Origin of the sequence: Pseudomonas sp. MYb118 (assembly GCF_040947875.1) — a bacterium.
Lineage (GTDB): Bacteria > Pseudomonadota > Gammaproteobacteria > Pseudomonadales > Pseudomonadaceae > Aquipseudomonas.
In genome coordinates, this window is the sequence record NZ_JBFRXN010000003.1 from 450,432 (window position 1) to 505,445 (window position 55,014).

Annotated in this window: 57 protein-coding genes and 1 tRNA gene (2 of these 58 running past the window's edge); 35 read left to right on the forward strand and 23 right to left on the reverse strand. The window is 58.9% G+C overall.

Annotated features, from left to right (window positions below; all coding sequences use genetic code 11):
- The 4 genes from ABVN20_RS23510 to dapF all read left to right on the forward strand — a co-directional run.
- Nucleotides 1-39: the final stretch of an MFS transporter gene (locus ABVN20_RS23510; RefSeq protein ID WP_368558143.1), read on the forward strand. Its footprint begins 1,134 nt before the window's first position; 39 of the gene's 1,173 nt are visible here — the last part of the coding sequence; its start codon lies off the left edge, out of view; it ends in the stop codon at nt 37-39.
- 87 nt (nt 40-126) lie between these two features.
- Nucleotides 127-1,329 carry a GGDEF domain-containing protein gene (locus ABVN20_RS23515; protein ID WP_368558144.1) on the forward strand — a complete coding sequence of 401 codons (1,203 nt, stop codon included), beginning with the start codon at nt 127-129 and terminating at the stop codon, nt 1,327-1,329.
- 38 nt (nt 1,330-1,367) lie between these two features.
- The gene (locus ABVN20_RS23520; RefSeq protein WP_368558145.1) at nt 1,368-1,580 is read left to right on the forward strand and encodes a DUF4287 domain-containing protein; all 213 of its coding nucleotides are present in this window, start codon (nt 1,368-1,370) and stop codon (nt 1,578-1,580) included.
- A gap of 56 nt (nt 1,581-1,636) precedes the next feature.
- Nucleotides 1,637-2,443 (forward strand): diaminopimelate epimerase, encoded by an 807-nt coding sequence (gene dapF, locus ABVN20_RS23525; RefSeq protein ID WP_368558146.1) that lies wholly within the window; start codon nt 1,637-1,639, stop codon nt 2,441-2,443.
- Here the strand turns inward: dapF and ABVN20_RS23530 are convergent, their stop codons facing one another.
- Nucleotides 2,444-2,875, reverse strand: coding sequence for a PACE efflux transporter (locus ABVN20_RS23530; protein WP_368558147.1), 432 nt, complete (start codon nt 2,873-2,875; stop codon nt 2,444-2,446).
- 241 nt (nt 2,876-3,116) lie between these two features.
- Here ABVN20_RS23530 and ABVN20_RS23535 point away from each other — a divergent pair, with 241 nt between their 5' ends.
- The 8 genes from ABVN20_RS23535 to ABVN20_RS23570 all read left to right on the forward strand — a co-directional run bounded on the left by ABVN20_RS23535 (nt 3,117) and on the right by ABVN20_RS23570 (nt 10,499).
- Nucleotides 3,117-3,449 (forward strand): type II toxin-antitoxin system HigB family toxin, encoded by a 333-nt coding sequence (locus ABVN20_RS23535; RefSeq protein WP_368558148.1) that lies wholly within the window; start codon nt 3,117-3,119, stop codon nt 3,447-3,449.
- Complete coding sequence (locus tag ABVN20_RS23540) at nt 3,446-4,084, forward strand: XRE family transcriptional regulator (protein WP_368558149.1); 639 nt, start codon at nt 3,446-3,448, stop codon at nt 4,082-4,084. Before ABVN20_RS23535 ends, ABVN20_RS23540 begins: the two co-directional genes overlap by 4 nt.
- A gap of 100 nt (nt 4,085-4,184) precedes the next feature.
- Complete coding sequence (locus ABVN20_RS23545; protein ID WP_368558150.1) at nt 4,185-4,904, forward strand: GntR family transcriptional regulator; 720 nt, start codon at nt 4,185-4,187, stop codon at nt 4,902-4,904.
- Nucleotides 4,901-5,689, forward strand: a complete 789-nt coding sequence (locus ABVN20_RS23550) for an SDR family oxidoreductase (RefSeq protein WP_368558151.1) — start codon at nt 4,901-4,903, stop codon at nt 5,687-5,689. Before ABVN20_RS23545 ends, ABVN20_RS23550 begins: the two co-directional genes overlap by 4 nt.
- 94 nt (nt 5,690-5,783) lie before the next feature.
- Nucleotides 5,784-6,716 carry a 3-keto-5-aminohexanoate cleavage protein gene (locus tag ABVN20_RS23555; protein ID WP_368558152.1) on the forward strand — a complete coding sequence of 311 codons (933 nt, stop codon included), beginning with the start codon at nt 5,784-5,786 and terminating at the stop codon, nt 6,714-6,716.
- Nucleotides 6,717-6,809: 93 nt separating this feature from the next.
- The gene (locus ABVN20_RS23560; RefSeq protein WP_368558153.1) at nt 6,810-7,688 is read left to right on the forward strand and encodes an SMP-30/gluconolactonase/LRE family protein; all 879 of its coding nucleotides are present in this window, start codon (nt 6,810-6,812) and stop codon (nt 7,686-7,688) included.
- A 76-nt stretch (nt 7,689-7,764) separates the two neighbouring features.
- Entirely contained in the window at nt 7,765-9,087 is a 1,323-nt protein-coding gene (locus ABVN20_RS23565; protein WP_368558154.1) for an MFS transporter, read from the forward strand.
- 71 nt (nt 9,088-9,158) lie between these two features.
- On the forward strand, nt 9,159-10,499 hold the full coding sequence (locus tag ABVN20_RS23570) for an MFS transporter (protein WP_368558155.1): 1,341 nt from the start codon (nt 9,159-9,161) through the stop codon (nt 10,497-10,499).
- A gap of 247 nt (nt 10,500-10,746) precedes the next feature.
- Here ABVN20_RS23570 and ABVN20_RS23575 read toward each other — a convergent pair whose 3' ends face one another.
- The 4 genes from ABVN20_RS23575 to ABVN20_RS23590 all read right to left on the reverse strand — a co-directional run bounded on the left by ABVN20_RS23575 (nt 10,747) and on the right by ABVN20_RS23590 (nt 15,463).
- Entirely contained in the window at nt 10,747-12,039 is a 1,293-nt protein-coding gene (locus ABVN20_RS23575; protein ID WP_368558156.1) for a sorbosone dehydrogenase family protein, read from the reverse strand.
- Nucleotides 12,036-12,464: a DUF2231 domain-containing protein gene (locus tag ABVN20_RS23580; RefSeq protein WP_368558157.1), complete on the reverse strand. Its 429-nt coding sequence runs from the start codon at nt 12,462-12,464 to the stop codon at nt 12,036-12,038. Before ABVN20_RS23580 ends, ABVN20_RS23575 begins: the two co-directional genes overlap by 4 nt.
- A gap of 144 nt (nt 12,465-12,608) precedes the next feature.
- Nucleotides 12,609-14,858, reverse strand: coding sequence for an ATP-binding protein (locus tag ABVN20_RS23585; protein ID WP_368558158.1), 2,250 nt, complete (start codon nt 14,856-14,858; stop codon nt 12,609-12,611).
- Entirely contained in the window at nt 14,855-15,463 is a 609-nt protein-coding gene (locus tag ABVN20_RS23590) for a biliverdin-producing heme oxygenase (RefSeq protein WP_368558706.1), read from the reverse strand. The genes ABVN20_RS23585 and ABVN20_RS23590 overlap by 4 nt, the downstream gene beginning before the upstream one ends.
- 156 nt (nt 15,464-15,619) lie before the next feature.
- On the opposite strand from ABVN20_RS23590, the gene ABVN20_RS23595 reads away from it, so the two are divergent.
- Nucleotides 15,620-15,760 carry a hypothetical protein gene (locus ABVN20_RS23595; protein ID WP_368558159.1) on the forward strand — a complete coding sequence of 47 codons (141 nt, stop codon included), beginning with the start codon at nt 15,620-15,622 and terminating at the stop codon, nt 15,758-15,760.
- A 16-nt stretch (nt 15,761-15,776) separates the two neighbouring features.
- Complete coding sequence (locus ABVN20_RS23600) at nt 15,777-16,163, forward strand: hypothetical protein (RefSeq protein ID WP_368558160.1); 387 nt, start codon at nt 15,777-15,779, stop codon at nt 16,161-16,163.
- A gap of 2 nt (nt 16,164-16,165) precedes the next feature.
- On the opposite strand, the gene ABVN20_RS23605 is transcribed toward ABVN20_RS23600, so the two are convergent.
- On the reverse strand, nt 16,166-16,915 hold the full coding sequence (locus ABVN20_RS23605; protein WP_368558161.1) for an SDR family oxidoreductase: 750 nt from the start codon (nt 16,913-16,915) through the stop codon (nt 16,166-16,168).
- A 100-nt stretch (nt 16,916-17,015) separates the two neighbouring features.
- Between ABVN20_RS23605 and ABVN20_RS23610 the strand changes: the two genes are divergently transcribed.
- On the forward strand, nt 17,016-17,921 hold the full coding sequence (locus tag ABVN20_RS23610; RefSeq protein ID WP_368558162.1) for a LysR substrate-binding domain-containing protein: 906 nt from the start codon (nt 17,016-17,018) through the stop codon (nt 17,919-17,921).
- Here ABVN20_RS23610 and ABVN20_RS23615 read toward each other — a convergent pair.
- Nucleotides 17,901-18,779 carry an AraC family transcriptional regulator gene (locus ABVN20_RS23615; protein ID WP_368558163.1) on the reverse strand — a complete coding sequence of 293 codons (879 nt, stop codon included), beginning with the start codon at nt 18,777-18,779 and terminating at the stop codon, nt 17,901-17,903. The two genes, ABVN20_RS23610 and ABVN20_RS23615, sit on opposite strands and share 21 nt — an antisense overlap.
- Nucleotides 18,780-18,916: 137 nt before the next feature.
- Here ABVN20_RS23615 and ABVN20_RS23620 point away from each other — a divergent pair, with 137 nt between their 5' ends.
- The 3 genes from ABVN20_RS23620 (at nt 18,917) to ABVN20_RS23630 (ending at nt 20,814) form a co-directional block, all read left to right on the forward strand.
- Nucleotides 18,917-19,987, forward strand: a complete 1,071-nt coding sequence (locus ABVN20_RS23620; protein WP_368558164.1) for an aldo/keto reductase — start codon at nt 18,917-18,919, stop codon at nt 19,985-19,987.
- A gap of 20 nt (nt 19,988-20,007) precedes the next feature.
- Nucleotides 20,008-20,520, forward strand: coding sequence for a nuclear transport factor 2 family protein (locus tag ABVN20_RS23625; protein WP_368558165.1), 513 nt, complete (start codon nt 20,008-20,010; stop codon nt 20,518-20,520).
- 84 nt (nt 20,521-20,604) lie between these two features.
- Complete coding sequence (locus ABVN20_RS23630) at nt 20,605-20,814, forward strand: DUF2945 domain-containing protein (RefSeq protein ID WP_368558166.1); 210 nt, start codon at nt 20,605-20,607, stop codon at nt 20,812-20,814.
- Between the two features lie 54 nt (nt 20,815-20,868).
- Here ABVN20_RS23630 and ABVN20_RS23635 read toward each other — a convergent pair whose 3' ends face one another.
- On the reverse strand, nt 20,869-21,756 hold the full coding sequence (locus ABVN20_RS23635; protein WP_368558167.1) for an NAD(P)/FAD-dependent oxidoreductase: 888 nt from the start codon (nt 21,754-21,756) through the stop codon (nt 20,869-20,871).
- 141 nt (nt 21,757-21,897) lie between these two features.
- Here ABVN20_RS23635 and ABVN20_RS23640 point away from each other — a divergent pair, with 141 nt between their 5' ends.
- Complete coding sequence (locus ABVN20_RS23640) at nt 21,898-22,326, forward strand: Rrf2 family transcriptional regulator (RefSeq protein WP_368558168.1); 429 nt, start codon at nt 21,898-21,900, stop codon at nt 22,324-22,326.
- A gap of 12 nt (nt 22,327-22,338) precedes the next feature.
- On the opposite strand, the gene ABVN20_RS23645 is transcribed toward ABVN20_RS23640, so the two are convergent.
- Nucleotides 22,339-23,016, reverse strand: a complete 678-nt coding sequence (locus tag ABVN20_RS23645; RefSeq protein WP_368558169.1) for a TetR/AcrR family transcriptional regulator — start codon at nt 23,014-23,016, stop codon at nt 22,339-22,341.
- 107 nt (nt 23,017-23,123) lie between these two features.
- Here ABVN20_RS23645 and ABVN20_RS23650 point away from each other — a divergent pair, with 107 nt between their 5' ends.
- Nucleotides 23,124-23,789 (forward strand): M24 family metallopeptidase, encoded by a 666-nt coding sequence (locus ABVN20_RS23650; RefSeq protein ID WP_368558170.1) that lies wholly within the window; start codon nt 23,124-23,126, stop codon nt 23,787-23,789.
- Between the two features lie 18 nt (nt 23,790-23,807).
- Here ABVN20_RS23650 and ABVN20_RS23655 read toward each other — a convergent pair whose 3' ends face one another.
- Complete coding sequence (locus tag ABVN20_RS23655; RefSeq protein ID WP_368558171.1) at nt 23,808-23,942, reverse strand: hypothetical protein; 135 nt, start codon at nt 23,940-23,942, stop codon at nt 23,808-23,810.
- Between the two features lie 211 nt (nt 23,943-24,153).
- On the opposite strand from ABVN20_RS23655, the gene ABVN20_RS23660 reads away from it, so the two are divergent.
- From ABVN20_RS23660 to ABVN20_RS23670, 3 genes are all read left to right on the forward strand, one after another.
- Complete coding sequence (locus ABVN20_RS23660; protein WP_368558172.1) at nt 24,154-25,350, forward strand: MFS transporter; 1,197 nt, start codon at nt 24,154-24,156, stop codon at nt 25,348-25,350.
- Nucleotides 25,351-25,432: 82 nt separating this feature from the next.
- Nucleotides 25,433-26,365 carry a LysR family transcriptional regulator gene (locus ABVN20_RS23665; RefSeq protein ID WP_368558173.1) on the forward strand — a complete coding sequence of 311 codons (933 nt, stop codon included), beginning with the start codon at nt 25,433-25,435 and terminating at the stop codon, nt 26,363-26,365.
- A 30-nt stretch (nt 26,366-26,395) separates the two neighbouring features.
- Nucleotides 26,396-26,620, forward strand: coding sequence for a hypothetical protein (locus ABVN20_RS23670; protein ID WP_368558174.1), 225 nt, complete (start codon nt 26,396-26,398; stop codon nt 26,618-26,620).
- Between the two features lie 199 nt (nt 26,621-26,819).
- Here the strand turns inward: ABVN20_RS23670 and ABVN20_RS23675 are convergent, their stop codons facing one another.
- The 3 genes from ABVN20_RS23675 to ABVN20_RS23685 form a co-directional block, all read right to left on the reverse strand.
- Nucleotides 26,820-27,494 carry a polysaccharide lyase family 7 protein gene (locus tag ABVN20_RS23675; RefSeq protein WP_368558175.1) on the reverse strand — a complete coding sequence of 225 codons (675 nt, stop codon included), beginning with the start codon at nt 27,492-27,494 and terminating at the stop codon, nt 26,820-26,822.
- Nucleotides 27,495-27,727: 233 nt separating this feature from the next.
- Nucleotides 27,728-27,937 (reverse strand): hypothetical protein, encoded by a 210-nt coding sequence (locus ABVN20_RS23680; RefSeq protein WP_368558176.1) that lies wholly within the window; start codon nt 27,935-27,937, stop codon nt 27,728-27,730.
- Between the two features lie 95 nt (nt 27,938-28,032).
- Nucleotides 28,033-28,776, reverse strand: coding sequence for a metallophosphoesterase (locus tag ABVN20_RS23685; protein ID WP_368558177.1), 744 nt, complete (start codon nt 28,774-28,776; stop codon nt 28,033-28,035).
- Nucleotides 28,777-28,944: 168 nt separating this feature from the next.
- Between ABVN20_RS23685 and ABVN20_RS23690 the strand changes: the two genes are divergently transcribed.
- Entirely contained in the window at nt 28,945-29,103 is a 159-nt protein-coding gene (locus ABVN20_RS23690; RefSeq protein ID WP_368558178.1) for a hypothetical protein, read from the forward strand.
- A 279-nt stretch (nt 29,104-29,382) separates the two neighbouring features.
- Here the strand turns inward: ABVN20_RS23690 and ABVN20_RS23695 are convergent, their stop codons facing one another.
- The 3 genes from ABVN20_RS23695 to ABVN20_RS23705 all read right to left on the reverse strand — a co-directional run bounded on the left by ABVN20_RS23695 (nt 29,383) and on the right by ABVN20_RS23705 (nt 32,307).
- The gene (locus tag ABVN20_RS23695) at nt 29,383-30,414 is read right to left on the reverse strand and encodes an NAD(P)-dependent alcohol dehydrogenase (RefSeq protein ID WP_368558179.1); all 1,032 of its coding nucleotides are present in this window, start codon (nt 30,412-30,414) and stop codon (nt 29,383-29,385) included.
- A gap of 240 nt (nt 30,415-30,654) precedes the next feature.
- Nucleotides 30,655-31,188 carry a hypothetical protein gene (locus ABVN20_RS23700; protein WP_368558180.1) on the reverse strand — a complete coding sequence of 178 codons (534 nt, stop codon included), beginning with the start codon at nt 31,186-31,188 and terminating at the stop codon, nt 30,655-30,657.
- 231 nt (nt 31,189-31,419) lie between these two features.
- The gene (locus ABVN20_RS23705) at nt 31,420-32,307 is read right to left on the reverse strand and encodes an alpha/beta hydrolase (protein ID WP_368558181.1); all 888 of its coding nucleotides are present in this window, start codon (nt 32,305-32,307) and stop codon (nt 31,420-31,422) included.
- Between the two features lie 608 nt (nt 32,308-32,915).
- Between ABVN20_RS23705 and ABVN20_RS23710 the strand changes: the two genes are divergently transcribed.
- Nucleotides 32,916-33,782, forward strand: a complete 867-nt coding sequence (locus ABVN20_RS23710) for a PoNe immunity protein domain-containing protein (protein ID WP_368558182.1) — start codon at nt 32,916-32,918, stop codon at nt 33,780-33,782.
- A 242-nt stretch (nt 33,783-34,024) separates the two neighbouring features.
- Here ABVN20_RS23710 and ABVN20_RS23715 read toward each other — a convergent pair whose 3' ends face one another.
- Nucleotides 34,025-36,433: a TonB-dependent siderophore receptor gene (locus ABVN20_RS23715; protein WP_368558183.1), complete on the reverse strand. Its 2,409-nt coding sequence runs from the start codon at nt 36,431-36,433 to the stop codon at nt 34,025-34,027.
- 380 nt (nt 36,434-36,813) lie between these two features.
- On the opposite strand from ABVN20_RS23715, the gene ABVN20_RS23720 reads away from it, so the two are divergent.
- The 5 genes from ABVN20_RS23720 to ABVN20_RS23740 all read left to right on the forward strand — a co-directional run bounded on the left by ABVN20_RS23720 (nt 36,814) and on the right by ABVN20_RS23740 (nt 42,902).
- Complete coding sequence (locus ABVN20_RS23720) at nt 36,814-37,389, forward strand: hypothetical protein (RefSeq protein ID WP_368558184.1); 576 nt, start codon at nt 36,814-36,816, stop codon at nt 37,387-37,389.
- Nucleotides 37,382-37,813, forward strand: coding sequence for a hypothetical protein (locus tag ABVN20_RS23725; RefSeq protein ID WP_368558185.1), 432 nt, complete (start codon nt 37,382-37,384; stop codon nt 37,811-37,813). The genes ABVN20_RS23720 and ABVN20_RS23725 overlap by 8 nt, the downstream gene beginning before the upstream one ends.
- Nucleotides 37,814-37,848: 35 nt before the next feature.
- Nucleotides 37,849-38,187, forward strand: a complete 339-nt coding sequence (locus tag ABVN20_RS23730) for a hypothetical protein (protein ID WP_368558186.1) — start codon at nt 37,849-37,851, stop codon at nt 38,185-38,187.
- A 639-nt stretch (nt 38,188-38,826) separates the two neighbouring features.
- Complete coding sequence (locus ABVN20_RS23735) at nt 38,827-41,616, forward strand: hypothetical protein (protein ID WP_368558187.1); 2,790 nt, start codon at nt 38,827-38,829, stop codon at nt 41,614-41,616.
- A gap of 317 nt (nt 41,617-41,933) precedes the next feature.
- The gene (locus ABVN20_RS23740) at nt 41,934-42,902 is read left to right on the forward strand and encodes a hypothetical protein (protein WP_368558188.1); all 969 of its coding nucleotides are present in this window, start codon (nt 41,934-41,936) and stop codon (nt 42,900-42,902) included.
- Between the two features lie 563 nt (nt 42,903-43,465).
- Here ABVN20_RS23740 and ABVN20_RS23745 read toward each other — a convergent pair.
- The 3 genes from ABVN20_RS23745 to ABVN20_RS23755 all read right to left on the reverse strand — a co-directional run bounded on the left by ABVN20_RS23745 (nt 43,466) and on the right by ABVN20_RS23755 (nt 47,779).
- Nucleotides 43,466-46,177, reverse strand: a complete 2,712-nt coding sequence (locus tag ABVN20_RS23745; RefSeq protein WP_368558189.1) for an AAA domain-containing protein — start codon at nt 46,175-46,177, stop codon at nt 43,466-43,468.
- A gap of 372 nt (nt 46,178-46,549) precedes the next feature.
- Nucleotides 46,550-47,017: a hypothetical protein gene (locus tag ABVN20_RS23750; RefSeq protein ID WP_368558190.1), complete on the reverse strand. Its 468-nt coding sequence runs from the start codon at nt 47,015-47,017 to the stop codon at nt 46,550-46,552.
- Between the two features lie 674 nt (nt 47,018-47,691).
- A tRNA-Ser gene (locus ABVN20_RS23755) sits at nt 47,692-47,779 on the reverse strand.
- Nucleotides 47,780-47,902: 123 nt separating this feature from the next.
- Here ABVN20_RS23755 and ABVN20_RS23760 point away from each other — a divergent pair.
- The gene (locus ABVN20_RS23760) at nt 47,903-48,574 is read left to right on the forward strand and encodes a Bax inhibitor-1/YccA family protein (protein WP_368558191.1); all 672 of its coding nucleotides are present in this window, start codon (nt 47,903-47,905) and stop codon (nt 48,572-48,574) included.
- Nucleotides 48,575-48,640: 66 nt separating this feature from the next.
- Here the strand turns inward: ABVN20_RS23760 and ABVN20_RS23765 are convergent, their stop codons facing one another.
- A complete protein-coding gene (locus ABVN20_RS23765) occupies nt 48,641-49,078 on the reverse strand; it encodes an Lrp/AsnC family transcriptional regulator (protein WP_368558192.1) in 438 nt (145 codons plus the stop codon).
- A 136-nt stretch (nt 49,079-49,214) separates the two neighbouring features.
- Between ABVN20_RS23765 and ABVN20_RS23770 the strand changes: the two genes are divergently transcribed.
- Nucleotides 49,215-50,108, forward strand: coding sequence for a DMT family transporter (locus ABVN20_RS23770; protein ID WP_368558193.1), 894 nt, complete (start codon nt 49,215-49,217; stop codon nt 50,106-50,108).
- A gap of 3 nt (nt 50,109-50,111) precedes the next feature.
- On the opposite strand, the gene ABVN20_RS23775 is transcribed toward ABVN20_RS23770, so the two are convergent.
- Both ABVN20_RS23775 and ABVN20_RS23780 read right to left on the reverse strand, forming a co-directional pair.
- Nucleotides 50,112-51,131, reverse strand: coding sequence for an FUSC family protein (locus tag ABVN20_RS23775; RefSeq protein WP_368558707.1), 1,020 nt, complete (start codon nt 51,129-51,131; stop codon nt 50,112-50,114).
- A gap of 68 nt (nt 51,132-51,199) precedes the next feature.
- Nucleotides 51,200-52,825 (reverse strand): NADP-dependent glyceraldehyde-3-phosphate dehydrogenase, encoded by a 1,626-nt coding sequence (locus ABVN20_RS23780; protein ID WP_368558194.1) that lies wholly within the window; start codon nt 52,823-52,825, stop codon nt 51,200-51,202.
- Nucleotides 52,826-53,011: 186 nt separating this feature from the next.
- Here ABVN20_RS23780 and ABVN20_RS23785 point away from each other — a divergent pair, with 186 nt between their 5' ends.
- The 3 genes from ABVN20_RS23785 to ABVN20_RS23795 all read left to right on the forward strand — a co-directional run.
- The gene (locus ABVN20_RS23785; protein WP_368558195.1) at nt 53,012-53,920 is read left to right on the forward strand and encodes a Dyp-type peroxidase; all 909 of its coding nucleotides are present in this window, start codon (nt 53,012-53,014) and stop codon (nt 53,918-53,920) included.
- Between the two features lie 228 nt (nt 53,921-54,148).
- On the forward strand, nt 54,149-54,901 hold the full coding sequence (locus tag ABVN20_RS23790; protein WP_368558196.1) for a GntR family transcriptional regulator: 753 nt from the start codon (nt 54,149-54,151) through the stop codon (nt 54,899-54,901).
- Between the two features lie 8 nt (nt 54,902-54,909).
- Nucleotides 54,910-55,014 carry the 5' portion of a fumarate reductase/succinate dehydrogenase flavoprotein subunit gene (locus tag ABVN20_RS23795; RefSeq protein WP_368558708.1) on the forward strand. Its footprint extends 1,626 nt past the window's final position, so only the first 105 of its 1,731 coding nucleotides appear in the window; its start codon is at nt 54,910-54,912; its stop codon lies off the right edge, out of view.

Sequence of the window (55,014 nt, forward strand, 5' to 3'; positions counted from 1 at the left end):
CTGACGATTTCGTGGCGGCATCTGGGCAAGCATCATTGAGCACCGGGGCCAAACAACTCGGCGACTTTCGTCCGCTCAACTAGACTAGCGGCCATGGCAGCTCCTGCCAGTGCCCGGTGAAAGTTGATGATTGCCCATACACCTACGCTGTTTGCCTGCGTCGCCCTGGTGGCGACGATCATGGCGTTTTGTCTGATCCTGGTTGGCCAGTTCAATCGGCACGACGGCTTGCTCACCATTGGTTGCGGCCTGTTGGCGCATGCCGTTGCCTACGTCGGTTACACGTTCTACGGGCACGCCCCGTTGTGGTTTACCTATGGCGCGGCGAACACCTTGTTGTCGGTGGCGCTGGCGTTTTATGGGGCCAGTCTGTTCCGCATCGTCGAGCTGAGGGTGCCCTGGTGGCGGGTGTTCGCACCGATGCTGTTGATGCTGGTGTCGATGGTTACCCTGATCGACACCCTGGAGCCGCGCATGCTCGCGGCTTCCATCATGTTGATGGTGCAATGCTCGTTGATCATCTACTGGACGTTGCGCTACATCCCGAAACAGGGCAGGGCGCGCATGCTGTTGATCATTGGCTCCAGCATCAGCCTGATCGGCCTGGGCATGCGGGTGGTGGCGATTATCGGGGGCGGCGCTGCCGAGATGCGCTATGACGTCAGCAACCTCAAGCAAACCATCTCGGTGAGCATTGGCACGTTTACCGCCATGATGATTTCCCTGGGGCTGGTGTTGCTGTCCAAGGAGCGCAGCGAATCGTTGTTGCAACGCCTGGCCCTGCGCGATGTGTTGACCGGCATTCTCAATCGCCGCGCCATCCTCGAGCAGTTCTCCAAGGAGCTGGAACGCGCGCGTCGCGACAGCTCTTTTCTGGCGGTGGCCATGGTCGACATCGACCACTTCAAACAGATCAACGACGTGCACGGACACCTGGCCGGCGATGAGGTGATCTGCCACTGCGTCAACCACCTTACCCGGCGGCTGCGCCAGTCGGACAGTATCGGCCGTTACGGCGGCGAGGAGTTCTTGCTGTTGTTGCCCGGAACCAGTCCGGAAGGCGCCGTGGCAGTGCTTGATGACGTGCGTGCTTCGCTGGTGGGGGCGCCGGCCAAGTTCGGCGAAACCCGCATCGAACTGCGCATCAGTATCGGCGTGTGCTGCGTCGTGCCGGATGAACGCGACACCACCGCCAGTCTTCTGGCCAGGGCGGATGCGGCGCTCTACGAGGCCAAGGCGATGGGGCGCAACACCCTGTGTCTGGCACCTGCTGATCTTCAGCAAAACGACACGCGGATTGGCGATACCTCTGAAACGCTGAGTGGATGAGCCCGCGCCCGGAACAAAACCAACAGGGAGTTTGCAAAATGACCGACGAGCAAAAAGTCAAAGGCCCTGCGTCGTACTTTCCTTCGATCGAGAAGAAGTACGGGCAGCCCATCAGCCACTGGCTGGCGTTGCTGGCAACGATCAGCGACAAAAAACACATGGAGATGGTCGCCTGGCTCAAGGCCGAACATGCGATGGGCCACGGGCATGCCAATGCGCTGGTTGCGCATTATCTGGCGAACGCTGAATAATGAGATTGCCCTGATCAGCAGGGTACTTCCCTGCAACCCGACACAAGGATCGGTCGATGCCACTGCGCTTTCACAAGATGCACGCCAATGGCGATGACTTCGTGGTGGTAGATGCACGAAACTCCAGCAACCCGGTCACCAGTGAGCTGGCCCGCCAATTGGGGGACCGCCATCGAGGCATCGGTTTCAATCAATTGGCGGTGGTGCTCGATTGTGAGGACGCGGATGCACGCGTTATCTTCTGGAACGCCGATGGTTCGCCATTGGACGTCTGCGGCAGTGCCACACGGGGCGTTGCCGATCGGCTGATGCGCGAGGCCAATGGCACGTCGGTGACGTTGCGCACCCACCGTGGCGTGCTCACTTGCCAACGAACGTCGGCCCAGACCATTTCGGTGTCGATGGGGCAACCGCTGTTGGGCTGGTCTGAAATCCCGCTGGCCCGGGAACTGGACTCGGCGGTGCTGCCACTGGCGGGAGAGCCAGCCGCCTGCAGCATGGGCAACCCGCACTGCACTTACTTCGTCGATGACCTGAACGCGGTGGACATCGCTGCTGTGGGGCCGCTCATCGAAACGCACCCGCTGTTTCCCCTCAAGACCAACGTGCACTTCGTCAAGGTTATCGACCGCCAGCACATCAGGCTGCGCATCTGGGAGCGCGGCGGCGGCATCCCGCTCGGCTCCGGCTCCTGCTGTTGCGGCGCGGTGGTGAACGGCATTCGGCGTGGTTTGCTGGACGACACCGTGCAGGTCGAATGCGACGGTGGGACGGTTACCGTTCGTTGGGACGGCAGCGGGCCGGTGCTTCTCAGCGGGCCGGTCGAGGCGAGCTTTTCGGGTACGCTGGCTGAAATCCGTTGATCAATTTGCCTCAACCGGCTGTGCCGACAGCGGCAGCCCGAAGATCTTGTCGAACGTCAGGTTGAACACGAAGGTGTACACCAGGAAGAACAGCATCAGACCGACGTTCAGTGCCAAGGCCTCCAGCAGCGCGACGTGCAGGAAATAGGCGAACAGCGGCACCAGCATGCCGAGCAGGCCAATCTCGAACCCTACTGCATGCAGCACCCGGCGCCATAGTGTGCGCGTGCGGTCGACCCGCCGCGCTTCCCAATACTCGAAAAGACTGTTCCAGCAGTAATTCCACAGCATGGCCACGGTCGAGCTGGCGATGGCCAATCCGGTGGAGACTTGGGTGTCGTGGCCAAGCACGGTGAGAATCAGGGTGTTGAATGCGACGGCGATCAATTCGAAAGATGTCACGAAAACCAGCTTGCGTTTGACGCCTTGCATGGCCAATGCCTCATGGAGCAACTCGATAGGGCCGCCTACTATGGCGAAAAACTGACCGTGCAGCCAGCTTTGTCGATACATCTTGCTACGGATGCACACGGCGAGTCGGCCAGTGGCGGATAAACTGTGCAGGGCGTTTTCTCTTTCAAACTGCACTGACGAACCCGCCATGCCGCCGACGAATAGCTGTTGTCAAAAAACACAACTGGCGTAGCATGGATGACCAGAGACAAGGATGCCCATGGATATACTCACACCTTCACGATTCGACGAAGCCAGGGTTCTGTACCCGAACGACAAGACCGGGCTGGACCGATGCCTGCGTATTTTGAAGATGGCCCGTCCGGGGCAATTCGCGGACCTGCAAAAGCTTTTCGGTATACACAGTATTGATCTGTTCAAGCCGAGGGCGGCAGCGAATTGGGTGGTGATCGACGTGGGTGGCAACAACCTGCGGGTGATTGGCGGCGTGAATTACGTTCGGCAAAAGTTCTATGTCAAACACGTTTTCACCCATGCCGAATACGACGTGGCCAACGCCTGGTATCTAAAAAACAAAGGAATGAAACGATGAACACGACCCCCAACGATTTTCAAAACATGATCGCTACGCTGGGCGAACTGCATGCGGTGATGGATCGCCTGCGCGGTGAGTTCGTGCACGGCATCCAGACGCCTGCCGACTACGAACGTGCAACCTTTCTGCTGGATGAGCTCACTGACGGTCGCGTGCTGAACAAGGTCGAAGAGAAAATCCTCATCGAACTGGAGGACGAGATGCTGGCCTACCAGCGCGACTCCAAACAGTTTCGTGAATCCAACGCGGCTTTCGAGGCCGGGTGCACGCCGGTGCAATTGATCAAGGACCTGATGCTCACCCTCGGCCTCACCGGTTCGGACTTGCCCGAGATTGGCGATAAAACCGCAGTGTCCAAAGTGCTGGGTGGAGACCGGCCTATCAGCCACAAGATGGCTTATGCGCTGGCTGAGCGTTTCGCGATGCAGCCGAATGCTTTCCTGGCGAAGGCTGCGCACAAACCGGTCACCAGGAAAGTCGCGCAACCTGCCGCCAGCGAGGCGCCTGCGGCCTACCGCCCGCGTGACACCGCAGTGGCTGAATACGCTGTGCAGGAACCAAGCGCTGAATATCAGGGCGCCGCTGCGAAAACTCGCAAGCGGCCAGGCAAAGGCCCGCGCAAGGGGGAGTGAGTTGCACGTCCGGTGATCTTGTAGGACGAAAACAATTTGACATATATGATTTGTGATCACATATTGGACCCATTAGAACGTCCAATGTGAGCCACTACTCATGACAGATCCAACGCTCCTGCCCACTCTGCGTCAGGTTTCCCGCGATACCCTGCAGGATCAGGTCTACCGGCAAATCCGCGAAGCCCTGATGAGTGGCCGCTTCCAGCCGGGTCAGAAACTGACCATCCGTGGCCTTGCCGAAGCACTGGGCTCCAGCCCGATGCCGGTACGTGAAGCCCTGAGCCGCCTCAGCGCGGAAAACGCCTTCGAAGTCACCGAGACCTCCCGTCTTCGTGTGCGCATGATGACCCCCGAACGACTGCGCGAGATCCGCGACGCCCGCGTTGCACTCGAGGGGCTGCTGGCCGAGAAAGCCGTCAGCCTGCTCAAGGACAGCGATCTTGCCGACATCAGCCAGCTTTGCGACCAGATGCAGCAAGCCGCCGACAGTGTCGATGTGGCCCGCTACCTGTGGACCAACTTTGCTTTTCACCGACGCATCTACGCCGTGGCCAAGGCCGAGCTGACGATCGCTGCCGTGGAGAACTTCTGGCTGCACATGGGGCCATGCTTCGCGCTGGTAGCGCCGGACAAGACGCACTTGCAGCGCTCGATGGAAGCGCACCACCGCATCGTCCAGGCCCTGGTCGAACGCGATGGCGCGGGTGCCCGGGCGGCGGTGACCGACGACATCATGCAGGCCGCCGATTCCCTGGCGCGCCTGATCGTCAAGAGCGACCCGGCGCGGTCGCGTGTTTCAGGAGTGAAAAAAGCATGAGCGTACTCAATCGACTGGTGCCCTACAGCGGCCTGCGCGTGTTGATCTCGGGCGGGGCTGCCGGAATCGGCGAAGTACTGGCGGCGGCCTACATGGAAGCCGGCGCCAAGGTGCATGTGTGCGATGTCAGTGAAGCAGCCCTGGCAGCGTTCCGTGACCGTTACCCCGACAGCGTCGCCACTCGCGCAGACGTTGGTGACCCCGTGCAGATCGAAGCGGTGTTCAAGGTGCAGCGCGAACAGTTCGGCGGCCTCGATGTGCTGATCAATAACGCCGGTATCGCTGGGCCGACCGCCGGCATCGACTCCGTCACCGACGAAGAATGGCAACGCACCATCGATATCAACCTCACTGGCCAATACCGTTTCGCTCACCACGCGGTGCCGATGCTGAAGGCCTCGGCCAATGGCCACCTGATTCACATCGCCTCGGTGGCGGGGCGCCTGGGTTATGCCTGGCGCACGCCTTACGCGGCGACCAAATGGGCGATCGTCGGGCTGATGAAATCCCTGGCCTCGGAGCTGGGCGAGAGCGACGTGCGGGTCAACGCCTTGCTGCCTGGCATCGTCGAAGGCCCGCGCATGGACGGTGTGATCCGTGCCCGCGCCGAACAGATCAACGTGCCGCAGGCCCAGATGCGCGAGGAGTACCTGAAGAAGATCTCGCTCAAGCGCATGGTCACCGCCGAGGACGTTGCCGCCATGGCGCTGTTCCTGTGTTCACCCGCCGCACGCAACGTGACCGGCCAGGCCATCAGCGTGGATGGCAACGTCGAGTACCTCTAGGCGTTTCGACCCCTTATCGCAAAAACCAGCGGAGCTGATCCGCAACGGGCAACCCCCTTAACTTTCTCGTCAAGAACAAGAATGGAGAATACGCATGTCCAAAAAACGCCCAGTCATCATCACCTGCGCTGTCACGGGCGCCATTCACACACCGTCAATGTCGCCGCATCTGCCGGTCACGCCCCAGGAAATTGCCGACGCCGCCATCGGTGCCGCCGAGGCCGGCGCGTCCATCGTGCACCTGCACGCCCGTGATCCATTCGACGGCCGGCCCAGCCAGGACGTCGACCTGTTCCGCCAGTTCCTGCCGCAGATCAAGGCCAAGAGCGACGTGGTGATCAACATCACCACCGGCGGCGCGCCGACCATGGGCGTGGAAGAGCGCTTGCAGCCGGTGGCGCAACTCAAGCCGGAACTGGCGTCGCTGAACATGGGCTCGATGAACTTCGGCCTGTACGAAATGCTCGACCGTTTCACCGAGTTCAAGCACGACTGGGAGCGGCCTTACCTGGCCGAGAGCGACGACCGGATCTTCCGCAACACCTTCCGCGACATCGCGCACATCCTCAACGCCTGTGCCGAGAACCACACCCGCTTTGAAATCGAATGCTACGACATCGGCCACCTGTACACCGCCGCGCACTTCCTGCAACGCGGGCTGCTCAAGGCGCCGATCTTCATCCAGTCGGTGTTCGGCCTGCGGGGCGGCATCGGTGGGCACCCGGAAGACCTGGCGCACATGCGTCGTACCGCCGACCGTCTGTTTGGCGACGCCTACCAGTGGTCGATCCTTGGCGCCGGGCGCAACCAGATTCCGCTGGGCACCATGGGCCTGTCGATGGGCAGCCATGTGCGTGTCGGCCTTGAGGATTCGTTGTGGGACGGCCCGGGCAAGCTGGCCGCTTCCAACGCCGATCAGGTCAAGCGGATCCGCACCGTGATCGAAGCCCTGGGTTGCCGAGTGGCAACGCCTGACGAAGCGCGGGAAATGCTCGACCTGAAGGGCAAGGACCAGGTCGATTTCTGATCGCGCCGGCGCGCCCGGCAGAGGTGCCAGTGATCGGCACCTCTGCCCCTTGAAAGTACTGACCTCTCCATAACAACAAGACGGAGGTGACACATGCGTATCGAAATCGTGGTCGACGTGAAGACCACGCTCGGCGAAGGCCCGGTCTGGGATGTCGAGCAACAGCGCCTGTACTGGATCGACAGCTTCGACGGACGGGTGCTGCGCTGCACCGATGACGGGCGTGAGCTGCGCGCCTGGGATGTGGGCCAGAAAATCGGCTCCATGGCCCTGCGCAAGCGGGGGGATGCGGCGATCGTGGCGTTGCAGAACGGCCTGTACAACCTCGACCTGCCCAGTGGTGACCTGGAGTTGATCGTCGATCCCGAGCCCGGCCTGCCACATAACCGTCTCAACGACGGCAAGGTCGACCGCCGGGGCCGCTTCATCGTCGGCTCGATGGACACCCAGGAAGACCAGGCCAGCGCCAAGCTCTATCGGCTCGACCCCGACCTGAGCCTGCACACCCTGGACGAAGGCATCATCGTCTCCAACGGCCCGTGCTGGAGCCCGAGTGGTGACACCTTCTACTTCGCCGACACCTGGTCCGGCGAGATCTGGGCCTACGACTACGACACCACCAGCGGCGCCGTCAGCAACCGTCGCACGTTCGCCGCGGTGGACACCTCGGGCGGTGGCGGGGCGGATGGTTGCACCGTGGATGCGGAAGGGTGCCTGTGGCAGGCGCTGGTCTATGCCGGCAAGTTGGTGCGCTACAGCCCGGACGGCCAGGTAGACCGCGTCATCGACATGCCGGTGAAAAAGGTCACCAGCCTGACCTTTGGCGGGCCGAGCCTGGACACCCTGTTCGTCACCTCCATGGCCAGGCCACCGCTGCCGCGCTTCCCCGAGGATGGCCAGCAACGCGGCGCGCTGTTCGCCATCACCGGCCTTGGCGTCAAAGGCATTGCCGAACAGCGCTTCGCCAGTTGATGGATGAACGACCGAACCGTTAAGGACAACCAACCTTCTCTCGACAGGGCGTGAGCGGCACGCCTGGAGATGTCCCATGCAAAATAACAAGAATGCATCGCTGGGCAAGATTCACCGCTTTTCGTGGGTTTCGCTGTTGGTGTGCTGGCTGATCTGGATCCTCAACGCCTACGACCGCGAGATCGTGCTGCGCCTGGGTCCTACAATTTCCAAGCACTTCGACCTGTCGGCGGACCAATGGGGCACGGTGGCCACCGTGGTCATGCTGGCCCTGGCCGTGCTGGATATTCCCGGCTCGATCTGGAGTGATCGCCATGGCGGTGGCTGGAAACGTGCGCGCTTCCAAGTGCCCCTGGTGCTGGGCTACACCGCGCTGTCCTTTCTCTCCGGCTTCAAGGCGCTCAGTGGCCATCTGGCCAGCTTCATCGCCCTGCGCGTCGGCGTAAACCTGGGGGCGGGCTGGGGTGAGCCGGTCGGCGTCAGCAACACCGCCGAATGGTGGCCGGTGGAGCGCCGCGGCTTTGCCCTGGGCGCGCACCACACCGGTTACCCGATTGGCGCGATGCTCAGCGGCATCATCGCCAGCTTCGTGATCAGTACCTTCGGCGAGGACAACTGGCGTTACGTGTTCTTCTTCGCCTTCGTGGTGGCGCTGCCGCTGATGATCTTCTGGTCGCGCTATTCAACGGCCGAGCGCATCACCCAGCTCTACGTCGACATCGCCGCCAAGGGCATGACCCCGCCGGACAGCACGCCATCGACCAACGTCAAGGGCCAGGCCTGGGCCACCTTCAAGGCGACCCTGCGCAACCGCAATATCGCCCTGACGGCGGGTAACACCATGCTGACGCAGGTGGTGTACATGGGCGTCAACATCGTTTTGCCTGCGTATCTGTACAACATCCTCAACCTGTCGCTGGCCGAGTCCGCGGGGATGAGCGTGGTGTTCACCCTGACCGGCATCCTCGGGCAACTGATCTGGCCTTCGCTGTCGGACATCATCGGCCGGCGCGTGACGCTGATCATCTGCGGATTGTGGATGGCGGCCAGTGTCGGTGCGTTCTACTTCGCCAACACCACGCTGATCATCATCGTCGTGCAACTGCTGTTCGGCCTGGTGGCCAACGCCGTCTGGCCCATCTACTACGCGGTGGCTTCCGATTCGGCGCAGCCGGCGGCGACCTCGACGGCCAACGGCATCATCACCACGGCGATGTTCATCGGCGGCGGTATTGCACCAGTGCTGATGGGCACCCTTATCAGCATGGGCGGTGGCTGGACCACGCTCGATGGCTACACCGTGTGCTTCTTCGTGATGGCCGGGTGTGCGTTGGGCGGGGTGCTGCTGCAAATGTTCTCCCACCGCCCTCAAGTGCTGGTGGCCCAACCGGACGTCTGATGTTTTTTTTGCGCCCGGTGGTCTGAACCGTCGGGGCTTTCAACAGTCGCAACTGCCAAGAGGTTTGTGCAATGACAATAACAAGAAGCAGAGAAGTACCTGATACCCCCCGGGATTCGGCGACGATCAACAAATTGATGTTCGTCAAGCTGATGCCGTTGCTGATCGCCGCCTACGTGCTGAGCTTTCTGGACCGCACCAACATCGCCCTGGCCAAGCATCACCTGGATGTCGACCTGGGCATTTCGGCGGCGGCCTACGGGCTGGGTGCCGGGTTGTTTTTCCTCACCTACGCGCTGTCGGAGGTGCCCAGCAACCTGATCATGCACAAGGTCGGCGCACGGTTCTGGATCGCCCGGATCATGGTGACCTGGGGGCTGATCTCGGCGGCCATGGCTTTCGTTCAGGGCGAGACCTCGTTCTACGTCCTGCGTTTGCTGCTGGGTGTCGCCGAAGCGGGTCTGTTCCCCGGCGTCATGCTGTACCTGACTTACTGGTTCGGACGTGAACAACGCGCCCGTGCCACCGGCTACTTCCTGCTGGGGGTGTGCTTTGCCAACATCATCGGCGGGCCGCTGGGCGCCGCGTTGATGGAGCTGGACGGTGTCTGGGGCTGGCGCGGCTGGCAGTGGATGTTCGTGCTCGAAGGCTTGCCAGCGGTGTTCTTCGCCATGGTGGTCTGGAAGAAATTGCCGGACCGCCCCAGCAAGGCGCCGTGGTTGAGTGCCGCTGAAGCCGCGCAGATCGAACAGCAACTGGCTGCCGAAGCCGAGGAGGGTGCAGGCCACGGCGGGCACTCGTTCAAGCAATGCCTGACCCCGCAGATCCTGTTGGCGATCCTGGTCTACTTCTGCCATCAGATCACCATTTACACGGTGATCTTTTTCCTGCCCGGCATCATCAGCAAATACGGGGCGTTGACTACCTTGCAGGTCGGCATGCTGACATCCTTGCCCTGGCTCGCGGCGGCCGTCGGCGCCATCGCCTTGCCGCGTCTGGCCACGACGCCCGCGCGTTCCCGGCAGATGCTGGTGGCGGGCTTGCTGACCATGGCGGCGGGCCTGGGCATCGCGGCGCTGGCGGGGCCGGTCATCAGCCTGCTGGGCTTTTGTATCTCGGCGGTGATGTTCTTCGTCGTGCAGTCGATCATTTTTCTGTACCCGGCTTCGCGCCTCAAAGGGGCGGCGCTGGCCGGCGGCCTGGGCTTTGTCAATTCCTGTGGGCTGCTCGGTGGGTTTGTAGGCCCGTCGGTCATGGGCGCGATCGAGCAAAGTACCGGCAATGCCATGGACGGTATGAAGGTGGTCGCCGTCATTCTCGTGCTGGCTGCCTTCGCCGCGTTGCGTTTGCGTCAGGGGCAGGAAGACAAACAGGAAAAACCTCAGTTGCAGGGCCGTCGGCAAACGGCTTGAACGGGTAGTGAGCCTGGACCTCTGTGGGAGCGAGCCTGCTCGCGATTGGCGCCCTGAAAGTCCGCGGTGCCTGGACGTTCATCGCGAGCAAGCTCGCTCCTACAGGGATCTGGGTGTACGCATTGTTTGTGGTGGACCGAGAACCTTGTGGGAGCGGGCTTGCTCGCGAATTGGCCGGGACATTCAACATTGATGGTGCCTGACACGCCGCCATCGCGAGCAGGCTCGCTCCCACAGGTTTTGGGTTTTATTTATTGCGTGTGACACGCCAGATGGTATTGGCCAGGTCATCAGCGATGATCAGCGCGCCCCGCGGGTCGACCGTCACCCCAACAGGTCGGCCACGGGTCTTGCCATCCGAGCCGCGGAAACCTGTGGCAAAGTCGATCGGCTCTCCATCAGCCTTGCCATTGCGGAACGGCACGAAGATCACTTTGTAGCCCACCGGATTGTCCCGGTTCCAACTACCGTGCTCACCGACGAACACGCCCTCGGCGAATTTGTCGCCCATGGCGGCGGTGGAAAAATCCACGCCCAAAGCGGCGACGTGCGAGCCCAGGCTGTAATCCGGTTTGATCGCCGAGGCGACTTTCGTCGGGTTCTGTGGCCGTGCCCGCGTATCAACGTTCTGGCCCCAGTAGCTGTAGGGCCAGCCGTAGAACGCGCCTTCTTTCACCGACGTCAGATAGTCGGGCACCAGATCGGGCCCCAGTTCATCGCGCTCGTTGACCACCGCCCAAAGCGTGCCGGTGCCAGGCTGGATTTTCAGCGCCGTAGGATTGCGCAGCCCGGTGGCATACGGCTTGTGGGCGCCGGTCTGGGCGTCGATCTGCCAGACCATGGCCCGATCCACCTCCACCTCCATGCCGCGCTCGGTGATGTTGCTGTTGGAGCCAATGCCCACGTATAGCGAGCGCCCGTCTTCGCTGATGGCCAGGGATTTGGTCCAGTGGTGATTGATCGCAGATGGCAGGTCGGTGATTTTCGTCGGCATGCCGTTGGCCTTGGTCTGGCCCTCGGCGTAATCGAAGCTGACCAGAGCGTCCTGGTTGGCCACGTAGATTTTACCGTCGGCATAGGCCAGGCCGTACGGCGCATTGAGATTTTCGGCGAATACCGTTTGCAGCTCATATTTGCCGTCGCCATCGGCATCACGCAGCAGGGTCAGGCGGTTGCCACCCTTGACCTGGGTGTTGCCCTTGGCCTTGATGTAGCTGGCGATCACATCCTTGGGCTTGAGCTTCGCTGCGTTGCCGCCACGGCCTTCGGCCACCAGGATGTCACCGTTGGGCAGCACCAGGGTCTGGCGCGGGATTTTCAGGTCGCTGGCAATGGCGGTGACGCTGAATCCTTCGGGCACGGTCGGCTTCTGCTCACCCCAGGCCACTGGCTCGGCGATTTTCATGCTGGGCAGCAGGCTGCGCTGGGGCTCGGGCATTTTCGGGTCGGGACCACGGGCTTGCTGGCTATCGGCTTCTCCACCACAGGCACTCAGCAGCATCGCCAGGGTCAGGGTGGCGACTGGATACATAGGTTTCATCGTGCACCTCCCGAGCGCAGGTTGGTGAGACCGGTCCACGCCGAAACGCAGCTCAGCAGGGTAACGATGACTGACAGGATCAGGCCCGAGGGCATGACCGCCCAGGCATCCTTGGCATGTTCGAAGGCGTTGATCAACCCCAGCACCCAGGTGATCAGCAATAGCAGGAAATACAAAGTAGGCCTGCCGGCTTTGGGGTGGGCCTGTAGCAGGTTGACCAGCGCAAACAGCAACGCAAGCCCGCAGAACACCAGGCCCCCGGCGATCAGCCAGGAGGCGAAATTGCTCCACTGGATCTGGTAGGTGTTGGAGTAGGCGATGTCACTGAGCAAGCCCCCGAGAAAAAGGGCCACGGCGCCGCCAAGCAGGACCGCGTGCAGCGGTCCTGGCGTGATTCGCGCGAAGGGGTAGGTGGTGTCGGTCACAGCAGATCCTCATCGGTTGTCGACCCGGCACTGACGGATAGCGCGTGTGCACTGATCCATCAGGCTGCGCGCTGGGTGCACGCAGTAAAGGTGATCACGATGCGGGTGCCTAAGTTCAAAGAAATGCCGTGCCGAGCATTCGGATTACTCAGGAGTATCGACAGCCGCCGGCATGGTAAACCTGAACAACGCACCTTGCCCCGGCGCACTTTCGGCGACGATGCGTCCACCATGGGCCTCGACGATCCCCTGCGTGATATACAGGCCCAGCCCGGTGCCATTCGGGTTGCCTTCCTTGGCGGTCCAGTAACGATCGAACACATGGGGCAGGTGGTCCTGGGGAATGCCTTCGCCGCTGTCTTGCACGGTGAAGACGATGTCGCCGCCGGATGATTTCGCGTGCACACCGACGGTGCCCAGGCGCGGGGTGAATTTGATTGCGTTGCTGACCAGGTTCGACAGCACCTGGAACAACCGCTCGGGGTCGGCATGGATGCGCAGGTCGGGATCCGCTTCGAAGGAAATGCTGATGTCCTTGTCCAGCGCCAGGGGCGCGAGCAGTGCTTGGGCCTCCTCGAACATCTGTGTGACGTCGAGCTTTTGCGGTGTGATGGTGTAGCGCCCGGCGTCGATCTTGGAGGTATCGAGCAAGTCTTCGAGCAGGGTATTCATGCGCCCGGCGGCCTGTTGCATGGTGTCGATTGCGGTAGCAATGCGTCGCGAGGTGTGCGGGCCGTCGGAGCTGAAGGTCTTTTGCATCATGCCGCAGAGCATGGAGATGACCGTCATCGGGTTGCGCAGGTCGTGGGAAACCACGGCCACCAGATCATCCCGCGCACGCACGGCCTCCTGTTCACGACGGACCTGGCGAGCGAGGTCGTTTTCCAGTGCCGAGCGGCGCAGGTCGTTGGCGGCGAAGAGGTCGCCATGGCTCCACTTGGTGGAGATCCCGGCCATCTCCACTTTCCAGATTTCGAAGGATGTGCGCGGGCGCAGGCGCAGGCCGGCGTCAGAGTTTTCCAGGTCCAGCGGCTTTCTCGGGTCGCCACTCCATTTGACGTTCTCTTTGACTTCCGGACGGAACCACATCACGCCGTTGTCTACCGGTTTGGGCAGGCTCATGGCGAGCACGCCGCTGGCCACTTGCTGATAGTGAGCGGCCGGTGGATAGACGCTGGCCAGGTGATGACTGGCGAACACCGGCTCGCCGCGTTCCTGCAGCCATTTATGCAGCGCACGGATCTGCTCGGGTTCCGGGCAATTGCCATAACGGTGCAACTGCTTGTCTTCGATGATCGCGATACCGCCGGCCTGGGCCAGCGCCATCAGCACTTGCGGTTGCCGGGCCAGGCCGTCGAAGACATTCTGCGGCGAGTCGATCATGGCTTGGTTGAGCAGTGCCAGCGCTCCGAGCTTTTCGTCACGCTGGCGGCTGAGTTCCAGGGCCTCCATGGCGCTGATCTGCAACGACAGCACCTGGCCGATGGTCTGGCAGGCGGTGCGCAATTCGTGCGGAACATGCAGTGGCTGGCGGTTGCCGCAACTGATCAGGCCCCAGAGTTGATCACCGCGCATCAGCGAGATGCTCATTGACGACAACACCCCCATGTTCTTCATGTACTGGCAGTGGATCGGCGAAACGCTGCGCAGGGTGGCGAAACTCAAGTCCAGTGGCGTTTGCGTGTCGGGACGCAGCTTCGGTACCAGCGGCACCGGCTGATAGTCGGCATTCGGGATGATTCGCAACCAGTTGATGCGATACAGCTCGCGGGCCTGCTCCGGAATATCCGAGGCCGGGAAGAACAGTCCGTTGAACAGCTCCATCGATGGGTCGGAGGCTTCGGCGATCACCTGACCGTGGCCTTCCTCCTCGAAACGGTAGATCAGCACCCGGTCATAGCCGGTCATGGCCTGGATTTCCTTGACGCTGATGTCGTACAGCGCTTGCAGCGTAGTCGCCGCTTGCAGGCGCTGGAGCATGCGCCCCAGGTTTGTCTGATTGCCGGCGACGTTGCGCGGCTGGAAATTCTCCACGTGGATCTCCAGCTCCAGAATCAACACCCCTTGATGGCGATGCAGCAAACCGTCGAACGCGGTGCCGTTGACCCTGAAATGCAGGGGAGGGGCGTCGAACAGTGTCGGTTGCTGCAACGCTTCACGCACGGCTTTGGTGTGCGCGTCACCGATCAGGCTTTGCAGCGGGCGGCCAATCAGTGTCTGTGGTTCGCGTGCGAGCAGGGTGTCGACGTTGGCGCTGACCTGGATGATCTCCAGTCCAGGCTCGGTCAGGGTCAGCAGCAGCCCGTGGGGCTGAATCGCCCCCGGAAAGCGGATGGGTTCGTCCGCACAGTTGGCCAACAGCTGTTCAAACGCGTCTTTGTCTTGTGGTGTCATAGCAGAACCTCCCGGCTTTGCAGCCAGCGTTCGAAACAACTGAATGTGGAGTGCGCCGCCTTGACCACGCTTTCGCGCTCGTCGGCGGTCATGGGGCGATTACCCAGGTAGTCGATGAAATCACGCCAGCGCCGCCCGGTCGCGGCACCGTAAATATCCAGGAATGCCGCGCCGTTTTCGGCGCCCAGGTCCAGCCTGGCAGCGATTTCACGGCGCAGAATCTGTCCGCCGAGCGTCGCGCCTTCCAGCACGTAAAGCACACCCAGGTACGCCGCGCCGGAGTCGATGATCGGTAGCTCGCGGCAGACGGGCAGGCTGTCCAGCGCGTTCCCGGGCATCCCCAGGGCCTGCAAGTCACTACGCAGCGTCGGGGTTTTCATTCGGGTGTTCAGGTCAAAATCTGTGGGGGCCGACGTGCAGTCCTGCAGCGCGGCTTCCAGCGGCCGATAAAAACCGTAATAGGCCTGCATCAGGCGCTCAAAGGCCTGGAGATCGAGCGAGTCGGAGAAAAACGGCAGGCGTTTTTCCAGGGCAATGTGCAGTTCGGCAGTGCCGGTGCGCAGATCCTGGAGTACGCGGGGAATATCTCGGGTCGGTGTTTGCATGGTCATAAACTCTAATCCGACCTCGTTATGGCCACGACTGAAAAAATGCGGGTGGCATACTACAGTCATTGGGACGCGAGGGGGACGAGTGTTTTTCTGATTCCGATGGCAGGTTCATGGTTAACTGACCGCCATTTAAAGGGGAGGTTTCGTATTATGGACAATGCATTCAAGCAACCACTGTTCGTCGTCGGGTTGCCTTTGCTGGTGATTGGCATCAGCACCGGGAACACCGCTTTCTGGGTGCCAGGGCTGGTGTTCATGGTCATCGGCTGGACCAAGCGCTCGAAGCGCTGAGCCGGGAGGGCGTTTGATGCAAGTGCAGAACAAGGCCCTGATGTTCTTCAAGCGTCACCGATACGTGGTGCTGGGCTTGATGATCGCGGCGACACTGGTGAACGCCTTTGCCCGTTTCACCGGGCATTGGCAGCCGTTCTGGAGCGTGGTGATGCTGCAGGCCTTGTTCGGTCAGGTGGTATTCAACTATCTGCGTGATGGAACGGTCCAGTTCGCCCCGGGTGGCGGCCTGTCCAAAGACGCGGACCCGCTGGGCCGTGCGGCGTTGACGGCGTTTGCACTGGCGGTGTATCTGGTGGCGTTCGGTTATGAAGGCCACCCGCGCGAGCCGTCGGTCCATGACAAACGACCTGGCGACTGGACGATGCCGACCCGGGAAGAAATCGGGGGCAAGAGGCCCTGAGTTCAGGTCAGGGACATCCCGCCGTCCACCAGAAGCTCAATGCCATTGACGAAGGTGCTGTCAGCCGAGGCCAGGTACAGCGCGGCACGGGCCAGTTCCTGCGCCTCACCGAGCCGCCCTGCAGGAATCATCTCACCCAGCATTTTCAGGAAGTCCGGGCGCTGCTCATCTGAAACCCCCAGTTTACCGATGATCGCGGTGTCGACAGGGCCAGGGCTGAGCACGTTCACGCGGATGCGACGGGCGCGCAACTCCAGCGCCCAGCTGCGGGCAAACGCGGCGATGGCGGCCTTGCTGCCAGCGTAGACCGCGTGATTCTCCAGCACTTTGGTCGCAGCCAGGGAGCTGGTCAGGATGATGCTGGCCCCGTCACGCAGCACGGGCGTGATCGACTGGACGCCGAAGAACACGCCGCGGGTGTTGATGTTGAACTGCGTGTCGTAATCCTCTGGCGAGACCTGCGCGGAGGGCTGCAGGGTGATGACACCGGCATTGGCCATGTAGATGTCCAGTGCGCCAAAGCGTTGCTGGATCCGGGCGGCCAGATCCTCATGATGTTCCAGGCTGGCCACGTCGCCCTCGATGGCGATCGCACCATGGCCAATGGTTTCGATGGCCTGATCCAGAATATCCTTGCGCCGACCCGTGATGATCACTTGTGCGCCTTCACGAGCGAACAGGCAGGCGGATGCCAGGCCGATGCCGCTGTTACCACCTGTGATGACCGCTACCTTACCTTCGAGACGCTTCATCTGCTGACTCCGATGATGGATGTTTCGACGTATTATGCGGCGCGTGTTTCCAGCAACCAGTCCTGCACACAGCACATCAGTTGTGCCTCGGAGTCACAAGATGTCCAGCCTGTTGAGCCAGTCGAGCAGCCTCATTGCCTTTGTCCGGGTGGTGGAGGCCGGCTCTTTCAGCGCCGCGGCGCGCAGCGTCGGCACGACGCCGTCGGCGATCTCCAAGAGCATTTCGCGCCTGGAAAAAAAGCTGAATGTCACGCTGTTTCGCCGTTCCACCAGAACCCTTGGCCTGACGCCGGACGGCTATCTGTTCTTTGAGCGTGTAGCCCCTTTGTTGCGCGCGCTTGAGGATTCCGAAGATGCGATACGGCCGACCGGCACGGTGCGCGGGCATTTGCGGGTGAGCATGCCCAGCGAGCTGGGGCGCTTGTTATTGCCGCGGATCGGCTCGTCGTTTCTGGCCGAGCATCCGGAGGTCGACATCGACCTCAACTTGCTCGATCACCACGTGGACCTGATCAGTGAGGGCTATGACGTGATCTTCCGCGTGGGTTCGCTGGGGGACAGCAACCTGCGGGCCCGGACGCTGGCGCGCATGGACATGGCATTGGTGGCGTCCCCCGACTTTCTTCAGGCCCGCGGTCAACCCGCCACGGTGGATGATCTGCGTGACCTGCCGTTCGTGCGCTACCAGTTGAGCGGGCGCACCTTGCCGATTCTCTTCGAGAACGGCGAAACGTTATTGCCCAAGGGACGCATCGGCCTGGACTCCGGCTTCGGCCTGCGTACGGCAGCCATCGACGGCATGGGCGTTGCCTACCTGATGCGCTGTATCGTCCAGCAGGATCTGAACGAAGGGCGGCTGGTGCAACTGCTGGAGAAGCACGCGCTGCCCGCACTGGAGCTGCATGCGGTGCACGCGTTCGGCAGCAACACGCCGATCAGGGTCAAACTGTTTACCGACTTTGTGCAGAAGCAGGTGCAACAGTTGTCACGGAGCGGCGTTGCGTAGCCGTTCGGCGTCCTTGCCCGGCGGCAACCCGAACAGGCGCACGTAGTCGCGACTGAACTGCGAAGGGCTGTCATAACCCACGCGATAGCCGGCACCCGCCGCGTCGAAGGCGTGCGCCACCATCAGGCGTCGAGCTTCCTGCAGGCGCAACTGACTGCGAAACTCCAACGGGCTCATGGCCGTGACGGCCTTGAAGTGCGCGTGAAGCGTAGAGCGGCTCATGCCGGCGATGTCGGCAATTTCTTCGATCCTGCAACTTTGCTGGTAGTGGCTGCGTATCCAGGCGATGGCCTTGGCTATCTGACTGAGGCGGCTGTCGGCACCGGCCATCTGGCGGACGGCGCCACTGGTCATGAGCAACCGATAGAGCATTTCGCGAATGATCAGGGGCGCCAGTTCGGCGATGTCAGCGGGCGTGTCCAGCAACCCGGCGAGCCTCACGGCCGCGTCCAGCAGCGGCGGCGTGGTGGCGTTGAGTTCGATGGCAGACCCAGGACCACCAAGGGTGCCATCGGCGGGGTGACGCAGCGCCAGATCACTGAGCACGCCCATATCCAGATTGAGCACCAGGCACAGATACGGTGCCTGCTCGCTGGCCTCGATGACCGAGCCCATCACCGGGATGTCCACTGAAGCCACCAGGTAGGTGGCCGCGTCGTAGATGTACGAGGTGGTGCCGACCGCCACCTGCTTGCGGCCCTGAGCAATCAGGCACAGGGTCGGCTCATACACCACCGGCATGGGCACGGTCGGCGAACCCGAGCGCACCAGAGTGACGCCCGCAATCGGTGTGTCGTGAAAGCCGTCAGACGGCGCGTGACGACTGATCAGCTCGATCAGGCTTGGCAGTGATCCCATGCGTACTCCGTTCAACGTCGCTCCGCGTTCGCGGATTATCGTGCAAGAACCCGGGATTATCCGTCTACGGGCCGGCACGCCGTGGCAGGCAGACTCATTCCTTACAGGTCAGACCCCACTTCTGTAAGGAGGCCATCATGCCCACAATCACTGCACTCGACCACTACCGCCTGCTCGGACGATCAGGTATGCGCGTCTCGCCGTTGGCCCTTGGCACCATGACCTTTGGCGCCGATTGGGGCTGGGGTTCGGATGAAGCCGAGGCCCGGCAGATTTTCGATCACTATGTCGATCAGGGAGGCAACCTGATCGACACCGCCGTCAACTACACCAACGGGGCTTCCGAGCGCATCCTGGGCCAGTTTCTCAAGGGCAAGCGTGATCGTTTGGTGGTGTCGACCAAATACACCATGGCGCGAGATCCGAGTGACCCCAACTCGGGCGGCAACCATCGTCTGAATCTGATGCGTTCGGTGGAAACCAGTCTGCGGCAACTCGACACCGACCGGATCGAGCTGCTGTACCTGCATGCCTGGGATTTCACCACGGGTGCCGACGAGGTCATGCGTGCCCTCGACGACCTGGTCCGTGCCGGCAAGGTGTTGTACCTGGGCATCTGCAACACCCCGGCGTGGAAAATCGCCGAGCTGCAAACCCTCGCCACTCTGCGTGGCTGGGCGCCGTTGGTGGCATTGCAGATCGAGTACAGCCTGGTGGAGCGCAGCGTCGAGCACGAGTTGATGCCGATGGCCGAAGCCATGGGCCTGGGCGTCCTGCCGTGGTCGCCGCTGGGCGGTGGCATCCTGACGGGCAAATACAGTCGCGATGACTTGAGCCACGCGAGTGAGGCGGGTGTTTCCGCGACCCGCAAAGGGGTGATCAGCTCGTCCGGGCACCTGAATGAACGATCCCTGCACATCGCCAGCGTCGTGGCGTCCATCGCTGCGCAAACCGGCGCGACGCCGTCCCAGGTGGCGCTGGCCTGGACGTTGCTCAACCCCGCCGTGGTGGCACCTGTCATGGGCGCCAGGACGCTGGCCCAGGCCCAGGACAATCTGGGGGCGTTGCGTCTTCAGTTGAGCGCTGAGCACATTGCCCTCCTGGATGATGCCAGCGCACCCGAGCCGATCTTTCCCGGACGCTTCGTCTCCCGGCCGATGGTGCAGCAACTGATCTTCGGCAGCACTCGCCCGCAAACGTCGGCATGACATCCACAGGAGGTCTCTTCATGGACTTGTTTCCAGGCATACGCACAGTGGCCCTTGCCGCGCTGATAGGGATGGCGGGGGTGTCAGGCGCCGCCAGCGCCGACTCGACGATGGATATCGAAGCACGTAACAAACAACGGGTCAGCGAAGCCTTCGACCGCTGGGCCGCTGGCGGAACCACGTTCTTCAGCGACATGCTGACGCCTGACATCGTCTGGACCATCAAGGGTTCCAGCCCCAGCGCTGGCGTGTACCGGGGCATTGACGCTTTCGTCGCGCAAGCCGTTCAGCCGTTCGTGTCCCGCCTGTCGAGCCCGGTGCGGCCGGTACGCAAACAGGTGTGGGCCGATGGTGACCACGTGATCATCCAATGGGAGGGCGTCGCCACGGCGCGCGACGGGCAGGCCTATCACAACAGCTATGCGTGGATCTTCCACATGCGCGATGGCAAAGCGTTCGAGGCGACGGCCTTTCTTGATCTGGCGCCTTATGAGGATGTGTTGCGGCGTGTGCCTGCGCAGGCGATGAGGTAGTCCATCAGCGGTTTCCCTGATCCAACTGAATTTCTCCCCGCGCCGCCGTTCAACACGCTTACATGCAAACGTGGAGGCAGGGCCATGAGTACAACCTTCAAGGTGGGTGACGCAGTGCGCTGGAACTCGGAGGCCGGGGAGATACAGGGCAAAGTGGTGAAGGTCCATGTCAAGGATGTCGAGTTCATGGGGCGGCATCGACCGGCGTCGAAGGACGAGCCGCAGTATGAGGTCAAGAGTGACAAAACCGGCCATCTGGCGATGCATCACGGCGAGGCGCTGCATCGCACCTGAAGGCTGTCATCGCGTTTGGACTGCCGGCTCCGGGGCGAACGGAGCCGGCGGTTATCAATCGCGAAAGATCAATGAGTGGTGCGCCGCGCCGCCCGTGCGAGCACCGTCGCCGACCGCAATGGCCACATTCCCTGCGGCCACGGCGGCGTCGCCACAGGCGAATACCCCCGGCACACTGGTTTCGCGCATCGCATCGACCTTGATGAACGGCCCCATTGGCCCATCCTCGAATACACAGCCCAGCAAGGCGGGCAGGGGACTGGCCATGCGTGTGCGTGGCTGGGTGAATAGCCCCGCGAGCGGGATGACGCGGCCGCTGGCGAGGGTCACGTCCGCGTGCTCGCCATCGACCGATACGACACGTTCGTTTTCCACCTGAACACCACGCTTGCGCAGCTGTGCCCATTGATCGGCATCGGGCTCGAACACGCCGTTGAGGAAGAAGGTGGTGGGGCCCCAGTCAGGCAGCATCAACGCATGGTGGATGGCCAGAGGCGAGGCAGCGAGTACGCCAATCGGCCCGCCGTCCAGTTCGTACCCGTGGCAATACGGACAATGGAACACGCGTTGCCCCCAACGCTGCGCCAGGCCGGGAACATCGGGCAGTTCATCCACCACGCCCGAAGCGAGGATCAGGCGTTTCGCGGCAAAATGTGCGCCGTCACTCGTCGTCACAGCGAATGCAGCGCCTTGACGGGTGGCACTGACGGCGGATTGCGTGCGCCATTCGACGGTCGGATAAGCCAGCAACTGCGCGCGTGCCTCATCGGCTATTGCGCCAGGGTGACGGCCATCCTGGCCGAGAAATCCATGGGAATGATCAGCGAAGCGATTGCGCCGTTGACCGGCATCGATCACCAGCACCTTGCGGCGCGCACGCGCCAATTGCAGGCCGGCGGAAACGCCGGCATAGCTGCCGCCCACGATAATGACGTCGAACATTGGATCTATCTCCCTGGGTCCTGGACCCGCTCAAGGCATTCAAGACACAACGTAAGTTACGTGAAGTCGATGCGTCAATAGTCTTGTAACGTTAATTGTTTCGTGGGAGGCTGCGAGCATCCCTCCACAACGACGCTCCCGATGAGAAACGACACCCGCCTGTCCCGCATGCTGCACGTGCTGATTCACATGGCGCGCCAGGACAAACCCGCGACGTCCGACGCCATGGCGCAGATGCTGGGCACCAACCCGGTGGTGGTTCGCCGAACCATGGCGCTGCTCAAGGAACAGGGTTATGTGCGTTCGGAGAAAGGGCATCGGGGCGGGTGGACACTGGCCAAGCCTCTGGCCGAGATCACGCTGCTGGACATCCATCAGGCGTTGGGCGGTGCATCGGTGTTCGCCATTGGCTTATCGACCGACCACCCGCAATGCCTGGTGGAACAGGCCGTCAACGCGGCGCTCACCGATGCGTTCGATGCCGCGCAGGCGCTGCTATTGGAGCGCCTGGGTGATGTGACGCTGGAGCAACTGGCGAGTGATTTCGAAGGGCGCTTCCAGGCGCTTTAGGGCACCAGGCATTCACTCGGGGTTGGTGCAGGATTTTTTCCCTTTTCCCTTTTCGACTTTCGGCACGGCGCCGCGCATCACCATGCGCGTAATGGTGGCTGCGGCGATCTCGTAGTCGGCATCGCTCGGCGCACCGTTGATCAGCGCCATCTGCCAGCCGAGGTTGGTGTAGGTGCGGGTGGCCGACCAGAGAAACAACATCAAATGCTCAGGATCGACGGGCGCCAGCAGGCCCGCATCGATCCATTCGCGCAGGCACTCGACGTTGCGCCGGGCCTCGCTCTCCAGCAATTGCTTGCACTGCTCCGGCAGTTGCTTGCCTCCCAGCAGCAGCTCGTGGCTGAAGATCTTCGAGGTCAACGGGTTTTCCTGAATGATGCGAATCCTGGCCCGTATGTAGGCTTGCAGGGCGATGGCCGGGTCGGTGCTTTCCCGAAGAACAGCCGATGCCTGCAGCAACGGTTCGAGGAAACTCAGCAAGACTCGGGCATAGAGGTTTTCCTTGCTCTGGAAGTAGTAATAGAGATTGGCCTTGGGCACGCCCGCGCGCGCGGCAATATCGCGAGTCTGGGTGGCGTCGAAGCCTGCCGCGGCAAACTCTTCGCTGGCGGCCTGCAGGATCAGCGACTGGTTACGTTGGCGGATCGAGGGCTGCGCAAGGCGCCCGGGTGAGGTTTCAACGGTTGCCATAAGGTGGTTTCGAGGCGTAGGCCATGGTTGATTCAAGGTCCGGGAATATCGCAATATACAAAACTATACAGCGCATGACCTGCGCTTTCTTACGAAAGGAATCCATCATGACGACAGCGTTCAATCCCAAAGAAGCGGTGGGAGAGCGTTACGCGCTGGAATCAATGCGCTACGCACAACAAAGAACCTGGCAGGCCATTGATGAGATCGCCCGGGTCATCAAGCCCGGCATGCTCGAGTCCGAGGCCGTGGCACAGGGCAAACTGGTATTGTCGGAACTGGGCATGGACCGCATCTGGCACCCGCTGCTGATCCGCTTCGGCGCCAATACGCTCAAGTCCTTCAAGCAACGCTCCGAAGGCGATCCGGTGCTGGGTGAAGACGACATTTTCTTCATCGACATGGGCGTGGTCTGGCAAGGCCATGAAGGGGATGCCGGCGCTACCTTCACCACCGGCTCCGACCCGCAGATGCGCGCCTGCGCCGCGGCGGCCAAGACCCTGTTCGATCAGGTCGAAAGCTTCTGGCGCAGCGAGCGGGTTTCCGGGGTGGCGCTTTACGACTTCGCGCGCGATCAGGCGCAGGAAATGGGCTGGAAGCTCAACCTGGACATCAAGGGGCATCGGGTCAGCGATTTCCCCCACGCGATCTATCGCGGTGGCGATCTGGGGGATTTTGCCGAGTACCCCAATAACGGCCTGTGGATCCTGGAGATCCAGCTGGCCCATCCTGAGCTGCCCTATGGCGCGTTTTATGAGGATTTGTTGATCTGATTGGTGGCGGCGTGCTTGTCACGCCACCATGCAGACCCAGCGATGATCATGCCGGTACGGCGCCCGAATGAACGCGACATCCGACACCAGCGTCATGCCGCGTTCCTGCAACGCCTCGGTCAGTTGTACCAGTGTCTCTGCTTCGATCGTCATGGCTGTTCACCTCGTCAGATTTGCTGTGTACATAGTTCTTGACCGGGCGGGCAGGCGGCTAATTCAAATTTTCTAATGCCGCGATTGAGCAGTGACGATCCTCGCGACCGTTGCGCATCACGCATCACTGCATTGCCCGCAGGATGGATTCTCGGTGTGGAGCAGGGCCCGTAGCCTTGCCACCACTTTCTCCTAACACCGAGGTGTCACCATGCTCACGGGCAATCCTGCAGCGATCGGGGCTGAACAGCCTGCTTCGCTCTCCGGCCTGATGGTCGCGTTCCTGGCGTTCTGCTGTGGCGCGGTCGTGGCCAACCTGTATTACGCACAACCGATCGTCGAACTGATCGCACCGCAAATCGGCCTGTCCAGCGCCAATGCCAGCCTGATCGTGTCGCTCACCCAGTTCGGCTACGCGCTGGGTCTGTTGCTGCTGGTGCCGCTGGCCGACCTCATGGAAAACCGCCGTCTGGTGGTGGGCTTTACCCTGGCGGCCAGCGTGGTGCTGGCGTATGCCGGGTTCACGCATTCGCCGTCGATGTTTTTGCTGCTGTCACTGCTGATCGGCCTCACCTCGGTGGCGGTGCAGATCCTCGTGCCGCTGGCCGCGCACCTGGCGCCGGAAGCCACACGCGGCCGGGTGGTCGGCAACATCATGAGCGGCCTGCTGCTGGGCATTCTGCTGTCGCGACCACTGTCCAGCCTGCTGGTGGACGTGTTCGGCTGGCGCGGGGTGTTCTACAGCGCGTCGGTCCTGATGACGGTCATTGCGCTGATCACCGCCGTGGCATTGCCGCGCCGTGTACCGACGCATCAGGCGACTTACCCGGCATTGATCGCTTCGGTGTTTGCCCTGGTGCGCCGCCACTCGATCCTGCGTCAGCGTTCGCTGTATCAGGGCCTGTTGTTCGCCAGCTTCAGTCTGTTCTGGACCCTGGCGCCCATCGAACTGATCCGCCACCACGGTTTCAGCCAGTCGCAAGTCGCGATCTTCGCCCTGGTGGGAGCGGTGGGCGCGGTGGCGGCCCCGATTGCCGGACGCCTGGCCGACGCCGGACATGGACGTCGCGGTACGCTGGTGGCCTTGCTGCTGGCGCCGGCTGCGCTATTGATCGGTGCGTTGCCGGGCAGCAGCTACCTGTGGCTGGTGGTGTGTGCGGTGCTGCTGGATTTCGCCGTGCAACTGAACATGGTACTGGGCCAGCGCGAGGTATACGCCATCGACCCGCACAGCCGGGCTCGCCTCAACGCCGTGTACATGACCAGTATCTTCGTCGGCGGCGCCCTGGGTTCGCTGGTGGCAAGCCCGCTCTACGAGCACTTCGGCTGGCATCTGTCGGCGGTGGCCGTGGCATTGCTGCCGACACTGGCGCTGGTGATGTTCCTGGGGCGCAAGGCCCATGCCTGAGGCTCGCGAGCACAGGTCTACAAGACGATTGGCGAACGTTGGTGCACAATCAGCCCCGTTCCCTTTCGACCGGACCCCGCTGATGGACAAGTTGCTGGCACTGAAGATGTTTGTTGAAACCGTTCGCTGCGGCGGTTACTCCTCGGCGGCGCGCAAGCTCGGTATTTCGACCTCTTCGGTGACCCGTCAGGTGGCGGGACTGGAGCATGAACTGGGCGCCAGCCTGCTCAACCGCACCACCCGCCACACCAGTGTCACCGTTGCCGGCCAAGCCTACTTCGAGAAGGCGGTGGCCATTCTCGACGCCATCGACGAAGCCGACGCCGTGGTCACCGACCGCGGCAGCGATGCACAAGGGCGCTTGCGCGTCAGCGTGCCGGTCGAATTCGGCCGGCGCATCATCGCGCCGCAACTGGGTCGCCTGCTCGATCGGCATCCGGGCCTGGAAATCAGCCTGTCACTGAGCGATCAGGTCGGTGACCTGCTGAGCGAACAGATCGACGTGTCCGTGCGCCTGGGCTCCTCGGTGGTCAGCGAAGACATCGTCAGCAAGCGCGTAGGTGCTTTCCAGCGCTGGGTGGTGGCGAGCCCGGATTACCTGCGCGAGCAGGCGACACCGTGTCATCCGCGCGATCTGCTGGAACATCAGTGCCTGCGCTTTGACTACGCCGGGGCGCATCAGCACTGGACGTTCCAGGGCGATGAAGAAACCATCCAGCTCAATATCCATGGCCGCCTGCAAAGCAACAACGCCGACATCCTGCGTGAAGCCGCCATCGCTGGCAGGGGCGTGGCCCTGGTGGCCGACTGGCTGGTACGTGACGACGTCGCGGCCGGCCGCCTGACACGGGTGCTGGAACAGTATGAGGTCAACCCCGGCAGTGCGAGCAGTTGCATCAATGCGTTGTACCTGCCCAATCATCGGGGGTCGAGCCGGATCAATGTGTTCATTGATTTTCTCGAGGAGATACTGGTGCCTGACGCAGCTTTTGAAAAAAACGCCGCTGCGGATTAAAGTTCGCACGACTTGCCCAAGGAATCATGGATGAAATTTCTGACTGCTTTCAGCCAGGCGGCTCAACGCTTTGGCAACCGGTTTTCCAATTTGCAGATTCGCGTGTTCGCTGGCCTGCTTTACGCGGCGCATTGGCTGGTGCCATGGGCGATTCCTTCCTACGATTCGCCGTTACTCGGCGTCTTTGCAATCACGCTGTTCGTGCTGACGCTGGGGCGCAAGCGATCGCAACCGTTCGAACCTGATGCGCAGTAGAGGGGTAAGGTTTTAGTCTGTAGTCGGTGTATGGCGGTATCAGGGAATCGCTGATGTACGAAATTTCGTCACTCGAATAAGATTCATTCGTTCGCCCTGCCAGCTGTTTCAGAGAAATGCTGAGTGGCCGCAACTGGTCAGGGTGGGCATATTTCTTCAGCCCGTGGAGGGTGCCGGTCTTTCCCGGCTGTCAGCCTGTTCAGGCGTGAGTGATCAGCAGGTCACTGATGATGCAGATCGAGCCATCCTCTGGCGGCGTGGCGTCAGTGAAATCAATCTGGTTGTAGACACCCCCGTGGAAACTGAACACCTGCGAATTCCAGGAGGGGTCTAGCTGCAGGTCGCCGGACGTTCCGACATTGCCGTTGTAGTCGACCGTGACCCGGGCGATGCCGGCAGAGGCCACCTTGATGATGACCTGGAATTTACCGCCCAACGGCACGCCCTTGAGCACTGTCGAGTTGACCGGCGTCGTCTGGTTGAAACTCTGACGGAAGCCCATGGTGATATTGCCCTTCTGCCAGAACACCTTGATCGCCGGGCTGTCGTCATTTTTCACATGCATCTGCGAGATGACGACCTTCTGGGCCGAGTTGACCTTGGTTACGGTCATCTCCTGATAATTGATATGAGTGGCCGCGCTGGAAAGCGCCCAGTACACCGACTCCTTCCACTCGCAGCGCGTGCGGTGCGTGCTCTTGCTGGAAGCGCCCCTGGTTGGCGCTGACAGTTGCAGCGAGCCGTCCGCCAGAACGGTGACCACACTGGGAAACTGCGCAATGGCTTGTGCCCCGTTGAGCTCCAGTGCAACCGGGTTGGTTGCGGATACGGCTACCGGTGTCGCGATCGTTAGATTACTGATGTTTACGCCCATCATCCTTCTCCGAGCTGGTAAAAATCATTGGCCTGGCACGATTGCCTTCCAACCGTGATGCGTAGGTTGTGACTGGATGGGGAAGGGGTTGATCAGGGGAGGTGACGAACGGGATGATGGCGTTTTCAACGCCATAGGCTTCAATAGCGCAGATTTTGTCCTCGGGGCGAGGACAGCGGTCAGGTGTTGATCGACTCTGGAGGGAGGGCTCTAGCTCCAAGCCTTCGCCATTCTCACTCCGGCGCCATCAACACCGCCAGCGTCAGCTTGATGAACTCTTCATTTCTGTCGATCACCTCCAGGGCCGCATGCACGTTTTCGGCAAGGTCCGCGGCACCCTGTTGCTCAGCCCAGTTGGCCAGCTCCATGATGGCGCTTTCCAGGGCGAGCTGGTTCTCGTTGATTTTGTACAGCAGGGAAGGGAGCAGGTCGGAATTTGGCATTGAGAGTCCTCTGTGATGAGGAAAGCCTAGCACCGGCTGGGATGATTGGCGTGTGAGTTCCAGGCAGACCATTTGGCGTGCGTGGTGAGATAGCCTCAATCCGCAGTCGTGGGCCTTTGAAAAATGGCGCCAGTATTGATGTCGATGAGGCTGAGCGCGCCGTCACCGAATGAGCACCCAGTGTCGAAGTACACGACATTACCCAGTTTCGTCACATCGGCGACAGTCGAATGGCCGACATAAATGGTGTCAATGCCTTCAACGATCGAGTGATCGCTGTTTTCGATCTTCTTTCTTGAATACAGCGCACACTTCAGTGCCTGCTGTTGCCATTCCTCGCCAGCGTGCCCGGCCAAATAGGCTTTGGCTTCTGGCCAGCCGTCTGACCACTGGAGCGTCGGCGCTTCAGCGTGAACAAGTCCGACTGTCCTGCCATCCGGCAGTTCGATTTCCAGCATGATCGGCAGGTCATTCACGACCTCGAATATCCCTGACTGAGAAGCGGCGGGTGCTTCGTGGAACCAGGCACCTCCGTTGCGGATGTGCCTTGGGATGTCACCGAGCCCCATCGCGCATTCGACAATCATTTGCTCATGGTTACCCCGCACCGCGTGGAACCAAGGCTGTTTCAACCACGCAATGACCTCGTCCGAGTAAGGTCCGCGGTCAATCAGATCGCCTGCCGAAAATACCCTATCTTTCGCCTCATCAAATCCAGCCTGTTCCAGCAATGACCTGAGAAGGTTGAAGTGCCCATGGATATCGCCTACTACAAAGTCGCGGCCATTGAGATTGGTCTCGTATGACTTTACCGCAGGGGAAGGGACGGGCTTTAGCATGGCGGGTTTCGGGAGGTGACTGTCAAACGTCAAGGATACCATTTCCTCTGGACTGCCGAAGATTGAGCCATTGTCTTTGAGGATAGCTTCAAGCCATTACGTGTTCGTTGACGAAGAGAGGGGATGTGCCTATACAGTCCGTTCTTTAAATCGCAGTGTCGCTAAATCATGAACGAAGAACGAGATATACCAGAGCCCGAACACGACCACCTGCTCGACCATGAATTCCACGAGGACGATTCATGGGCCGAAGAGGACGCACAGGCCATCGTGGATGAGGACGATGACGACGTTGATTTTCTTGATCAGATCGACCAGGACGAGTGAAGCGGGCAGTGCGAGTCTCGATCCGATAAGGGCAGGGCTGCGATCCACGGGCCAGCCTTTTTGTGCCTCGATCTGAGTCGAAACCAAAGGTCACCAGGTCATGGCTGATGAACCCGATGGGAATGCATCAAACCGGCTGGCGGTCCCCATCCAGCTTCGGACGCTTTTGCTCCAGCCAGTCGAGCAACTCGCAAAAACCGCTCGAGCGCTTAACCCGCTTTGGATAGACCTGTGTGTAACCAAACGAGGCGCGACGGGAGTACCCGACGCGCCCACAGATCATTTGCTCGCATCCAGCACCACGCGGTATCGCGCTTTGCCGCTGCGCAGGTGATCGACGGCCTCGTTGACCTGACTCATGGGGAACATCTCAACCTGTGGAACGATGTTGTGGCGTGTACAGAATTCCAACATGGTTGCTGTGGTACCTGGTGAGCCGACCGGAGAAGCGGACAGGGTTTTTTGTTGAGGAATAAGGTCGAAGACATGCACCGGAATGGCATTGGGCACGATACCTACAAAGTTGATTCGCCCTTTACCCCTGAGTGTGGCGAGTATCGCTGTCCAGTCGAGATTCGCATTGGCCGTTACCATCAGAAAGTCCAAAGTACCGGCGATGGATTTCAAGGCGTTGTTATCGGTTGACGAGACGACGTTGTGCGCACCGAGGTTCCTGGCTTCGTCCTGTTTGCTCAGAGATGAAGTAAAGGCCGTCACCTCGCAGCCCCAGCGGTTGAGAAAGCGAAGAGCCAGATGTCCCAGGCCTCCGATGCCAATCACGCCGACACGATCAGTAGGTTTTACACCGAATTCAACCAGAGGGTTGAACACCGTCGAACCCGCGCAAAGCAGCGGTCCGGCCATGGCAGGGTCGAGTCCGGCTGGGATCGGAAGCGCCCAGGCCCAATGTGCTCGGACGCGGTCGGCGAAACCGCCATGGCTCCCGACAACGGTGGGTTTGGCCGAACCACACAGATGTTGATCACCGCCGATACACGATGAGCAATGCATGCAGCTACCCTTGTACCAGCCAATGCCCACCCGCTGTCCCACGGTCAAGCCGAGTACCTTTTCACCGACCCGCACGATACTGCCAATCACTTCGTGGCCAGGAACAAAAGGGTATTGGCTGATTCCCCAGTCGTTATCAATCAGTGACTGATCAGAATGGCAAACGCCGCAATACTCGACGGCAACCTCAACTTCTTCGCCGCCCAACGGGCCTGGGTCGTAGCTGAAGCGCTCCAGCGGCGCGCCGGCTGACGTAGCAGCCCAGCCGGTGAAGGTAGCGATTTCATTGCCAGTGCTCATGGAAAACCTCCAGTTCAGAAGACAGAAGGGGATTTGGATTCAGTAGCAGTGGGTAAAACCATGAGAGTTTAGACGTTCGCTTGCCGGGCACCTTAGAGAGGAGCAGATCAAGCGATGAAGTGACAGGGGTACCTGCGAGTGGCAAGAAGTGGGATTGCCCCATGGACAATTTGTACGTTGGAAACTGATGTTGGCTTGTAGGTTTTGCTCGCTAGAGACCCGAGCAGATTAGTCATTACGCTAGGTTTTGCGCGCTTCAATCGGCTCCAGGAAGCCAGACATGCCCACAGCCATCAGTGGCAGCAGAGTGGGTAAAATCAACGTGTTATGAAATGCGCCAAACAAGACACTGAAGCGGTAGAGCTTATTGCTGAATATACCTCGAGTGGACTGTTCAAAATCCGGCCCGAGAATGGCAGTCGTGATCCAATACACTGCCCCCAGCAAGAGCAGCAATCCGAGGTAATTTTTTCTGTAGTTCGCTATTCGAAAGAAACCCGAGACGCTCATACGAAGAGAGAACCGGCATACCAAGGCTCCCCAAATCAGCATGAAGGCCAGCAGCACGAGATCCTTTTCATAGATCCAGGCGGTCTTCTTCAGAAAATCCAGTTGCCCTTGCGCAACGAAATAGTCTTGAGCATTTGCGATGGCAGGCAGCCACAGGTGCAGCTCACTGTTCAGTGCGACGTCACTGTAAAAAATGCCCAGGCTGGTCAGCCACGCTACCAGCAAATAGCTGACCCAACCGTATAAAAGCGCCTTTACTGCCATTGCCTATCCTTGTGTCTTCTGTGTCCTAAACGCTCCCTTGTTTGGTGAGCGTCCTTGATTGCGGCGTATTAAACGTCAAGACCGGTGTGAATGTCGCGTGCGTTGGCAAGGGTCACTGTCGACAAGGGGTCATGCTCTAGGTGAAGGGGTTCGTCATTTGCGTCCCCCGGAACTGGAAGATAGATCCCGATGTGCCGGTGGGAGACGCTCATCCGTCTTGGCAGAAATACTTCATCTGTCGTGAGAAATTTCCGATGCCAGATCCTGACCATGAATGAACGCCACCACCTCATCCAGGACCGGCGCCAGCCATCGCATAGGCCGAGAGAATGCGGCAACCAATGTCCCGTGACCCGCCTTGGAGAAATAGAGCTCGCGCACAGGCACACCTTGCTCCCGCAAACGTCGGGCCATGCCCCCAGTGTTGCGCTCGGGATTGACCAGCGTGTCGTCTTTCGCGGCTATCAACAGCGCAGGGGGCGATGTGGCGGTAACGTGGTTGATCGGTTGAGAGTCGGGGGGCGAATTCGGAAAGAAGAAAATCGGTTTCACCTCCGGGTTTTCGACGGGCAGAAAGTCGTAGGGCCCGGCGAGACCGATCCAGCCGCTAAGCATCGAAGGCTCCATGCCCACAGCTGCCAGCCATTTTGGGTCTAGCGCAACCATCGCCGCGTTGTAGCCGCCTGCGCTATGGCCCATCACATACAGCCGCTCTGGATCGCCGCCGTATTGGCGGATGTGTTGGCGGGTCCAGCCCACCGCTCGCGCACTGTCTTCCAGAAAACCCTGATAGTGCACCTGCGGATAAAGCCGGTAATCGGCGATCACCGTTACGATACCTCGTGCTGCCAGCGCCTCGCCGACAAAGCTGTAGTCACTGCGTGAGCCACTGTTCCAGCTACCGCCATAAAAGAACACCACCACTGGCACGTCGGCTGCGAGATTGACCGGCGTGTAGACATCCAATCGGTTGCGCGGATCGTTACCGTATTTCAGGTCCGATGCCTTGTTGAAAGTGCTTCCCGGGGTGAGGAGGTTTAAAACTTTCAGAGGTGAACAGCCTAGCAACAGGCCCAACAGCCCGCCGACAACAATGATGCGTAAGGCTATCCTGATCATGGTTCGTTCTCTGAGGCGGTGTGCTTTTAAGACTGCAGGCTTGAGTAAGAATTCAGCGCTTGACTGACTACGGCATAGTCCGCGATCAGTACATCTGCGATATAAACCTCAAGCCCTCGCTAGCGGCTCATACGCTTTTTCCGGTATGTCGGCGAGCTTGGATGGATGCACCTGCCCGCTGAGTCCGTAGAGCTTCTGCAAGCTCATGGTCAATGGCGGCCACTTATCCTGGCTGATCCGATTGGCGTGGCCGTCCATGAGCATGTCCGGGTGAGGTCGATCGGCTTGATGTGGATTACGTGGTGATTGAGTATAAATTGTCGGTGACCTCAAAAAGGTGGCAACGCGAGGCTGATTAATACTCAAGATGGCAAGCAGGGGAGTGAGAGCTGGACGCTTGCGGCGGGGCGATTGGAGAAAACTGTGGGTATTGATGCTGCTCGTGACATCACTTCAGCGATTAGGACCGGGCGAACGGAGACGTGGGTGGTAACTACGAGTGCGAATGGAGCGACTGAGATTCAGGTATTGGCTTCCATGGGTAAACCCAAACCTATTGATACAACCAAAATTCTGGCTTCCACGCCTGACCTGTCAGGAGCACAACTATGATTCGAGACTCAGTAGCGGGGGCTGTCTACTGGCGCGAGCGGGTCGTGAAAGATGTGAGCTGGATAGAGAAAGCGCAGAGGCTCTTATCTGAACCCTCAAAGAATCCGGTCTATGACCCGCAATTTTCTTTTGATCTATCAAAAGACATTTTACGTTTGATCCTGCGCCGCTATTCCCAGGGAGATCCGGTTGCTGATTTAGGCCAATCATTTGCGCAGTTACTTGAAACCTGGGAGCTATCGAATCGTTTGGCGGATAGCGTTTGCGCAGAAAACAACCTGAAAACCTGCCGCAACTGGACGTTCGATCTTGCCGATTTGAATCACTACATCTGGTGTTTCTGGTTGGTCGGATTGGCGCTCGTATTACGCATACCAGACGACCAATGGCGCCGCCTGTTATCCCTCGTTGGTGAAGAGGGTAAAGACGTTTTGCTAGATAGGGTAATCGCCAGTCGTGAGCCCGCTCGTGTGATTGGGGGCGTTCTGTTGCATCCAAAGCCTTATGCCCGGCTGCTCGAAGCTATCGATGCGCCGAAAGAGCTTGCGGATGGGAAATTGAAAGCGTTCGTCGATGCTTGGTACCCGGAGCTGAATCGCTGTGGCAAGCAACAACCATGGTGGTATCACTACGGCGATCCTGAAAAGCATCCGCTCGAGGCGGGCAGCTATTTCGGGCGCTGGTGTATTGAGGCTGCGGCTGCCGTTCAGGCTTTTTCGCTGGATGACAGTCAATGCTTGGGTCATCCGCATTATCCCGGTGATCTATTACGACCTGAGGGCCCTGGTACGCATAGTCCACCTTTGCAGGCTAAAGAGTCGCGCAGTTGGCTAGGATTCTTGGGTATAGGCCGAGCCAAGTAACCGGTGATGAGTGTTGACCCGTTCACTTGAGGACTGATATCGAAGGGCAGGCGCTGTGCAGAAATACCGAGCTAATTGATCTACCAGAATCGGGTCACGATCAATCTGAGCGCATGCTCTCCAACTCCGCCTTAGATTTTTTTGGAGTTCATTTTTAAAGGAACTGGGCGATCAACACCTCGCCTGTAATGCAAGGCGTTGATCGACCGAAAGTGGTCAGTCCTCCTGAATGGACACCCGCGTCAGAATGCGTAGACCAGGGTGGCCGTGGCGCTACGCGGAGTGCCGTACCACCCCCTCGAGCCGATGGCGGTGTAGTAGTTCTCGTCGAACACGTTGTTGAGGTTCAGCGAGACGCTGGTTTGTGGCGTTACCGCGTATTGCGCCATCAGATCGACCACGCTGTAGGCGCCCTGATTGAACGTTTCGTCGTTGGGACCGGCGTCCTTGTAGTACTCCGTACCTTGCCAGCGCACGCCACCGCCCACTTTCAATTTTGGCAGTGACTGGAGTCGATAGCTGGTGAACAATTTCAAGGTATCGCGCGGCACTTCCGTGCGCAGGCGCTTGCCATCCGAATCCTCAATAACGGCATAGGTGTAGCTGGCGGATACTTGCCAATCGGGCAGGATTTCACCGGCCATTTCTGCTTCGAAGCCACGAGTTTTTGTGCCGGACTCGGCACGGTAGGCCTGATTGCCGTCCGGTGCCAGGTTACTGCCGTCTGCGACGGCGAGGTTGTCCTGCCGCACTTCGAAGACGCTGAACGCGGTGGTCAGGCGTTTGTCCCAGAACTCGCTCTTGAGGCCCAGTTCATAGTTAACGCCTTCTTCAGGATCCAGGTAGCTGCCACTGGCGGTCTTGTTGCTTTGCGGCTTGAAGATGGTGGTGTAACTGGCATAGGCCGACCAGTTTTCGTTCAGGTCATACACCAGGCCCAGGTAGGGTGTGACGACGCCGCTTTCGCCGCGAGAGGTGCGAGTGGTGGCGCCAGTGGGCAAGCTGGTCGCAGTCTCGTCACGTTTCCAGTCAATCACCCGTGCGCCGGTAATCAGCGACAGGTCATCAGTCAGGCTCCAGCGTACAGACGCCACCATACCGCTCTGGGTTTCATCGAGCGCATCTTCAGATGACTTGGTGTGAATGGCATCCGGGATCGCCAACGAGCCGTCCCAGGTGTAGATGTTGTCGATGGTCTGGAATGACCAGAGTGGATAACCGTCGTTGCGATAGTAGGCTCGGTAGTGACTGGCCCCGAGATAAGCCTGATGCTCGCGGGAGAGCAGTTCGAAGGGGCCGGAGGCGGACAAGTCGAACGAGGTCTGACGTGGCTCGCCCGCCCAGCGACCAGTCCAGGTGCTGATGCCACTACCATCGGGGTTGACGGTACCGCTGGCCGCCGTGGCGAAGGCGTCGTCATAACTGCGGCGACTGTGTTCGGCATTGAGCTTCAACTGCCAGCCATTGTTCAACTGATGTTCCAGGGTGGTGAACACTGTTTTGGAGCGACGCTTGTGGTAGCTCCAGTCCGAAGCGGAGTTGAACGAGCGAGAAGGGCTGAAGTGACTGCCGTCGGTATTGAACATCGGGAAGCCGTGGTTGCCGGCTCCGTCACTGTCCATGTCCTGATACTCGGCGCCCACGGTCAGCATCGTGTCATCGGTGACGTCCCATTCCAGGACCCCGTATGCCACTTGCTTGTCTTGTGACTGGCGGTCAATGTGGCTTTGGCTATCGGTGTTCGACGCGACAAAGCGTCCACGTACATGGCCGCTCTCGGACAACGGGCCAGACACGTCCAGTTCGGTGCGGTAGGTATCCCAGGAGCCGGCCTTGAGTGTCAGTGTGCGTTGAGGTTGGAACGTTGGTTTCTTGCGAATCAGGTTGACGGTCGCGCCGGGATCGCCTGTTCCTGACATCAACCCTGTGGCGCCTCGCACCACTTCAACACGATCGTAGCTGACCATGTCGGCCAGGTCGTCGCGGAATCCATAGGTGTCTGGCCGATTGATGCCGTCGACCTGAATGCTGCCGACTTCAAAACCGCGGACATAAATATGGTTGGCGTCGCTGCCCGCAGGTCCCATGCTGTCCACAACTACGCCAGGTGTTTGTTCAAGCACCTGAGCGACATCTGTCAGGTTCTGGTCTTCGATCTGCTGGCGGGTGATGACCGTCACTGATTGTGGTGTCTCGCGTGTCGAGAGGCGTAACCCCGTGGCGGTGTTGGCCGAACCCGTGGTGTAGCTACCAGTGCCTTCTGTGGTGGCACCCAGTTCCATACTCGAAATCGTCGTAGCCCCCAATTCCAGAGAGCCTCCTTGATTGTGGCGTACCAGTGCGTAGTGCATGTTTCCGGCGGGCTGCACTTGCAAGCCACTGCCTTGCAGGAGATTGAGCAAGCCTTGGTCCAGCTCGTATTTCCCCTGTAGGCCCTCACTGCGTAGCCCGGCAGTTTCCTGGGTGCTAAAGCTGATGGTTATGCCGCTGGTTGCAGCGAACTGGTTGATGGCGGTGGCTAGAGATCCAGTAGGGATGTTGTAGCCGACAGGTTCGGCCCAGGTATTGGCACTGATCAACGAACTGAAGAGACTGACTGCCAAAGCGGTTTTGCGCATGTTGAGGGAGGAGGGGTAAATACGAACAGACATCCAGTGATTCCTTTACGAATAGACATCGGGCATTCTCAATGCGAATCAGATGCTGTTGAGAATCATTCTCGTGAAGCGGGCCGATCTTCTATTCTGGGTCTGGGTGTTGTCAACCGGTTGTGGCCGTTTGTCGCGCAGGGATAGCTATCTAGCTCTGATGAGTTTGGGGATATTTTCCGCTTTGACAGTTAGTCGTAGGGGAACGCTAGGAAATGGATTGTTGGCTTTTTGAACGTGGGGTTTATGCTTCTGCGCGAGTGGCTGGAATCGGCCAGAAGCCGCCGCTCAAATGAGTCCACGTCACCACACGCAGTTCACAAAGCGTTGCGCACAGCTTCCATACTGTCCTCTCTTGCCGGAGCTGGTCATGGATCGACAGTATGACAAGCTTCCTGAGTTCTCTAGCCTGCGGTTTGTTGGCGAAAGTTTACCCAAGCCGACAACCGTACAAATTGAATGTCACGAACGGACCAGTGAAATGGTTGGTGAATTTCTTTGGTCGGTCTACGCTATCAGAAGCAGTACCTTTGGTCGTGGAAAAGGAGGGGAGGCAGGTGGAGTACCGTATCTACGATGACACGTTCGGTGCAGACAACGCCTGGTCGGAACTGGAACGGCTCGTTGACAGTTCTGACGAAGATGCTGTAGTGGCTGCGGCACGATTCTTCACCGCCATGAACAAAATGAAGGTGGACGGTCGCTGCTATGCAAAACCATTACCTCTGGATCTGATTAACTGTTCAAGTTTTAGGCCAGAAGCGATTCTACATGCTCGCAAAACCAGGGGGCATCACCTGTATTTAACTTTCATCAAGCGGCCAATGGCGCAATATGGAGAGGTACGAATCCTTAAAGCACTCGCGGAGCCGAGACCCACTAACGAAAGCGCAACTGATAGCAAAGAGCGTCACAATAAGATGACTGCTGCATTGTCTGCAGGGGCATACCATGGCTAAAAATAATCCACCGGATTCATCCCTAGAGTCACCTCAAGACCGGATTGCCGCAAAAATTGCTGCGGCAGCCAAGCGCTTACCTGCTGTCGAGCAGGCGTTGAGACAGGAACGTGCAGCACTCGAAGTGGCCGCAGCGGTAGCCGAAATTATTGAAGCCTCTGGTCAATCAATCGAAGAACTTAGAGACATCGCAAGTAATTCCGGAGTATCTGTCCTGGAACTCCAAGATATCCTCTCAGCCAGTACTGAGGGTAAAACGTCGATTGTGACCCTAGCGATCATTGCATCTGCGCTGGGGTACCGATTTGGCTTCAGTTTTGCGCCTAAGTCCATGTCGATTCTTGAGGCTACCAGCTACGTCAAGAAGCCTAGCCACGTCGTTGATGAATTCGCCATAAACTATGTTCGCTATAAAGAACGATGAGATCCCCTGCGAAGTTTAAGCTCCGCCGAGTAATTTTGAAGAGTCTCGTCCTTCTCATTAGTTTATTGGTGATGTATTTCAGTTTGCGATTGGTTGGAACAGCTCAGCAAGGAAATTTGCTCGCATTTTTTGGTTCAGCAGTAATGATTATCCCCCCGGTAAGGGTGATGCTGGATAACTGGGTGTTTCATCAAGCTGCCATTCAGAAGACCGAAGATCCATTGCTAAAGTCCATTCAGGTCAAAATCGGAAAAGCTCAGGTAGTGACATACGTACGGTTTTCCTGGGTTGATGCCATTTCTTATTTGGTGGGGATGCTGCTGATTGCTATCGGCTTTTTACTGCAAGTTCTCGGATTGACTCTTCCAGTTTAAAAAAACAGCGCAGTTTATTGCATGGCATAGCCATATTCTGTCTGTCATATGACAGGCCTCCAAGCTTGAGCCTCACTTTCTTCCTCCGACAGCAACATGGCGCCAACTGAAGGTTGAGGCGAATCCAGCATGCCGAGCCGCGATTTAAATGGTGCTTCGGTAATCATTGTCTATTTTTGGCCAAACTCTGCCGTTGCTCACCGGCAGCTTCACGCCCTGAGGAAGTCAGTCAACCTAAATCGAGGTGCTTCAGGAGCGGCGAGCCTTTGTTCGGTTCGGCGCTTTGCAGCGTTACCGAAAGCGCCGGAATGAATACAACACAAAGCTGATCCGTCATATGTCGCTAATCTCGTTATGGATTTCAATCTCAGGCGCATTCTTTACTGAGCCGAAACTGAAGTCGACTTTGTCAACAGAATTGACCAGAAGCGGTTATCCGCAACGATTCGCTTTCGCTTTTCCGGCATGATGTATGCGCACATCAGTTCATCACCCCACTCCACAACGTCTGCCAACTGCTGGGGTAGCCGCCCCCACCTGACCACATTTTTACATCACCCTTCATAAACCGAACTAATGTTTTGCTTGAGGTTGGCATTTCGCTGCCTCTATTCGATACCTACTGTGCAGGAGTGGATCATGGGCTTAGGACGAAATCAGCTTGCAATAGTCATCGAAGGAGCAAATGAGCGAGTTGTGAGTAGCGCTGTTTCGATAAATCTTGAGGATGTGGTCGCTCAGGACAAACCCACAAGAATCATTGCGGATCAAATCATCGTCACTGGTCTCGCAGAGACGAAAGGTCATAGCCTAAGTATCTTTTGTCGTGAATTAATCTTTCAAGATGGGGGGCGAATCTCGACCAATGGCTTACCTGGATTACCAACCTTTCCAGCGGAACTCCGAAAAGAATCGCCCCACAGTCCAGGGTCCGATGGCCTTGAAGGAGATGATGGTGGCAATGGCCAAGCAGCCGGTGATGTGACGATTGCAGCTATGCAGCTCACAGGTGAATTAAGTATCACTGCGGTAGGTGGTGAAGGTGGACGTCCTCAGGATGGAGGTCATGGACGACAAGGAGTTGCTGGGGCAGATGGCAAATTCGTCACCCTTCCTGAGGGCACCCCTATCCCCCCCGAATGTAATGGCGGCCCGGGTGCAGCGGGAGGAAAGGCTGGAGTACCAGGAAGAAGAGGTGCTGGAGGTGTCGGTGGCCAGATCAAATTGTCCGTACTGGGTCGCGCTGTAATCGACACGCAAGGGGTTATTTGCACCCATGGTATGCATGCACCGGCAGGGCAACCGGGATCGTTTGGCGCAGGAGGACCTGAAGGCAAGCCTGGTGGAGTTGATTTCCAAACATGTATAGACGACACAACCGGCCCCCGCTCGTCTATTCAATTAGTCGACCTACAGCAAAATCCACACTTCGAGGTCGCATTCAGCCTTTACAAGTCGGCGGCATCGCTTGGTGTACTCAGAATCATTAGGGACTGTTATCTCACCAGCTCTGCTTCTGGAGCGCCTGGCGCACAAGGCCCGGCTGGAGATGGACGGTTGGCAGATGTTGAACAGAGACAAATGGAGCCTGTGGGGAAAGATGGAAATCTTCATTTATCCCAAATATCGACAGAAAACTTCGCTGTATTGTTTGATGGACCATCACTCGAGATCTTGGCCTGTGGGGTCGAGGATTCATATCGTAGCTCGGGGAATGCGACTACCCCTCTTCTAAAGCAGCAAATTGAGTTTCTTCTTACGATTTGTGTTGATGATCCAAGACCCAGTGCGCTCAAAAAAGATGTAATGGGGCGAGTCTACTCAATGGCACGCAAGATCAATCTCAACCTTGACTTCTATGGCTACACCTTAGAACGAGCACCGCTTCTGTCGTTTGATACCTACTTAAGGCTGATTAATGATCATGTTCTACAGCAAGCAGATCAGGTCGAAAAGTCCTTCAACGCGTACTGGGACGCCGCAGAAAACAAGGAAAAACAACGTGTTCAGTTGCAAATTGCAGTGTCTGCCGCCCGAGGCCGGGTGCTTGCCCTAGAGCTGGAGTTCGACAGAATTAAAGATGAAACCAAGGACCTTTTGGCTAAAATTCCTGGACTGGATGACAAGGTTGTTGCGGCAGAAGCAGTCCTCAATTTCGCCAAGCAAAAGCTCGATGACGCCATCAGAAATAAAGCCAATGGATGCGATCTAGCGGGAACGCTGATCGCTGTATCTACCATTGTTTCCGGCGTCGCAACGGGTGGCGCAGGTTTTATTGCTGCAGCTTCGGCAGGGGCAAAGCTTTATGGTGATTATACAAGCCACGATGACAGCCTTGCGCAGCTTTGGGACTCTAGAAAGCTCATACAGGACGATTTGACTGTTATATCTAAAGGTGCTGGTGATGTGTCAAAGGGAATCGCTGCCATCCAAGAGGGGATGCAAAAGCTCGACAAGACAAGACCCCGGGTGCCTCAATTCATTATGGAACGTGAAGAGTTTGACAAAGTCGCCAAAGAATTTACTGGTATGGAGGAGGCCGAAGAATACCGTGAGGCTGGCTACGACTTTTTGAAGAGCGTGGAGGCTCGTAACTCAGCTATTCTGAACTACAATTCGATGTTGGTCCAATTGGTAGAAATGCAATCCCAAGTTGCAACATCAGACCGCGCAGTTGACATCATTCAGTCGAATCTATCGGCGCAGGCAGACCCTGCTGAGGCAAACGTAGTTAGTGTTATGAGCCGGGTCTACTTGGACACCCTTACCATTGCTGCACAGATGGTACATGCCGAGAAAAAGGCATTGGCATACACATTCGCGCGGCCGGTCGATGCACCATTGTCAGCAATGAATGTGGCCACAATATCCATTGCGCACCAGAAGGCGGTATCTCGTGACTGGGTGGCAGCGAAGGAGCGATATGAAGCACGCCGGCATTTGCAACCTGGTCAATTGGATTTAGATTTAAGATTATTAGTTTCTGCGGTCAACTGGGATATCTTCAAAGAGTCTCATCTGCTGTCCTTCACGATACGAAAAGACCATCCTAAGTATTCCGTCGTGTGGGAGTATCTTCCAGCAGTTCGAGTCACTGGCATCGAACTGGTCCTAGATGGAGCGAAAATCGCGGTTGGGATGACTCAGATTCCATGGGCTATGACGCAGGGCGGTTCAGAGATAATCTACCGATCAAACGCTAATCCAGTAGCATTCAATCACCGCCCAGTGACATTCCGTGGATTTACTAGTCTCGTAGGTGATGAGCCAATCGTGAAGCCAGACTTTTCCGAAAATGATCTCTATGCCGGATTGAGTCCCTTTGCCTCATGGTTGCTAGCATTGAGCTTAAATCCCAGTCTCGGACTAAACCTTGAAGATCTGAAAAGTGCAACTCTTCGGTTATCGGGATATTTCATCGATGGATAGCAGCCGCGTAGTCGTCAATCGCTAACACAGACAAGATCCTTCATGGTTCTCTCGTCTGCGAACTAACATCAATCCGGTAAGGGTCGCCGAACCAGTAGGTGAAAGCCAGTAAAAGCCTCGTCTACTTGCTTATTAGAAATTATTGGATGAATCGCGCCTGGTTTCAGATGTTTCTAGTACTCATTAGCTGCTTTGGGTCAATTTTGTTGAAAGCCCGCTGCAATCGTCGCCGCGAAAAACGGCACAGCGAAGGTTGAAATCTGCCGAGTATTGAACGGCAAACGTGGTCAGATTTTTCTAGAAGAAAGGAGCCCGACATGAAAACGACCAAACTAGTCGTCAGTGCCCTGGCGGCTGCGGTCTTGACCGGCTGCGCCGGCCAACCCAAGGCGCTTTACATTCCGTATCCCCAGGAACCTGCAAAGGACGCCAAAGACTATGAAGGCCTGACTAAGTTCACCCTCGCCAAATCCATTCTCTACATCGATCACCCCGACGCAGCGAAGCCAGCCACTCTGGTATCAACACCCGCAGAAGCAACCCAGGAAGACACCCGGTCCAGCTACCGATTTGCCATCAAGCCCCACGACGGCATGATGAAAAAAACACACCTCACGTTCACGAAGTTCGATGGCACTGATCTCTTGAAGACGCTTGGCATTACCTTCGAGGACGACACCGCGAAGACTGCGGAAGCTATCGGCGGCACAATTGTTGCCATCGGTGGCGTGGTGTGGGCCCTACCTGGTGGAACACCGATGGCAACTGCAGTGACATATCCAATGGCATTGGACACAGGACCACTATTGAAGGATCGCCCACTGGTGGAAGGCCGCGAAGATAGAAGTGGCTTCAGTGTGCCAGGCAAATTGTCAAAGCTAGGTGCCGACGGAAAACCGCTCGACGGCGGAATAGGTTTCACGATCACCTTTGGCAAGATACCGGATGACGCCATCCCGATCTCTGAGTATGTCCAACACTTAGGGAAGGCTGAACAAGAAACCTTCTTTTTCTCCGCTTGCCGCACAGCAAGAATCAATTTTACGACAGGTCCTCAAGAGCTGGCCGACATGCAGTACAGCGTCAGAGTCGCCGATCCGAATTTCATTCAAACCTTAAAGCTGCCGGTCGATGGGTCCTTCAGCATGCACACTACCTGCGGCGCTGACGTGACCGGCAAGCCCAGCAGCAGCCCTAACACTTGGGAAGCGGTCAACAAGATCATGGCTCAGGTCAAAGCCGTCAAAGACGCTTGGAAAACGGCGAAAGACAACAAAGCGAAGTAGAAGCCAAAAGAGCGTTGATTCCTAGCCGGAAGACAGAAATCAGGGGCTCCCCTGATCTTTGCGGAGGGTTGGGAAGGCCGCGATTCGCTCGTCACCTTCGCCCTGTCCAATAATGCGGCACCACCCGTGATACCAAGAATCTGATCGATCGCAGCGATTTTTTGAGTGCGTGGTCAAGCTGAAAGTCAGCGTTGCTGTACGCAACCTCCGCCTTATTGTGCATAGGCCATGTGGGTCGCGATGGAACGCTCATTGGAGCATCTACTTCGCTACCTAGGTAATCAGCTCAAAACGAGTGTGCGAATAGATCTCGCGAGGTTATATAAACCCTCAACCAGGCAAAAGCGACAGCTATCAATGAACGACAGCTTTGGGTCGAAAACGGACATTTACGAATGGCTGCTTATGGCCGATTGCGGCCCCTCGTGAAGGGCTGCTTTGGGTCGGAAGCAACCGGCAAGGGCAGCCGTCATTTTTGTGGAAACGGGTTTGCCCTCCAAACCGGCAACGCGCGGGATGGTACAGCTCGGCCAGTGCAACTGCTGGCCTCAGCCCAGTTTTGCCTATGCGCTCGGAGCAGGCCTGGCCCACTGCGCCAGAAACTCGCCAATTCTGCGCTCAAGATCACTCTCCACCGTCCGTAGCCGTAGAATGGGAAGGTCACTGGCAGCCAGAATCTCATTCTTGATGGCGTCCCGAGCGGCCTGCACGGGGTGGTCGTGATACCCACCATCGACCTCGATCACTCCTATCGGGGTCTTGCCTACTTTGAAATAAATCACGAAGTCGCAACTGGCGCGCGTCATGAACGCTCGCTGGGTTTGCGTCCACTCGGGGTTATTCGTCGATGCAAGCTGATCCAGCTGGATCTGGGTGTGGTACGTCAACGCCTGGCACGCCGGGGCCGACAGCGCTTCGCGCAGTAACTGCGCCACGATCTGCTCGGACTTGTAGCGTGAGTCCTCTGGTCGCAGACGGGCGTTAAGGCGTTCCAGGGACTGGTCGTACTCGCGGTACAACAAGTCGAATGCCGACACCACTGGCGCACGCACGATCTGTTCGTCCTGCGCGTAATAGCTGATATAGCGGATCAGCGCAGCGATGTGGCCATTGTTCTCGGTGAACACCTCGTCACCGGTCACCAGGGTGAAGCGATGTTTGGCACGCGACACTGCCACGTTGATCATGCGCGGGTCGTCGACGAAATCCAGGCGCCCTTGCGTCTGGTTGTAGCGCTTCTTGTCCAGCACGGTAGAAAAGACGATCTCGTCGCACTCGCGCCCCTGGAACTTGTGGACAGTGTCATTGACGAAGTCCGTAGGCAGGTGCTTGTCGGAGAGGCTGACCTGTGCCCGGAAAGGGGCGATGTAACCACGGCCTTCACCGTCCACTGCGACGGGCTGTCCCTCGTCTTCGAGCACCTTCAGCAAGGAGTCCAGCTCCCGGAGGTTGGTGTTCTTGCGTGCGTGGTTGCCCTTGGCGGTTACCACCAGGCGCAGGGGCTCCTCGCCCTTGTCCACAGTCATCGGCACCAGTGCGTTGTCATAGAACTGCTGGTTGCAGAACTGGATGATCCTGGGGTGGCAGCGGTAATGCTCCTTCAGCAGCGTCCTTGGCAATGCGTCCTGGAACACGGCAATGCACGAATCCAGCAGGCTGTAGCGCTCGCAATCGTAGGCCTCGACCGGCGCCTGCAGCCCCAGTTTCACAGGGATGTGCGGCAACTGGCGGTTGTCGCCGACGACGATCAGGTTCTTGGCACAGCCCAGCGGCAGGATGCCCGGCACGATGTCCTGCAAGGAAGCTTCATCGATGATTACGTAGTCGAGGATCGCCCCAGGAGCGATCGAGTTGACGATGGAGTGTGTGCCGCTGCCCAGAATCGGGAAACGCCGAATGAAGGCATCAAAGTCTCCACGGTAGGTTTTGACATCGAAGCTGCCTCGCGGCGGTTCCTGGCCTTGCAGATGCTGCTTCAGATGGTGCATCAATGCGGTTGTCAGCTCTTTGAGCAAGGCCGTGAAATTTGCGCGCGCCAATGATTCACGACACGCCTGCAACTCGGCTTCCTTATTCAGCAGCGACTTATCGTAGTAATGCATCTGCAGGGCATGGAATGCGGCCATGCGCGCCTCGCCCTCGGCGAACGGCTTGGTGCGAAAGACTCTGAATTTGAACAACAACTCTATACGGTCATTGAGCTTCACGCGCTGCTCGCCCAAGTGCGCCAGGTAGGCCATGAGGTCGGCAGTCTTGCGTGGGGTCAGCCCGTACTTGTCCAACGAGCCTGTGGCCCGTACAGCATTTTCTGCCTGCCATTGCTGCAGGTAGCGCCGCTCGATGATCAACTCGTCCAGTTCGATCTGCAGTTGTGCCGCCCGATTGTGGTCTTGCAAGTGCTGCTTCAAGCGAGCCAGCAAGCCCTGGATCTCTTCCAGGGAAGGTGCCGGCCGGGGCGCGCTGGAGGGCCATGCAGGCAGGTTGACGAAGAAGGCTTCGCGGTTTTCCTTGTTGCCAAGCTTGGCTACAAGGTAGCCCAGGCCGCATTTCTCCAGCTTTTCGTAGACGTTTGTTACAGCCGCATTGTTGTTGGACAGCACCGCCACCGTCTGCCCGCGCAACAGGATATTGGCGAGAATGTTGAGGATGGTCTGGGTCTTGCCGGTTCCCGGTGGCCCCTCGATCACGCTGATTTGCGCGCTGAATGCCCGCTCGACTGCCTGGTACTGGCTTTCGTTCACCCCGAACGGATAAATGAGCCCCTGACCTGGAGCGAGCGTGTCGTTGCGCCCGGTGCAATAGGCTTGCAAGGCAGTGCTGGCGATGGCGGGCAGTTTTCCAAGCTGAGTCACGACATTTCTGGCTATCTCACTATCATCCTTCGACTGCGCTTGAGCGTGTCGAGCACTTGCAACCGTAGTGAAATAACCGAAGACCGGCGTATCCTTGATCGGGGTAGGGGCGGTGAAGACGATGCCGTCCATCTTGTGGACGTAGGGCCTGGTGCCGCCCGGATAGTGCACCACGGCATATCGCTCGCCGTAGATCACCGCTTTTTCGATTGGTTTCACGATCGTGCTGCCAGGTTTGGTCAGCAGCACATTGCTCAATTCACGGGAAGGTGATACTCGGCAGTTACTGAGCGGGCGGGTGTATTTTTTACTCGAGGAGAAATGACACGTCAGCTCCAGTGCTTCGTACTTTTCGCTCCAGCGAATCGTCCAGTCGCTGATCCTTGCGGTCTTGTCCTCACCATCCACCTGAATCGAAGCCATAATCCCTTATTCCTGTGCGCATGATATTCGGTCAATTCTTGTGCCGAATGCTGCTTTTTCCGCTTGTACATCATATTGCCACTATCGCATGCAGGGTCGATAGCTGGTTTTTACATTTACGGTCGTCTTGCGCCACCTCACCCAGCGAAAGCATGTTTCGCGGCTTTCGCCGAACGCCTGCAATGGGGCAATAACCATACTCAATGAGCAAAATTTATCGAATGTGCAAAGGACGCTCAGAGCATGAGTGCGCTTGCAGTTAACCGAGTCATCTATGTTTGACCGATCAGCAAGACGCTTGAACGGTGATACCCACTGCCTCGCCTCAACGGCAGCTTTGGGTCGATTGCGGTCACTCACGAGCGACAGCTGTCAACCCATAGCGGACCCAGTGGTGCTTCTTTCTTCTTTCGTCATATTTGACTGTGTGCTCGCCTTTCGTGACATCATTAGCGTCTGGCACATAGCCGCCACTTCTGGGACAGCCGCAGCCAGCGTGGACAACACCTGATACATCTCCTGGGCATCTGGAAATGGATATACATCCAGGCTCATGGCAATCCTAAGCTTGCGCGGATCGTGCTGTTCTCTGAGCCACGTCTCGATCTCACGCGTCATTGCCGCGCCGTTATCGTTCGTTTGCCAAGCCAATAAATTGAACAATTCGACAACCAGCTCTTCGGCCACTGTTCGAGGTATCTCCTCAAAAAGGCGATTGGCTAGGTCAAGCTCGCCAAATACGCTTACCAATTCGTTCACCACGTCAAACGCCTGGGTGTATTCGGCGGCGTTACGCTCAATATTAATGATGTCGAGCGCTTGTTTTAACGATGGGTGCATTTGGTCATTCCATGGTGTGGCAGGGAGATGCAAATCAGCATTGGACCCAACGCATCGTCGGAGCGTTGAGCTACGGTGCCGCAATTTCTCACAGCGTAGAAGACAGCGTTCACAGCGAAAAGAAATATCTTTTTACCTATTGCAAACGTCCGCTTCTGGCCGTTCTCTGCCGGTCACACTACCGCGAGTGTCGGTCAAGGTTATGCAATCGCGTGAGCCTCAGTGGTTCACTGGCCCAGTGCTTTTCCGTCACATTTTGAGGCTGGCGTTTGGTGGTCTGCTCGGGGTTTCATCTCTAAGCTGCGCATCCATTTTTTGGAGCTCAGCCCATGCAAGGATTGCTACGCGTCAAGCTCGCTGTGTTTTTGTTCACGCCTTTATTGGGTCGTGTGCTTCCCCTCACGTTCTGCTTCCCGCAGATCATCCTGATTCCCTGGTAGTGGCGCCTGCGGTGATTGATCACTGCGGGGTTGGGTGTCCGGCTGGGGGCGATGTGGTCACGCTGTATCGTCAAGTCTAAGCGTGGGATTTACAGGGCACAGTCTGTGTACTGCGCCGGGCCAAAGCCGGTCCTTTCCGATCAATAGCGGGTATGGGCAGGAATACGAGCTGAGCAAATTGAGAGAAGCAGAAACGACAAAGCCCTGAATAATCAGGGCTTTGTCGTATAAAGATGGCGGAGGCGATGGGATTCGAACTCATGGACCTGTTACAGTCGACGGTTTTCAAGACCGTTGCCTTAAACCACTCGGCCACACCTCCATATCTGTTGCGGGCGCCATAATACCCGAATGAAACACACTGTCAAACTCTGTCCATAGCTTGTTACAGAGCGTCTGTTATCATCTTTGCGACTGAACGTTTCAAACCAACAGGAGTGTCGCCATGCGCGAACAGGATTACGCAGTTCACAACAGCGTGCAGGCTGAGCAGCTAGAGGTTAGCCGCGTCCTGCGCAACACTTACGGCTTGCTGGCGTTGACCCTCGCTTTCAGCGGTGTGATGGCGTTTGTCGCCCAGCAGATGCGTGTTGGCTACCCGAACATCTTCGTGGTGCTGATCGGCTTCTACGGCCTTTTCTTCCTCACCAACAAACTCCGTGATTCCGCGTGGGGCCTGGTGTCGGCTTTTGCCCTGACCGGTTTCATGGGTTTCATCCTCGGCCCGATCCTCAACCGCTATCTGGGCATGCAGGGCGGCGCGGAAGTGGTCAGCTCGGCGTTTGCCATGACGGCGCTGGTGTTCGGTGGTCTGTCGGCTTACGTGCTGATCAGCCGCAAGGACATGAGCTTCCTCAGTGGTTTCATCACTGCCGGTTTCTTCGTGTTGCTGGGCGCTGTGGTCGCGAGCTTCTTCTTCCAGATCAGCGGTCTGCAACTGGCGATCAGCGCAGGTTTCGTGCTGTTCTCGTCGGTCTGCATCTTGTTCCAGACCAGCGCCATCATCCACGGTGGTGAGCGTAACTACATCATGGCGACCATCAGCCTGTATGTTTCGATCTACAACCTGTTCATCAGCCTGTTGCAGATCTTCGGCATCATGAGCCGCGACGATTAATCATCGTTCATGAGTGGAAAAACCCGCTTCGGCGGGTTTTTTCTTGCCTGCGATTTGTGCAAACGCTCACGCCATCGGCGGCAGGCGGCGTTTGACCGGGGTTTTCTTGACGATGGCGGTGTTTGTTTCGGCGTGGCTGTTGAGGCGGTCGAGCAGGGTGTCCAGCTGCTCCATCGAGCGCACGTGCAGGCGGGCGATGAAGCAGTCGTCGCCGGTGACCTTGTCGCACTCGGTGAATTCCGGGATCGCCTGGATCTGCCGCTCCACCTCATGCAACTGGCCGGGCAGGGGGCGGATGCGCACGATGGCCTGGAGCTGATAACCAAAGCATTTGGGGTCGATCTCGACGGTGTAGCCCTTGAGCACACCGCGCTCTTCCAGGCGGCGTAAACGCTCGGCGACGCTGGGCGAAGACAGGCCGCTGAGGTTCGCCAGGGCCTTGAGCGAGCGTCGCGAGTCTTCCATCAGGGCGGCGATCAGCACCTGGTCGATGTCGTCAGTCATGGCGTAACCCCCGGTAAGGCAATTGATCGAATCTGCCTTGATAAAAAAGGCAGATGCCGAGTTTAGCCTGCTTTTTGCGCTGGAGGAGCCCGCCTGTGAGTCGGCATACTTTGTTCACAAACACAGGAGCCTGATGATGGACAAGAACATACGCCGCGGATCCTTTGAAATGACCGCCGCCATGCTGATTTCCGGGACTATCGGCTGGTTCGTGCTGGTGTCCGGGCAACCGGTGCTGGATGTGGTGTTCTGGCGTTGCCTGTTCGGTGCCGGCACCTTGTTGCTGATCTGCGCCGCGTTCGGCTTCCTGCGCCCGGGCATCCTGACCCGCACCACGTTCCTGCTGGCGGTGCTCAGTGGCGTGGCGATTGTCGGTAACTGGGTGCTGTTGTTCGCGTCTTACTCGCGGGCCTCGATTGCCATCGGGACTGCGGTGTACAACGTCCAGCCGTTCATGCTGGTGGGGTTGGCGGCGCTGTTTCTCAACGAAAAGATCACCCTGCAGAAGCTTTTCTGGTTGGGCGTCTCGTTTCTCGGCATGCTGGCGATCGTCAGCGCCCATGGCGAGCAGGGCGAGGCCGGCAGTGACTACCTGGTGGGCATTGCCCTGGCGCTGGGGGCGGCGTTTCTGTATGCGATTGCTGCGCTGATCATCAAGCGCCTGACCGGCACGCCACCGCACCTGATCGCGTTGGTCCAGGTCAGCACCGGCGTGTTGCTGCTGGCGCCTTTCGCGCATTTCTCCGCGTTGCCCCAAGCACCGAGTGCGTGGGCGAGCCTGGTGACCCTCGGCATCGTGCACACCGGCGTGATGTATGTGCTGCTGTACGGCGCGATCCAGAAACTGCCGACCGCACTGACCGGTGCGCTGTCGTTCATCTACCCGATTGCGGCGATCTTCGTCGACTGGTTTGCCTTTGGCCATCGCCTGCAAGTGCTGCAATGGATCGGTGTCGCGGCGATTCTGCTGGCGGCGGCCGGCATGCAACAGGGCTGGAGCCTCAGGTTTCGCCGCACCGTCACGCCGTAAGCATCAGATGCTCCAGCGTGGGGCGGTCTTGGCCAGGCGCTGGCGCATTTCGCCGATGTTGTTGGCCATCTGCCGGATCAACAGGCGATAACCGTCCAAGGGGTGGTAAACCGGCGTATCCAGGCTCGCCACAGCGGGCGGTTCAACGGGACGGTTGAGGCGCTGAAAGTCCCCGGATTTCAGCGCCCGCGCCATGCCCACCAGTTGCACGCGAATCTGCCGATGTTCGGCTTTCAGGGCCGATTGCAGGTGCGCCATGGCATCTGGATCGTTGGCGTCGGGGCGGGTGTTGCCGAGGATTTCCAGGGTGCTGACGCACATGCGCAGATGGCGCTGGATGGCGTCGAGTTCGGTCATGGAAATCTTCACTTCCTTGGACACCGACGGCATCAGCGAGCGCAGTTGCACCATCACCGTGTTCAGCCGATTCATCAACTTCACATACTCGTCGGCGTTGACCGGTTGGCCATTGATGATGCGCCCATAGATGGCGGCGCAATCACGCAGGGCGTCGGCCAGGTTGTAGCGCCAGGAATAAACCGCGTACAGGGGCAGGGCGAAAGAGAATGCCAAGGCCAGGCCAATGCCGATCAGGATGTCGACGCCGCGCCACAAGCCATCGGACACCGGGTTATCACCATGCCCGGCGACGATGAACACGGTAATGCCCGCCAGCAGCGCGGTGTAACCGCCCTTGCCAATGGCGTGGTAGGAGAAAAAGCCGCAGATCACCGCCATCGCGAAGTAGGTCAGCCACGGCATCCCGAGCCAGGCCTGTTGCACCACCAGCAGCAGGCCGATGCTGGCGCCGAGCAGGGTGCCGATGGCGCGTTCGGCGGCCTTCTTGCCGATGTTGCCATGGTGTTGCAAGCCGCCGATCACCACCAACATGGTCACCGACGCCCACTCGCCATGGGGCAGGTTGATGCCGGTGGTCAGCAGGATCGTCGCCAGCAACCCCAGCGACACACGCACCGCGTGAATCAGTTTGGCATGGCGGTAGCGCCGGTACGGGTCCAGCAGCGGACGCAGTACACGGCGCACCAGAGGTGGCAGTCGTTGGGTGTTGAACGTACTCAGGTGAGGGCTCCTCAGAAAATGTAGTCGGTGGTCAGGAAGCTCGAGTTGCGCCCGCTGATGATGTCGCTGACCAGCTCCTTGTTGTTTTCCTGGAACTTGGTTGCCACCAGCGTACGGATCGAGAACACCCGCAGCGCATCATGTACCGACAATGTGCCTTCGGCCGAGTTCTTGCGGCCGTTGAACGGGTAAGTGTCGGGACCGCGCTGGCACTGGGCGTTGAGGTTGATCCGCCCGACCTGGTTGGCAAAGGTGTCCACCAGGCGGCCGACCGCCACCGGGTTGGTGCCGAAGATACTCAGTTGCTGGCCAAAATCCGACTCCAGGACGTAGTCGATCACAGTGTCCAGGTGCTTGTACGCCACGATCGGCACCACCGGGCCGAACTGCTCTTCCTGGTAAACGCGCATCTGCGGCGTCACCGGGTACAGCACCGCCGGGTAGAAGAACGACGCCCGCGCTTCGCCGCCATTGGGGTTGACCACGCGGGCGCCTTTTTCGACTGCATCGGCGACCAGACCATGCAGGTAATCCACCTTGCTCGACTCCGGCAGAGGCGTCAGGGCCACGCCGCTTTCCCAAGGCATGCCGGGCTTGAGGGTGGCGAGCTTGGCGTTGAATTTTTCGATGAACGCTTCGACCACGTCTTCGTGGACGAAGAGAATTTTCAGCGCGGTGCAGCGCTGGCCGTTGAATGACAGGGAGCCGGTGACCGCTTCGCTGACCGCGTTGTCCAGGTCGACTTCCGGCAGGACGATGCCGGGGTTCTTCGCATCCAGGCCCAGTGCAGCGCGCAGGCGGTGAGGTTTGGGGTGCAGCTTCTTCAGGTCGCTGGCGGCCTTGTTGGTGCCGATGAAGGCGAAGATGTCGATCTTGCCGCTGGCCATCAGCGCGCTGACGGTTTCGCGACCGCTGCCGTAGATGACGTTGATCACGCCGGCCGGGAAGCTGTCGCGGAATGCCTCCAGCAGTGGGCGGATCAGCAGCACGCCAAGCTTGGCCGGCTTGAACACCACGGTGTTGCCCATGATCAGCGCCGGGATCAGCGTGGTGAAGGTTTCGTTCAGCGGGTAGTTGTAGGGGCCCATGCACAGGGCCACGCCCAGCGGTACGCGACGGATCTGGCCGAGGGTGTCCTGTTCCAGCTCGAAGCGGCTGGAGCGGCGGTCGAGTTCCTTGAGCGCGTTGATGGTGTCGACGATGTAGTCGCAGGTGCGGTCGAATTCCTTTTCCGAATCCTTGAGGTTCTTGCCGATTTCCCACATCAGCAACTTGACCACGGCGTCGCGCTGCTGGCGCATGCGTGCGAGGAAGGTTTCCACATGCTGGATGCGCTCGGCCACGCGCATGGTCGGCCACAGGCCCTGGCCACGGTCATAGGCGCGCACGGCGGCGTCGAGGGCAGTGAGGGCGGTGTCGGCATCGAGCAGCGGGGTGCTGCCGAGAATCACCTGCTCGTCGCCGTTCTCGCCGGTCAGATAAACCGGGCTGCGCACCTGGGCGAGGGGCCCGGACCAGGTTTTCAGCTGGCCATCGACCAGGTATTCGCGCTGCTCGGTGCGGCCGTCGAGGCGGTATTTTTCCGGGATGTCGCTGGAGTCGGGAAACAGGTTGCCAAGAATATGTTCAGTGGTCATGTTTTTACTCCATGTGAGGTCCGCCATGCGGTGGCGGCCTGTCGTTCAAATTCAGTTCAAAGGTTATACGCCTAATTGGTCCGACTTTTTAAGCGGCGATGTCATGTTCCGGCGATCTTTTCTCTTGAGCGCCCACAACGGCCAACGCTGGGGGTAAACTTCGCGCCTCATTCTTAAGGAGTTCATATGAGTTACTACCAGCCGGGCATTCTCGCCACCCCCGTCCCACTTCATGCCCGTCATATGTTCTTCGCGCTGGAGTCGGTCGAGGCTCTGCCGGCCGCGCTCGACAAGCTGATGCCGGTAGTGGACGGCAAATCGGCGGTGGTCGGTTTCGGTGAGTCCCTGGTCAAGGCGCTGCACGGCCGGATCGAAGGCCTGCGTGCGTTCCCGGCGCTGACCGGTGTGGGCGTCGATAACCCATCGACCCAGCATGCGCTGTGGTGCTGGCTGCATGGCGTCGATCGTGGCGAACTGCTCAACCGTAGCCGCGCCGTCGAAGCCGCGCTGGCACCGGCGCTGCGTCTGGTGCAGATGAACGAAACCTTCCGCCACCTCACGGGCCATGATTTGACCGGCTACGAAGACGGCACCGAAAACCCGCATGACGAAGAGGCGATCGCCGCAGCGCTGGCCAGTGACGGCGGCGAGGCCCTGGTGGGCGGCAGCTTCGCCGCGATCCAGCAGTGGCAGCATGATCTGCAAGGTTTTCATGCACTGGCGGCGGATGAGAAAGACAACATCATGGGCCGTCGCCTGGCCGACAACGAAGAGATCGACGATGCACCGGTCTCCGCCCACGTCAAACGCACCGCCCAGGAAAGCTTCGCCCCCGAAGCGTTCGTGGTACGCCGCTCGATGCCGTGGATCGAGGGTGATCGTGCCGGCCTGATGTTCCTCGCGTTCGGCTTCTCCCTGGATGCCTTCGAAGCGCAACTACGGCGCATGAGCGGCCTGGAAGACGGCATCACCGACGGCCTGTACCGCATCAGCCGCCCGATCACTGGCGGCTACTACTGGTGTCCGCCCATCAAGGATGGCCGCCTGAACCTGAGTGCGCTGAACCTCCACCGACACCGCCTCACATTTCTGTAGGAGCGAGCTTGCTCGCGATGGAAGCCCAGACACCGCGGGGTATCAGGCCGCCAGCGTCATCGTTGGCGCCCATCGCGACGGTTCGACGCCTCGACAAGCTCGCTCCTACAGTGTTTTCGGGCATGGCGCAAAATCTTGCGCTCTAACCTTATTCTCAAACAGTATTTCTCACCACGGTCATTAGAACCATAAGATCACGTCATAACTCGTTATAACAAGTGATCAGCCATGACCGATAACGTTCTATCCCTGAGCAGTGTTCCGCTGCACACCCAACTGCGGGATGTATTGCGTGCACGCATCCTCGACGGCGAGTACCCGCAGGACAGCCAGATGCCTTCCGAAAGCGAGCTGGGTGCCTTGTTCAAGGTCAGCCGCATCACCGTGCGCCAGGCACTGGGCGATCTGCAAAAGGAAGGGCTGATCTTCAAGATCCACGGCAAGGGAACCTTCGTCGCCAAGCCGAAAACCTTTCAGAACGTCAGCACCCTGCAAGGCCTCGCCGAGTCCATGACCGGTCGCGGCTACGAGGTGATCAACCGCCTGCGCAGTCTCAAGTTCATTGCCGCTGACAAGCTGGTCGCCGAGCGTTTGCAGGTGGCCGAGGGCGAGACCGTGGCGCAGGTTAAGCGGGTACGCCTGATCAATCGCGAGCCGATCTCACTGGAAATCACCTACCTGCCCAAGGCCATCGGCGAGCGGCTGGAGAAGGCCGACCTGGTCACCCGCGACATTTTCCTGATCCTGGAAAACGACTGCGGCCTGGCGCTTGGTCACGCTGACCTGGCAATCGACGCGGTGCTGGCCGACAGCGACCTGACCCAGGCGCTGGGCGTCGAGGCCGGCTCGCCGATCATGCGTATCGAACGCCTGACCCACGACGCCAATGGCCAACCCGTGGACTTCGAACACCTCTACTACCGCGGTGATGCGTTCCAGTACCGCCTGCGTATTGATCGACAAAAAGGGGATCAGGCATGACCCATTCCATGACAAGGGCGACACTGGAACAGGAATACGACATTGTCGTGATCGGCGGCGGCACGGCGGGGCCGATGGCAGCGATCAAGGCCAAGGAGCGCAACCGCGACTTG

Coding starts and splice junctions, on each gene's coding strand:
- ABVN20_RS23515 (WP_368558144.1), top strand. CDS start 127: ATGATTGCCCATACACCTACGCTGTTTGCCTGCGTCGCCCTGGTGGCG.
- ABVN20_RS23520 (WP_368558145.1), top strand. CDS start 1,368: ATGACCGACGAGCAAAAAGTCAAAGGCCCTGCGTCGTACTTTCCTTCG.
- dapF (WP_368558146.1), top strand. CDS start 1,637: ATGCCACTGCGCTTTCACAAGATGCACGCCAATGGCGATGACTTCGTG.
- ABVN20_RS23530 (WP_368558147.1), bottom strand. CDS start 2,875: ATGCAAGGCGTCAAACGCAAGCTGGTTTTCGTGACATCTTTCGAATTG.
- ABVN20_RS23535 (WP_368558148.1), top strand. CDS start 3,117: ATGGATATACTCACACCTTCACGATTCGACGAAGCCAGGGTTCTGTAC.
- ABVN20_RS23540 (WP_368558149.1), top strand. CDS start 3,446: ATGAACACGACCCCCAACGATTTTCAAAACATGATCGCTACGCTGGGC.
- ABVN20_RS23545 (WP_368558150.1), top strand. CDS start 4,185: ATGACAGATCCAACGCTCCTGCCCACTCTGCGTCAGGTTTCCCGCGAT.
- ABVN20_RS23550 (WP_368558151.1), top strand. CDS start 4,901: ATGAGCGTACTCAATCGACTGGTGCCCTACAGCGGCCTGCGCGTGTTG.
- ABVN20_RS23555 (WP_368558152.1), top strand. CDS start 5,784: ATGTCCAAAAAACGCCCAGTCATCATCACCTGCGCTGTCACGGGCGCC.
- ABVN20_RS23560 (WP_368558153.1), top strand. CDS start 6,810: ATGCGTATCGAAATCGTGGTCGACGTGAAGACCACGCTCGGCGAAGGC.
- ABVN20_RS23565 (WP_368558154.1), top strand. CDS start 7,765: ATGCAAAATAACAAGAATGCATCGCTGGGCAAGATTCACCGCTTTTCG.
- ABVN20_RS23570 (WP_368558155.1), top strand. CDS start 9,159: ATGACAATAACAAGAAGCAGAGAAGTACCTGATACCCCCCGGGATTCG.
- ABVN20_RS23575 (WP_368558156.1), bottom strand. CDS start 12,039: ATGAAACCTATGTATCCAGTCGCCACCCTGACCCTGGCGATGCTGCTG.
- ABVN20_RS23585 (WP_368558158.1), bottom strand. CDS start 14,858: ATGACACCACAAGACAAAGACGCGTTTGAACAGCTGTTGGCCAACTGT.
- ABVN20_RS23590 (WP_368558706.1), bottom strand. CDS start 15,463: ATGCAAACACCGACCCGAGATATTCCCCGCGTACTCCAGGATCTGCGC.
- ABVN20_RS23595 (WP_368558159.1), top strand. CDS start 15,620: ATGGACAATGCATTCAAGCAACCACTGTTCGTCGTCGGGTTGCCTTTG.
- ABVN20_RS23600 (WP_368558160.1), top strand. CDS start 15,777: ATGCAAGTGCAGAACAAGGCCCTGATGTTCTTCAAGCGTCACCGATAC.
- ABVN20_RS23605 (WP_368558161.1), bottom strand. CDS start 16,915: ATGAAGCGTCTCGAAGGTAAGGTAGCGGTCATCACAGGTGGTAACAGC.
- ABVN20_RS23610 (WP_368558162.1), top strand. CDS start 17,016: ATGTCCAGCCTGTTGAGCCAGTCGAGCAGCCTCATTGCCTTTGTCCGG.
- ABVN20_RS23615 (WP_368558163.1), bottom strand. CDS start 18,779: ATGGGATCACTGCCAAGCCTGATCGAGCTGATCAGTCGTCACGCGCCG.
- ABVN20_RS23620 (WP_368558164.1), top strand. CDS start 18,917: ATGCCCACAATCACTGCACTCGACCACTACCGCCTGCTCGGACGATCA.
- ABVN20_RS23625 (WP_368558165.1), top strand. CDS start 20,008: ATGGACTTGTTTCCAGGCATACGCACAGTGGCCCTTGCCGCGCTGATA.
- ABVN20_RS23630 (WP_368558166.1), top strand. CDS start 20,605: ATGAGTACAACCTTCAAGGTGGGTGACGCAGTGCGCTGGAACTCGGAG.
- ABVN20_RS23635 (WP_368558167.1), bottom strand. CDS start 21,756: ATGTTCGACGTCATTATCGTGGGCGGCAGCTATGCCGGCGTTTCCGCC.
- ABVN20_RS23640 (WP_368558168.1), top strand. CDS start 21,898: ATGAGAAACGACACCCGCCTGTCCCGCATGCTGCACGTGCTGATTCAC.
- ABVN20_RS23645 (WP_368558169.1), bottom strand. CDS start 23,016: ATGGCAACCGTTGAAACCTCACCCGGGCGCCTTGCGCAGCCCTCGATC.
- ABVN20_RS23650 (WP_368558170.1), top strand. CDS start 23,124: ATGACGACAGCGTTCAATCCCAAAGAAGCGGTGGGAGAGCGTTACGCG.
- ABVN20_RS23655 (WP_368558171.1), bottom strand. CDS start 23,942: ATGACGATCGAAGCAGAGACACTGGTACAACTGACCGAGGCGTTGCAG.
- ABVN20_RS23660 (WP_368558172.1), top strand. CDS start 24,154: ATGCTCACGGGCAATCCTGCAGCGATCGGGGCTGAACAGCCTGCTTCG.
- ABVN20_RS23665 (WP_368558173.1), top strand. CDS start 25,433: ATGGACAAGTTGCTGGCACTGAAGATGTTTGTTGAAACCGTTCGCTGC.
- ABVN20_RS23670 (WP_368558174.1), top strand. CDS start 26,396: ATGAAATTTCTGACTGCTTTCAGCCAGGCGGCTCAACGCTTTGGCAAC.
- ABVN20_RS23675 (WP_368558175.1), bottom strand. CDS start 27,494: ATGGGCGTAAACATCAGTAATCTAACGATCGCGACACCGGTAGCCGTA.
- ABVN20_RS23680 (WP_368558176.1), bottom strand. CDS start 27,937: ATGCCAAATTCCGACCTGCTCCCTTCCCTGCTGTACAAAATCAACGAG.
- ABVN20_RS23685 (WP_368558177.1), bottom strand. CDS start 28,776: ATGCTAAAGCCCGTCCCTTCCCCTGCGGTAAAGTCATACGAGACCAAT.
- ABVN20_RS23690 (WP_368558178.1), top strand. CDS start 28,945: ATGAACGAAGAACGAGATATACCAGAGCCCGAACACGACCACCTGCTC.
- ABVN20_RS23695 (WP_368558179.1), bottom strand. CDS start 30,414: ATGAGCACTGGCAATGAAATCGCTACCTTCACCGGCTGGGCTGCTACG.
- ABVN20_RS23700 (WP_368558180.1), bottom strand. CDS start 31,188: ATGGCAGTAAAGGCGCTTTTATACGGTTGGGTCAGCTATTTGCTGGTA.
- ABVN20_RS23705 (WP_368558181.1), bottom strand. CDS start 32,307: ATGATCAGGATAGCCTTACGCATCATTGTTGTCGGCGGGCTGTTGGGC.
- ABVN20_RS23710 (WP_368558182.1), top strand. CDS start 32,916: ATGATTCGAGACTCAGTAGCGGGGGCTGTCTACTGGCGCGAGCGGGTC.
- ABVN20_RS23715 (WP_368558183.1), bottom strand. CDS start 36,433: ATGTCTGTTCGTATTTACCCCTCCTCCCTCAACATGCGCAAAACCGCT.
- ABVN20_RS23720 (WP_368558184.1), top strand. CDS start 36,814: ATGACAAGCTTCCTGAGTTCTCTAGCCTGCGGTTTGTTGGCGAAAGTT.
- ABVN20_RS23725 (WP_368558185.1), top strand. CDS start 37,382: ATGGCTAAAAATAATCCACCGGATTCATCCCTAGAGTCACCTCAAGAC.
- ABVN20_RS23735 (WP_368558187.1), top strand. CDS start 38,827: ATGGGCTTAGGACGAAATCAGCTTGCAATAGTCATCGAAGGAGCAAAT.
- ABVN20_RS23740 (WP_368558188.1), top strand. CDS start 41,934: ATGAAAACGACCAAACTAGTCGTCAGTGCCCTGGCGGCTGCGGTCTTG.
- ABVN20_RS23745 (WP_368558189.1), bottom strand. CDS start 46,177: ATGGCTTCGATTCAGGTGGATGGTGAGGACAAGACCGCAAGGATCAGC.
- ABVN20_RS23750 (WP_368558190.1), bottom strand. CDS start 47,017: ATGCACCCATCGTTAAAACAAGCGCTCGACATCATTAATATTGAGCGT.
- ABVN20_RS23760 (WP_368558191.1), top strand. CDS start 47,903: ATGCGCGAACAGGATTACGCAGTTCACAACAGCGTGCAGGCTGAGCAG.
- ABVN20_RS23765 (WP_368558192.1), bottom strand. CDS start 49,078: ATGACTGACGACATCGACCAGGTGCTGATCGCCGCCCTGATGGAAGAC.
- ABVN20_RS23770 (WP_368558193.1), top strand. CDS start 49,215: ATGGACAAGAACATACGCCGCGGATCCTTTGAAATGACCGCCGCCATG.
- ABVN20_RS23780 (WP_368558194.1), bottom strand. CDS start 52,825: ATGACCACTGAACATATTCTTGGCAACCTGTTTCCCGACTCCAGCGAC.
- ABVN20_RS23785 (WP_368558195.1), top strand. CDS start 53,012: ATGAGTTACTACCAGCCGGGCATTCTCGCCACCCCCGTCCCACTTCAT.
- ABVN20_RS23790 (WP_368558196.1), top strand. CDS start 54,149: ATGACCGATAACGTTCTATCCCTGAGCAGTGTTCCGCTGCACACCCAA.